Consider the following 40538-nt stretch of genomic DNA (forward strand, 5'->3'; position numbering starts at 1 on the left):
GCCGCCATCTGGCACAACCGAGCTACCGGCCAACCCGTCACCCGATCTTTGACCGCCTACGACCACTGATCAGGATTAGGACTTACTCGTCTAGGTGTCCTGCGGACGCGGTTCGGTGGTGGCGCGGTGGTAGCGGCCGGCGAGCGTACGCACGAGTTCGACGAGTTCCGCGGGTTCCGTCACGGTGAAGTCGACGCCGAGCAGGCCGAGGTGGACGGCGAGCGCCTCGATGCTGTCCGCGCCGGTGTCCAGCAGACAGTGGGTGTCGTCGACCGGGGTGATGGTGCCGATGGCGGCGTTGATTTGCTCGATGAGCTGTTCGGCCGGTGCGTGTACGACGACCTGGGCCCGGTACCGCCATGCGGCCGACGACACGCCCCGGCGTACCTGGTCGACGGCTTCCTCGGGGAGATCGCGGGGGATGAATCGGGGGCCCGTCGGGGTACGTGGGTGGAGCCGGTCCACCCGGAACGTTCGCCAGTCGGCCCGCTCGACGTCGAACCCGACGAGATACCACCGTCGTCCCCAGTTGACCAGCCGGTACGGTTCCACCTCGCGCCGGCTCTCGGAGCCGTCGTGGCTTCGGTAGTCGAATCGCAGGCGCTCGTGGTCCCGGCAGGCTGCGGCGAGGACACTCAGCCTGTCCGCGTCCACCCGCGGGCCCAGGTCGTCCCGCGGCACCACGACGGCGTACCGCTTGAGGGCGTCAACGCGACGCTGGAGTCGCGCCGGTAGCACCTGCTCCAGCTTGGCCAGCGCGCGCAACGAGGTCTCCTCGACCCCGGTGATCGTGCCTCCGGCGGCAGTGCGCAGCCCGATCGCCACCGCGACCGCTTCCTCGTCGTCGAGCAGCAGCGGCGGCAGCGTGGCCCCGGCGCCGAGTCGGTAGCCGCCCACCGCGCCCCGGCTGCCGTGCACCGGATAGCCGAGGTTCCGCAGGCGGTCCACGTCGTTGCGAACGGTCCGGGTGCTGACCGACAGCCGTTCGGCCAGTTCGGCGCCGGTCCACTCGCGGGGTGTCTGGAGTAGCGAGAGCAGGCGCAGCAGCCGCGCCGCGGTTTCTAACATTCTTCGCAGTATGCCAGTTTATTAGGAACGGGCCTTGCCTAATTTCCTCCTACGCTGATGACCATGACGAACGACAGCACGATCGCACCGTTCCGGATCGACATCCCCCAGGCCGAGCTCGACGATCTCCAGCAGCGGCTGGCCCGCACTCGGTGGGCGGAGGAACTGCCCGCAGACGAGTCGGCGCCGGCTGGTCCGGTGCCGCCCGGTTGGGAGTACGGCGTCCCGGTGGGCTACGTGAGGCAGCTGGTCGAGCGGTGGCGCACCGGGTACGACTGGCGGGCCTGGGAGGCGAGGCTGAACGCGTACCCGCAGTTCACCACCGAGATCGACGGCCAGAACATCCACTTCCTGCACGTGCGGTCGCCGGAGCCGGACGCGACGCCGCTGATACTGACCCACGGTTGGCCGACCTCGGTGGTCGAGTGGCTGGATGTGATCGGCCCGCTCACCGAGCCACGAACGCACGGCGGCGACCCGGCGGACGCGTTCCACCTGGTCATTCCGTCGGTGCCGGGTTTCGGCTTCTCCGGGTCGACCCGGGAGCGCGGCTGGGACCGGTACCGGGTGGCCCGGGCCTGGGCCGAGCTGATGCAGCGGCTCGGCTACGACGGGTACGGTGCGGCCGGCAACGACGGCGGATCGCTGATCTCGCCCGAGGTGGGCCGGGTCGATCCTGAGCACGTCTGCGGCGTGCACGTGACACAGGTCTTCTCGTTCCCGTCGGGCGACCCCGCCGAACTGGCCGGCCTCTCCGAGGAGGAGCGCGGCAAGCTCGCGTTCGCCGAGTGGTTCACCCAGAACCGGGGCGCGTACGACAAGCTCCAGTCCACCGAGCCGCAGAATCTGGCGCACGCTCTAGCCGACTCCCCGGCCGGCCTGCTGGGCTGGAACGCGCAGCTGCTCGGCGCTTCGCTCGACCCGGATTACGTGCTCACGAACGTGATGATCTACTGGCTGACCAACACAGCCGCCTCAGCCGCCCGGTTCTACTACGAGGACGCGGCGGCGGCCCCCGTACAGCAGAAGTCGAACGGCCGGGGCACCACCGTGCCGAAACCGACCACCGTGCCCCTCGGCCTGGCCAACTTCGCCTGGGACTACCAGTCGATCCGGACGTTCGCCGACCGCGACCACGAAAACATCGTCTCCTGGAACGTCTACGACCGGGGCAGCCACTTCGCCGCCCACGACGCGCCCGATCTGCTCGTCCACGACATCCAGCAGTTCTTCCGCAAGGTTCGCTGATCCGCCGCCGGTTGTAGGCGGACCCCATCAGACCCCCCAGTCTTCACACGAAGGGAAACCCTCATGTATCTCGTCATTGGTGCCACGGCTCAGTTCGGACGTCAGGCAGTAGAAGAGCTGGTCGCCGCGGGTGCGCCGGTACGCGCGCTGACCCGTACCCCGGAACAGGCCGGGCTCCCGGCGGAAGTCGACGTCGTCCAGGGCGATCTGACCAAGCCCGAGACGCTGCCAGCGGCGCTGGCCGGCGTCGAAGCCGCCTTCCTGGTTCTGCAGTACGGGATGGATGTCGCTCCGCTACTGGCGGCCGCGGGGCGGGCCGGGGTGCGGCGGCTGGTGTTCCTGTCCTCGGGGGCGATCGTCCCGGGCGCCGAGCGGCAGCCCGACGTAATCGCCCAGTACCACCGCGACGTCGAGCAGGCCATCGAGGCATCTGGGATCGAGTGGACGTTCCTGCGGCTACTCTTCCCCGCCATCAACTCGTTGACGTTCGCGATGCAGCTCCAGGGCGGTGACGTCATTCGCGCGCCGTACGCCGAAGCCGCGTTCAGCGCCGCGCACGAGAGGGACGTCGCCGAGGTGGCCGCGCGGATCCTGACCGGCGGCGGGCAAGCGGGGCGGGCCTACGACCTGACCGGCCCCGAGTCGCTGACCCAGGCGCAGCAGGTCCGCATCCTCGGCGAGACGTTGGGGCGCCCGCTCACCGTCGAGGACCTCGACCCGGAGCCCGTGCTGGAGCAGATGAGCCAGTTCATGGACCCCGAGTTCCTGGCGGCGCTGTTCGGTCTCATGGCGCAGGCGGTCGGCAGGCCCGCGCCGGTCAACGACGTCATCGAGCAGATCACCGGGCACCCCGCGCGTACCTACGCTCGGTGGGCCGCGGATCACCGGGCCGACTTCGGCGGCTGATCGACGAGGCAGGGGCGGCATCCGCCGCCCCTGCCATACGATGGAAAGGACGGCACGGTGGCACAGGTGCTGCGGCGACGGGAGCTGGGGCGAGCCCTGCTGGCCCGTCAGATGCTGCTGGAACGGGCCGACGCGACCGCCGAAGAGGCGGTCACCCGGCTGGTCGGCATGCAGGCGCAGGCGCCCTACGCGCCCTACTTCGGGCTCTGGAGCAGATTGCGGAAGTTCGGCACTGCCGACCTGACGGACGCGCTGACCAAGCGCCGCCTGGTGCGGGTCGCGCTGATGCGCAGCACCGTCCACCTGGTCACCACGGCGGACTACCGCTCGTTGCGGCCATGGGCGCAGCCCGCGCTCGACCGTGAGCTGGACACCGCGTTCAAGACGATCCTGACCGGTCTGGACCGTGCGGCCGTGGCGGAGTCGGGCCGGGCACTGCTCGGTGCACGACACCTCACCCCCAAGGAACTCGGCGCGGCGCTGCACGAGCGGTGGCCCGATCGCGAGCCCCGCGCACTCGCTACCGTGGTGCGGAACCTGGTACCGCTGGTGCAGGTGCCGCCACGCGCCGTCTGGGGCGTCGGCGGCACCACCCGGTACGCGACGGCGGCCTGCTGGACCGGAGCCGAGCCCGCCTCCGCCGCCGACTCCGAACACATCGTGCTGCGCTACCTCGCCGCGTTCGGCCCGGCGTCGGTCGCCGACGTGCAGACGTGGGCCGGCCGAACCCGGCTGCGGCCCGTCCTGGAGAGGCTGCGGCCACGGCTGGCGGTCTTCCGCGACGAGCACGGGGTGGAGCTGTTCGACCTCCCGGATGCGCCACGCCCCGACGCCGACGCCCGCGCGCCGGTTCGCTTCCTGCCCGAATACGACAACCTCCTGGCCTCCCATACCGACCGCACCCGCGTGATCTCAGAGGAGGCCCGCAAACGGGTCATGACGCGCAACGGGATGCGCGCCACCTTCCTCGTGGACGGGCAGGTGACGGGCGCCTGGAAGCTCCATCCAGGCAAGGCGTCAGCGACTCTGGAGATCGACCCGTTCCGGCCGCTGACCGCCATCGAGCGCGCCGAGATCGAGGCCGAAGGCGCCCGGCTGCTGGAGTTCGCCGTGCCCGGCGCCGCCCACGACCTCCGCGACGGCACGGCCCCCGTCCGTCGGCTCCGAGGACAAGGTGACCGGCGAGGAAACCGGTCAGCAGTGATCGAACCGTGCTCATGCGCGCCTTCCACCGACGCCCGCTCATAGCCGAGCGGGCTGCGCCGCTGGCACCTTCCTCACCGTCCGTACGTCCGTCGGAGTCTCCCGCTGGTGCGTATGGACACACGCCCTGCCGACGCGGCGATGCCTCGGGTCGCCAAAGGTCACTGCTCCCGCGCAAGTCGAAGCGGACCGCACCGCTCCAGCCCCTGAACGCGCCGGTCAGCCAAGATCACGTGCGCACATCTGCCGCTGGTCGCGCGTTGTCGGCATCCGGTCGTGCCGATGAGAGCGCGTGGCATGACTGGCTGGCTCTTTACCTCATCCGTGGGTCGGGGGCGCGGCGGCCAGGCGGCATCCACATCGAAGGCGGCCGGAGCGGCGAGGTCGTCGAGGTCGGTGTCCCGTTGTGCGGCCCTCGCCACGGCGGCGAGGTAGCCGAGCAGCGTCGGCGCCGGACAGCCGGGGATCACAGATGAACACGGCGACCGCGCGGGCGGGCGGGGGCGTTGCGGCCGACGGCCTTTCCCGGGGGCAAAGCGTTGACGACAAATTGATCAGCAATATATGTTGCCCCGGTGACTGAGATGCGCGAGGCCACCTTTCTGATCCTGACTGCGCTAGCCGACGAGCCGCGCCATGGTTACGGGATCATCCAGGATGTCGCCGTCTTGTCCGGCGGCCGCGTCACCCTGCTGCCGGGAACCCTCTACGCCGCCCTGGACCGGCTGGTCGCGCAGGGCTTGGTCGAGCTCAGCCACGAGCAGGTCGTTGACGGCCGGCTGCGCCGCTACTACCGGCTGCGCGCCGACGGCCGCGCCGAGCTCGCGCGCCAGACGGAGCGGCTGCGCCAGCTGGCGTCCGCCGCCGAATCCCGGCTGCGCGCCCTACGGCCTAACTTTGCCTGACCCCGACTGTCGCAGCGTCCTGGGAGAATCGATGCACCGCTGGCTGCTGCTGTCCTACCCGCCCGACTACCGCCACAAGCGCGGGGCTGAAATCCTCGAGACGGTGCACGACATCGCGCCGACCAGCCGGGGTCCGCGTGTGGCGGCGAATCTCGTACGCCACGGTCTGCGCGCCCGCCTTGGGCGGCCAGCGAGCCGCACCGTGGTCGTCTGGGCATCGATCTTCACGGTGGCCTGCGGTCTGTTCGCCGCATCCTTCGGCACCTGGCTGACCTGGCTCGGCTCCCGCCCGCTCGACCACAACGAGCTTGCCGCAGCGGTCAGCCAGCTCTATCCGGACAAGCAGGTGAGCCACATCGACAAGGACGACCCGCCCTCCGTGTTCATCATCTATGGCAGCCCGCTGAGCTGGAGCTCCGTTTCCGATCTGCTGTTGGGTGACGGCGGCGAATACTCGCTCGCCGGGCTTGGCGCGTCCTTCGAACAACTGCCGGCCGACAGCCGTCCGCTCGTCCTCGCCGAACTCCGGCAGCGGCTCCAAGCCGCCGGATGGGACTACACCGAACCGACCTACTCCAACGCATACGACTGCATTCCCGACGACCCGCGATGCGACCCTGCCTCAATACCCTCCAACATCACCCTGTCTGCGCAACGTGGCGACAACATCCTTGAAGTACACATCAACGACGACAACACGACCCCGAAGATGGACTTCGCCATGACCCGGTCGACACCCTGGAGCGCGTATCCCGCCGGCGTTGTCGCCTTCGTGTTGGGCACGCTGAGCGGCTGGTGCCTATTTGGCTGGACCAGCCGACGCACGGAAGGGGACCATCCGCTGGCCCAAGGACTGGCGAAGTTCCTGTACGGCTTCGCGATGTTCCTGTGGTGGGCACCGATCCTGCTGAGCGCGCCGCAGATGCTTTCGCACCATCTGAGCGAGCCGCATCTCCGCTGGCATCCACTGTGGGAATGGCTCGGCCAGCCCGCCATGTCGCTGCCGTTCCTGCTCGGCTGCCTCATGCTGACCCTCGCGCTGGGCCTGGCCCCGCTGCCCTACCGGCAGCCAGCCGACCAAACGCTCGCGCCCGGCTGACGCACGTCAGCCAAGGTCAAGTGCACGGATCTGCCGCTGGTCGCGCGTTGTCGGCATCCGGTCGTGCCGAGAAGAGGACGTTGCCGCGGAGGACGGCATGCGGTAGCTCAAGGTGCCGAGTCATTCATGCTGACCACCATGAACAACCGGTCTGCAGCCAGGGGCCGCGGATTCGATGGACGATGTGGCTTTCCGGCTATTTCGCCGGGGACTTGGGCAGATCCCACAGTTCGGAGATGTAGTCCTGAAGCTGGCCGGCCAGGAAGTTCATGCAGGGCGCGTTCCCCAACCAGTCACCCTCGGTCAGCATCCGGAGCATCCTTTCGAGGGTGACGGTGTGCCAGCCGAGACCGGGCACCTCGCTGAACTTGTATTCCCGCTCCTCGCTGAGGAGCACGGTGCACGTCGGGTCCGTCAACGCCAGTTCTTGCAATTGCTCAAATATCCGCCACGCCGCCTGGTACCGAAGGGTGAGCCTCAGTTCGGTGTCCTTCTGCGCTTCGAGGGCGATCGATCGCCGACCCTTCACGACGATCGTTTCGACGTTCCGAGGGACCTGAACGTTCTTAATCCCCGGGTTCAGGAAACTGTCCGAATCGTTCTCTCCGAGATCGCGAAGATATCCGGAGATCATTAGCAACAGGTTGAGGGCGGCGACGGATGGGCGGTATCGTACCGGCTGCATGTGCATCTCCCAACGAAGAAGGATCGAGACGGCCACCTGACATTTTCACAGAAGGTCCTTCACTGATCAGCAGTGGCGGATAACTGACAAGATTTGGCCAGGCGGGCAAGATTCATGAACAGGCGTCTCGGCAAGGTGATTACGGAACGAATCGCTGAGCGGGCTACACCGCTGGGACGGGCACGCTCAGTGCCTCGGGTCGCGGTCGGTCAGGCCAATCGGATCGGTGGTGTGATCCGGAGTCGACACCAGATCACTGCCGGCATGGATCAACGATTTGCAGCCGCGGTGTAGTGCTGCGGTGGCCTTGTCGTTGCGCGCGAGGGCGGCGGTGAGCGCGTCCGCGACGCGGTCGAGCTGTTCCCGCAGCGGTAGGTCGGGGCGGCCCGTGGTGTGGGCGCCGGCGAGCGCGTCAGCGGCGCCGGTCAGGATGGTGATCTGCGCGCAGGTGGCGGCGACGGTTCCGGCCGCGGCGAGCAGCGCGCACACCTCGTCGGGGCGGCGGGCGCAGGCGTCGGCAATGCCTTTCGGGTTGAGGGTGTAGCCGTGGTCGTGAAGCAGCCGGGACACGGCGTCGAGGAATGGCAGCATCCGAGTCTCCTAACAGTGGGTCAGAGCGAGGGCTGGCCGATGCGGGGCCAGCCGTCCAGCAGGGACGGGGGAAGCCCGGCGCGCAGCGCCTGGTTGATCACGTGCGCGAGGCTGTAGTCGGGGTCGGCGGCCAGGGCACGGTCGAGGGCGACCGACGCGAGGGCTCCGTCGCCGCATCGCCAGGCGGCGAAGGCGAGCAGGCTGGCCGGCGCCGCGGCCAGGGGTGGGTGGGCACGGCGGGTGATGTCGGTCCACATGGGTAGCTGCCAGTCGTCGCTGGCCCGCCAGGCGTGGTCGCGGATCAGCGGGTCGGAGAGCAGGATGGTCAGCCAGGCCAGCTCGTCATCGTGGAGGGCCTGCTCGTCGCGGTAGCGGGCCAGCGCGGCGGTCACCGCCTCGACGCCGGCGCGGGTCAGGCCGTCGTGTCCGGCCGTGGCGAGCAGTCTGCGGTGGCGGGCCCGGGCCCGGGCGGTGGCGCGGGTGACGGCGACGCGGGCGGCCCTGCTGGTGGGGGCGACGCTGGCGACGAGCGCCGCCCGGTCGGGCAGGGCTCGGCAGCCGGCGACGATGGCGTGCATCGTGACGTCGCTGCGGTGGGGGTCGACGGGCGTCCCGTCGGTGGGGCAGCAGGCGGGGTTGTGGCAGAGGTAGGAGAAGTAGCGGCCGTCGGTGACGCGCAGGGCCTCGAGGACGTCCAGGCCGGCGGCGGCGAGGCGTGCGGTGATGGCGTCGATGGCCGGGGTGACGGTGGTCGCGGGCCCGTAGCCGATGGCGATGGCGCGGGTGGCGGCGGCGTGGCGTAGCATGCGGATCTTCGCGTCCGCTATGCCGTCGATCCAGGTTGCGATGCCGCTGGGTTCGGGGAGGTCGGCGCGGCCGGCGACAACGACCCGGGCGCCGGCGACGCCGACGGTGACGAGGCTGTCGGCGGGATGGAATCCCAGCAGGTAGGGCACGGCGGTGAGCAGGTCGGCGGGTGAGCCGATCGGCAGGCGATTGGTGTCGGTCATGGTGTCTCCAGTCGTTGCTGAGGTGAAGTCGGGCAGGGTCGATCGGCCGTACCAGGAGCGCGAATGTCGCGCCGGCCCGGGACCGGCGGTGGAGGGCGCGGGGCTGGGAGCTCTGTCCGTCAGCAGGTGCGGTGTGGCGCCGAAGCCGCCTGGGCGGCGCGGTTCGGCCGAACCCATGCCAGGGCTACGCCGAAATGTCAGGCGTGCTCGAGGGCGGCGACCGCGGCGTCGGAGATATGTCCTATGGCCTGCACGGGGTCGGCCACGGTGAGCGTGGTGGTGTGGGTGAAGGTGTGCCCGGGCAGGTCGGCGGGGCGCAGCCACAGCACCGCGCAGCCGGTGCGGTGCAGAGTGGTGATGAGCCGCTGGGCGGGTTCGATGTCGGGCAGATCACCGTCGGAGACGATGGTGATCATCCGCAGGCGGCCGGGTTGGCGCAGGTGCAGCAGATCGTCGGCGAGTTTCACCGCGTCGGTGAACGCGCTGCTGCCGCCGTCGGCGCGCAGCTCGAGGACCTGCCGGGGGTGGTGGCGGGGCGGGACGAGCAGGGTGACGTCGCTGCCGAAGGCGATGGTGGCGGTGACCGCCTGGTTGGCGCGGGCGGCGTGAGCGAGGATCCACCCGGCCGACGACATCGGCGCCGCCCAGGGGTGCATGGAGAACGACGCGTCGACGATGACCCCGAGATGCAGGGTCGGTTTCGGCGCCGGCAGCTGGGTACGGCGCTGCCACGGGGTGGCGGTCGGCATGGCGCCGGCGGCGATCTGCGCGCGGGCGGTGATGGCGTGGCGGGTGCGCAGCCGTCCGGGCGGGGTGAGGCTGGGACGGGTGTCGGGCTCGGGCTGGTGGGTGCGGGCGCGTCGGAGCCGGGCGGCGAGGGTGCGGGCGGCGGCGCGTTCGGCGTCGGTGGGATCGCGCTGCGACCAGCTGGTGGGTGCGGAGAACCGGGCGGTGATCCGCTCGGCCCGGTACTGGGCGCCGGTGAGTCCCGCGCTGTGGGCGAGGTAGTCCGCCAAGGCCCGGGCGAGCACGCCGGCGAACACGCCGACATCGGTGGTGGGGGTGTCGGGTTGGCGGCGGGGGTCGATGCCGAGGATCCGGCACCACCGCCACGCCAGCTCGATCATCGCCTCGGCGTCGGTGTCACCGGTGGTGTGGGCTTCGCGCCACACATCGCGGAGTTGCCGCAGCCGTCTGCGTCCGAGGATGGTGGTGACGGCGGCGCGGACACCTTTGATGTCTTTGGCGGTGATGATGCGGGCGTCGACCCTAGCCAGCAGCAGGCCGGCGAGCTGGCCCGCGTGCCACGGGTCGTCGACGGGCGCGTCGGCGAGGCTGATGAGGGTGGTCACGGTGTGGCGCAGCCACCGCCGGTCCGTGCGGCGGCGGGCGCGGTGTCGGTTCTCGATGCGGGACTCCTCGAGCAGCTCGGCAACGGCGGCGACGACGGGTGGGGTGCCGGGCGGGGTGCTCCACTGGCTGTGCACCGCGTGGGCGGCTTCGTGGACCAGCAGCCCGTAGGCGGTCGGGACGAGGCGCTTGTGGCCGGCGCGGCGGGGGTCGGCGACGTCGGGGGCGCCGATGTGGGTGGCGTCGACTTCGATGCGGCCCGCGGCGGGGTAGAAGCAGGCGGGCGCGCCGCCGCCGGCGCCGGGGGCGACGGTGACGGTCAGGTCGGTGCGGCCGGTCAGGACCGGCAGGTGTCGGGTCCAGGCGTCGTTCCACTCCTGCCAGGCGGGGTTGGTGCCGCTGGTCGGGGTCGGGTCGGGCCGCAGGTGCTGTAGTTGAGGCATCGGTACTCCGTGGGGTTAGCGCTGCTTGCCGAGGGTCAGCGGGGTGATGTCGGTGCCGAAGTGCTGTCGCAGAGCGGCGAGAACCTGTTCCCGGTCCTCCTGCGGTGCGCGGCCGGCCAGGTTGGCGACCGCGGCGGGCAGGCCGAGGGTTTTGCGGACGCGGGCGAAGCCGAGCAGCTCGCGCAGTTGCGGCGCCCAGCCGATCCGCTCGGCGGCCAGATCCGCGTTGAGCGCGACCGCCGCGGCCACGGCGGGGGTGGGAACACCGAGGTGGCGGGCGAGGTCCCAGTCCGTGGTGACCTCGATGTGCACGTCGAAGCGGGAGGCGAGAGCTTCGGTGAGGACCGCGCCGTGCACGCCCGGGTTGTGGCCGGCGATGACGTAGAAGCCGTCGACGGCGTCGACGCGTTCGTTGCGGTAGCCGGGGATGGTGATGACGCGCCGGCCGTCCATGGCGGGGTAGAGCACGGCGAGGACCTTCGGTGGGATGAGGGTGGCGTCGTCGACCAGCAACGCCCGCCCTTCCCGCATGGCGGTGACGAGGGGCCCGTAGACGAACTCGAAGCCGCCGTCGGGCAGCGGGATGAAGCTGCCGAGGAAGTCCTCCACGACGGTGTCGCCGGTGCCGGCGACGGTGAGCAGGTCAGGGAAGGCGGCCTCGACGAGGGCGGTCTTGCCGGTGCCGGGCGGGCCGTAGAGCAGCACCGGTACACGCTTGTCGCGGAGCCGGCGCAGCACATCCACATCGGTTGCCCCCGCGAGCTTGCGCGGGAAGTACAGGTCCCCGTTGGGGCGGGGGACCGGCTGGCGCCGACCGGCCCCACGACGTGCCTGGCGGGGTGTACCCGGGGTAGGCGGTGGCGCAGCCCCGGCGGCGTCGATGCCGGCCTGGGTGATCTGGAACCGGTGTGGGCCGCTGGTGTGGGTGGCGTAGCCGGCCGCGGCCATCTTCTTCAGGGCTTCGAACACCGCGCCGGTGGACGGGGCGCCGATCGCCGCGGTGAGTTCCCCGACCTTGAACACCTGGTTGGGGTGCGCGGCGAGGTGAGCGGCGACCTGCCGGTAGAGGTAGCCGGGCCGGCGCCCGTCCGGCCGCGGAGCGGGATCGTTCGGGTCGGGTGTGGTTACAGGGTCCATGCGGGTCCTCCTGTCATAGGGCCCGCGCACCCGTCTGCCGGGTGCGCGGGCGGTGGTGTGGTGTCCGCGCGGCGGAGACGGGCAGGGACCGACCAGCCCTCACCGGGCTGGTCGTCACCTGTGTGAGGTGCGGGAGGGGCGACCATGTAGGGCTGCCCGGAGGTGGAGGTGTCGCCGCCACCGGTGGTGGGCGACGACAAGGAACGCACCCGGGTCCCGGTCGATCAAGTCATTCCGGTGGCGGGGCGGTTGTTATCGTTCGGTGTGGATGCCTCGGGGGTTGACCGGCTGACGGTGGACGGGCTGAACTCGATCGCGCATCTGCTGCCGAAGGCGGGCGGCCGGTGCGGGGTGTACGAGCTGACGTTCGCTGACGGCGAGCGATACGTGGGGCAGGCCGTCGATGTGGTGGCGAGGTTCGGCGCGCACCGAAAGACCTGGACCGACATCGTCGAGATCGCCTTTCGGCGTGTTCCGCGCGACCGACTCGATGAGGTGGAGCGGGATCAGATCCGCTGGCGTGAAGCGGCCGGGGCGCGACTGCGCAACGTGGTGTACACCACCGGGCGCCTGGGAGCCAGCGACCTGGATCTCCTCGTGCCGCCGTCGGAGCAGCGACGCTGGCTGGCTGACCACCAGCCACGCGAGATCCGCCTCGCTGACCGGCCGGACGATCCCGTTGTGCGCCGCCGCACCCGCCACCGCTTCGACCGGCTGCGAACCGATTCCCGGTTCAGCGGCGAGCTGGCCGACCTGATCGGCGCCTACCTGCGCGCCACGATGCCCGCACTGGAGCGGACGGAGCTGAGCTACTGGACTCTGAGCGCGCTGCCGGGAACCAACGCCGGTACCTACCCGCGTCTGTTCACCATCTCGGTGCACGCGCTGGAGACGCTGTATGTCTGCCACGACAGGCGTACCCCGCGGGACCTGCAGATCCGCCTGAACGTCGATGAGGCCGTCGCGCGGTCACAGCTGCGCACCCGTCTGTGGCTGTCGTCGATCCGCGCGGTGCGGGCGAACTACCGTATCCGTCCCGGTGTGCTCGGGTTGCGGTTCGCGTCCGCACGGGCTGCCCGCGACGCGCTCACTCGAGCGCCGGTCATCAAGGCGGCCCGCAAGCTCAACCTGGACCTCATGCGGAAGGGACCGGCTCTGAACTGGAAGACCCACTGCCCGGATCTCGTCGAGCACGTTCTGTCCGGCTGAGCGCCCGGTCGGGATCCCGCCACGCGAGGATCCTTAAGCCGGCTCAAGCCCTGGAGCGGGCCCTACCCGCGCCGGAGGGTGACCTCGTGGTGGGGACGGCGGGCGATGGTCACGGTCAGCGCGAGGACGCTGCCGTCGGACAGCTCCAGCCACACGCCACGGTCGAGGGTCAGGACACCGGCATCGCGGTAGAAGCGGGCGCAGGTGACGGTCACCGGGGTGCCGTCGTCGTGGGTGAGCTGGGGCAGGTCGGCGTCGTCGCACAGCTGATCCAGGTCGTTGCCGGCGAGCAGGCGCAGCAGGAGCGCCTGAAGGATCTCCTCGCGGGCGTAGTCGTCGAACTCGTGCTCGCTGTTGTCGAGCATGACGTGCTCCTTTCGATCGGTGGGTGGGGGTCGGCCCGGGTCAGGACTCGGGTGCGGGCGGGTGGGGGATGTGGCCGGCGATGCGGTCGCAGTCGTAGGGGTGCACCGGCATCCAGGTCCAGGCGCGGCCCATGACGATGTACCGGCCGTCCGCGTCGGGCGCGATGCGGACGACGGCGCCCGGGTCGTCGTGTACCCGGGTCTGGTCGGCGACGATGACGTCACCGTCGAACCACAGCCGGGCCAGGGACTCGTCGACCATCCGCTCCTGCCGCTCGCCGGTGGCGCCGGCAGCGCCGAGATGCCGCCGGGCGTCCTGCTGGTCGGCGACGATCGCCTCGGCCACGTCCCGGGTGCAGGTGAACACCGCCCACCCGTTCCACCGGTCGACCAGGACGCCGACGAACCCGACCGGGACACGCAGCTGCCCCTGCTGATCGGGTGTCCACGCCCAGTCGCCGGCGAACAACCCCGGCCCGCCCACGCGCACCCGGTCGGGGTACACGTGGCGCAGGTCCCGGTCGTCGCCGCCGGGGTGCAGCACGACGCGGCACTGCCGGGCCGCCTCGGCCTCCACGGCGGTGTCGTAGCCGTCGCACCACGCCCACCGCGCCTGGTCACGCTGCTGCGCGGTGAGCCGCTGCCATGCCACGGCGCCGGGCGGCGCGTGCTCGGTGTACCGGCCCGGGTCGTCGGCCAGGTGGTGCCGGTCGGCGGCCGGCAGCACGTCGATGTCCCGTCCGGCCTCGATGGCGGTGAGGACCTCCCGCGCGGTCGCCGTCGCGTCGCCGCTGGCCCGCCCGCCGATAGTGTCCTGCGCCCACCACGCCGCGGTGTCGCGCCCGGCAGCCTGTCCGCCGGTGCGCAGCGCTGTCAGGACCTGCTCCCAGTCGGCGTCGGGGAGGCGGCGTACGCGGTCGCCCGCGTCGAGCAGCATCGCCAACCGGGAGCCGCTGTCCCACTGCACGTCCAGCACCTGCTGGCGTGGGTCGTAGCGGCGCACCGTGCCCGTGTCACCCGGCCGCAGGCGGGTGTGCGGATCGTTGGTGTGCTCGAGCGCGACGCGCTCGCCGCGCTGATAGCTCACCGGCGAGCCGTCGTTGTCGTCGGCGCTGGTGTTGGTGTCGGTCACGCTGATGTCCTTTCCGGGTGGTGCGACCACAAGTGGTGCGCGGATCGGCCGGGCTGCGCCCCCGCGGGCCCCGACCGGGTTGTGGTCAGGTCGCGACGCGGCGCACGGCGGCGAGCTGCGAGGACCACGCGGACAGGTGGGTGATCTTGACGACGTCGCCGCTGTGCGGGGCCTGCACGATCAGCCCCTGACCGAGATACATGCCGACGTGGCCCGGCCGGGCCACGCTGCCCCGGCTACCAGGGATGAACAGCAGGTCCCCGGCGCGTAGATCCCGCCAGTCGGTGACCGGCACGCCGGCGTCCACCTGCTTGCGCGTGGTCCGTGGCAGCCCGATACCGGCCGCCGCATACGCCTGCTGAACCAGCGAGGAGCAGTCGCACTGGCGGGCGGGGACGCCGGAGTGGGGAGCGGTGCAGTCCCCGCCGAAGGTGTACGGGGTGCCCAGCTGGGCCAGGGCCCACCCGACCGCCGCCCCGACCCGCGGCGGCGTGCCCGCCGGCGGAGCAAACCCGGCTGGTAGCGGCACCCGCTCGCTGCCGGGGTGGCCGTCGCCGCCGTCGAAAAGGCACATCGGGTTGCTCATGGCCTGCTCCAGGTCGGTGGCGACGGGCCCGGCGGGGGCGCCGCCGGTCAGGACACGGACCAGAGCGATCGCGTCGTCCTCCCAACGGGCGTAGGCGCCGGGGTGGGCGGAGCGCTGCACCGCCTGGGCGGCGTCGGTCAGCGCCATGGCCTGCCAGCCGTCGACGGCCAGCAGCGCCTGGTAGAACGCCGCGGCCGCGTAGTGCGGGTCACGTAGTCGGGCAGGGGCGCCCCAGCCCTGCGACGGGCGCTGCTGGAACAGCCCGACGGAGTCACGGTCTCCGCCGGGCAGGTTGCGCAGGGTGGACTCCTGCATGGCGGTGGCCAGCGCGATGACCCAGCCGCGCGGCGGAACGGCGCGCTGCGCGCCGACGTCGACGACGACGGCGGCGTTGGCCACCTGGTCGCTGGTCCACCCGGCGACGCCGCCGAGCGGCGGCGGGGACACGGCGATGACGGACGCCAGGGGATGCCCGTCGGGGCCGACGGTGGTGGAGCAGGCCGCCGAGGCGGTGCCGCCGCCGGTGAACAACGCGCCGATCCCGCCCGCGCACAGCACCACCACCGCGATCACCGCAGCGGCGAGCGCGGCGAGGGCGCGAGGGCTCACCGCGTCGCTCCTGCCGCCGCACTGGCGGGTTCCGCACGGCGGGGCACGGCGGGGTGCGGCAGGAAACCTGACAGGGCGTAGCGGGCGACCGGGCTGCCGTCGTCGGTGTGCACGGCGACCGTGGCGGTGTCCGCGTCGATAAGGTAGATCCACTCGACATCGAGGTGCCGGGCGTGGCTCAACGGGAACACGGTGAGCGGCTCCGGCGCGGCCGGCATCCCGCCGGTGGGGGCCAGGGACATGCCGACGCCCGGCACCGGGTGCTGGCCGGGGAGCGCGCGGCGGCTGTCGGCGGTGATGCGCGGATCGAGGTACTCCCAGTCGCAGGCGAGGACCGCGGCGGCCAACGCGCGCGTGTCGTAGTGGGTGTGGCCGGCCCAGATCGCGGCCAGGGCGGGCAGGACGACGCTCGGGTGGCCGTCGATGAGCACGGCGCGGGCGTGCGCGAGGTGCGGCTGGTCGGGTTCGATGACGCCGACGTAGCAGTGGCTGCTCACAGGACAGGGCTCCTTACGGGAGAGGTGAATGGGTCGTGCCCGACCGCCCACATCGGCGGCCGGGCGTGTATGGGCGGCGGGGGAGGCCCGCGCAGTCCCGCCGTGGCCGGCAGCGGGCGTCGCGTCGTGGCGACGCCCGCGTGCGGGCCAGGGTTGGAATAGGGCCGTCGGTCCGGTCAGGGCTGGTCTCGGTCGGTGCGCGGCCAGGTCGCGGGCCGGGGACGCCAGCCGAAGATCGGATCGGTGGTCTCGACGGATCCGCAGCGGATGCACCGGGTGTAGGTGTCCTCGCCGTAGCCGGCCATGGACGGCACCTCGTCGCAGCTGATCTCGTCGACCGCGCCGCAGACCCGGCAACGGATGGACCCCCCGTCGGGTCCGCACTGGCTGAAGATCGGCTCGTCGGGATTGGTGTCCGGCGGAGGGTGCCCGCTCATGCGGTGCCTCCCGACGTGTTCCAGGGCCGGTGGCGGGCGGTGGCGGCCAGCAGTGCGGCCAGGCCGGGCTGGGTGGCCGGGGTGTCGTCCGGGTCGGGGGAGTCGTCGACGAGCAGCCACGGATGCTCCTCACCGATCGGGCGGGTGAGCTGGTAGACGCGGCCGTCGGCGTCGACGGCGTCGATGCGGCGGGCCTGCCGCGGCTGGCCGTCGACGGTGATGATGTCGTCGTAGCAGGCGGCCCAGGCCAGCAGCCGCGCGTCCGGCTCGGTGGCGCGGATCAGCCGCAGGATGGTGTCGAGGGTGGCCCGGTAGGGCGTCGGCGCGTCCGGTGTGGTGAGGCTGACGGCGAGGCGGTGCAGCAGCATGGGCAGCCCGGCCGGATCAGTGAGCAGGTCGTCTCGGTGCAGCGGGAACTCCACGCTACGCATCGCGCGTACCGGCGCCGGCCCGGCGGCGCTCACCGCCCGGTCGTGGATGAGCAGCAGCGTCGCGGGCCGGCCCCAGCCGACCGTGTCGGCGTCGGAGTCGACGGCCAGCAGGCAGCCGGCGAGGGTGTGGACAGCGGCGGAGGACAACACATCGGTCTCCTTGTCATCGAGGAAGGCGAAGGACCCCGCAGCCGGTGGCTGCGGGGTCCTTCGGGCATCAGGAACGGGCGCCTCGGTGGCCGGCAGGCTGCGTGCCGGGACGTGGCCGCGGCCGCTGGCGCCTGGCATCTGCGGGCGGGCCGGTGTGGAACCGGCTGGGGGATCGGGGGCGGTCAGCGGTAGTGGCGGTCGCGGCCGCGCCGGGCAGGTAACGCGGCGCGAGGGTCGTGCTCGCGCACGCCGCTGCCGCAGCGTTTGGCCGCATACATGGCGGCGTCCGCCTCGGCGAGCAGCTGCCGGGGACCGGTGTGCCGGTTGTGGCTGTGGGTGTGCCCCACCGACGCGGTCATCCGCAGCTCGCCGTTGACCACGCGGATCGGCGCGGCGGCGATGACCTGCCAGGCGGCGTGGGCCGCGGTGGCGGTGTCGTCCCGGCCGCCGGACACGAGCAGGGCGAACTCGTCGCCGGACAGCCGTGCCGCGGTGTGCACGGGTGCGGGCAGGCTGGCCAGCCGCCGCGCGACCCGCTCCAGCAGGTCGTTGCCGGCGTCGTGGCCCAGGGTGTCGTTGACGGCCTTGAACCGGTCCAGGTCGAGCAGCACCACCCCGACGGGAGTGCCGTCGGCGAGCGCGGCGCGCAGGCGGGTGAGGAACAGCCGCCGGTTGGGCAGGTCGGTGACCTCGTCGTGGGTGGCTTGATAGCGGGCCGCCTGCAGGGCCTGCTGCTGGCGCCAGAGCAGCGCTCCGGCGAGGGCGAGACCGGCGAGGATCCCGCCGGTCACGGTAGCGATCGTGGTCAGGGTGGGAGACACTCGGGGACGCTCCTTGTGTGTGAAGGAGCACCGGGGGCGGGCGTGAGTCGCCAAACTGTGACGCCCGCCCTCGGGCTGCCGGGGAGGTGAATTACCGGACGGTGGCGGGGGCCAGCTGGTAGGTGGCGGGACGCTCGACCGTCTGCACCGCCGCGCCGGAGGCGACGAGCTTGATGGCGGCGTTGGCCACCGCGCCGGCACTGGCCTTGGCCGCGCCACTGCCCGCGTTCGCGGCGTCGATGAGCTTGCACAGCTCGCCGGTCCTGTAGGCCCGGTCGGGGTGCGCCTCGAGGATGCCCAGGACCGCCCCGCGCAGCGAGCCGCCCGTACGGCGCGCCGGCGAACGGTCCCCGCCGCGAGGCCGGTCACCGGCGTCGCCGCCAGTAGGCTGGCCGGACTCCGGCGCGTCCGGCTCGGGTTCCCTCGGCGCGGTGCCGCTGTCGACTGGTGTACCGCTGCCGGCTGGTGTGCCGGTGTCGTCCGTGGGGGCGGACCCTGCGGCGCCACGCCGCGCCTCGACGGCCTCGAGGTGCGAGGACTCGGCGGCGGGTGCGAGCGCGTCGGCCCCGGCGGGGTGCGGGTCACCGGCGGTGGCAGTGGCGGCGTGGCCGGCGTCAGTGAGGCGCCAGAGGGTGCGGCCGTCACCGGCGGGAAACCGCTCGGCCTGCCCGGTGCCCTCCCAGGCGCGCAGCTTGGGGGTGGTGGTGGAGTAGCCCAGCCCGGCCCGTTCGGCGACCTCGGCGGCGGTGGCCTCGCCGAGCTCGGCCAGCGCCGCGAGGACCTTGATCGCGCTGTGCGCGGGCGGGCTGTGCATGTGCGTGTCGGTCATCCTGTTGTCCTTTCCTCCTGAGGGCTGGTGCGATCGAGGTCCGCGCACTGATCCACGCTTCGATGGCGGCGCTGATCAAGTGCACGGACCGCATCTCGGGACGGGCGCGGGCGTGTGCCGATGAAGCCGGCATCCGGTGCGCTGGGTCTGGTCCGGAACTCCGGGCAGTCCGCGCCGTCCGGTGGAAGCCGCCGAATGGGCACCACGGCGGCGGGTGGGGCAGGGCGAGAGGCGCCGGCAGCGGCTGCATGCCGTCGACGCGGAATCACGCCGGTGTGGGTGATGCGGTGGCGCACGACCGGAGCGGGAAGAGGGAAAAGCGGCCTGTCGGCGGCCCACCTGATCTGGGCCGCCCCATGCCCCGGGGCGCCCGGCGACGCGTGCGGCGGCCGCGCCGAGGGCGGCCCGCGTGAAGGCGGGTGCGGCCCGGCCGGGTGATGCGGGCTCGTCGGTTCGCGGGCGCGGGCTGTTAGCGGCTGACAGTCGAGCCGTGTGATTCAGGCTGTGCGGCGGCATTGCCGACGACCGGCGCCTGGGCGCCCATGCCGATGCAGGACCGCCCGGCGGTTAGAGGGCGACGGCGAGCAGCCGCTGGTCGGGGGCGAGGGTGTCAAGGTGGGCCAGGGCCTGCTCGAGGTAGGTGATGCGGTGGGCGAGGGCGTCGCTCGCCGGGGCGAGGGTGCGGCCGTCGACGGTGAGCATCGCGTCGCCGGCGACGGCGCGGGCGGCACTGTAGTGCTGGTAGGCGGCCTGGCCCGCCTGGTACATCTCCAGCTCGCCGACGGCCGGTTGCCCGGGGCCGGGCGCGGCGGCGGCGTGCAGCCGCACGGCGTGCACGCGGGGCTGGGCATGGAAGTCGGTGACCGCGGCGGTGAGCGGATAGCGGTCGGGATCGGTGAGGTGGCGGGTTTCGTAGACCGGCCACGGGGTGGCGGCTCTGGTGCCGTGCACGAGCTGCTGCCAGATCTGGTGGCGGATGCCGGCGCCGACGGCGGCGGCGTGGCGCATGCCGGCCAGGTCCAGTAGTCGCACCGGTCCGCCCGCGCACGGCGCGGGCCGGCCCGGCCGCAGGCCGACCATGAGGCGTCGGTGCCACGGCCGTAGCCGCGGTGCCGCCCAGAACAGGGGTGTGAGGCTGCCGGCGACACCGAAGTGTGCCTCGAGGTGGTGACGGGTGAGTGCGGCCGCCGGTAACTCGTCGGGAAGGCAGATGATCATCGTGGCGATGGTCGGGGCCGTTACCGGGGACGGCCGCGTGGCGGCGATCGCCCGACGGAGGGCCGCCGGGGTCGCGGACGCTGCGGTGCCCGTCGTCGCGGCAGGTGGTGTCGGAATCGTGGCCACGCGGCTGCCGTGGCGGGTGAGCGGGGTGCCGTTGTGTGAGGACATCGGTCTCCTTTCGTCAGGCGCGCGAGAGCGCAGCAATAGCCGGCCCAGCGGTCGCATGGGCCGGTGCACGGCGATCAGGGGAGAGGGCGGTGCGGTGTGACCTCAGGTCGCTGCGCGAGGCGCGTGCCGACCGGCCGTGGCGGGTGGGCATCGCGTTCCGCTGGAGTGCGGCGGTGGTCCTGAGGTGGGACCGGACCGGGTGATGCAATCGGGGTGTGGTGTTGCCGGAACAGTAGCGGCAGCATCTGGCAGCGCCCGTTGTCGGTGCCGCGCCGGGAAAGCGCCGTCAACCTGCACTGTCAGACCCATCTGGCGGCCGGAGGCGCCCTGTCGGTCGGAGCTGTCAGATTCGCTGGACCTGACAGCCGTCCAGCGGGTGTGGCAGGGCGAGCACGGCCCCGAGCGTCGCGGTGTGGCCGTCCGACGTGGGGCGCCCAGATCAGCAGCCGCAGCGGGAACGTATGACGCAGATCGTGGTACACCCAGCACCGGCGCGGCAGCTCCGGCCCCACCCCACCGGTCACCGCGGCCTTCATCCGCTCCCACGCCGCCCACCGAACCCGGTCCCATCCCGGGGCCGTGACCATCCGCCCACCGGCGCCGATGAACATCGCCAGCGGATCGATACCGTCCCGGTCTCCCATACCGCGATCCGCCGCAGCCGAGAATCCATACCCCGGATCGACATGGTGACCGTATCGCCCTCGAGCTGATCCCCGGCGGGGCGAAGAAGAGCCTGTCCGCCGCCCGGGCCAAGGCACTGCTGGCCACAGTCAGACCCCGGGACGCGGTCGGCAAGGCTCGACGCCGGGTCGCCGCGGAGCTGATCAGCGACCTCGAACGGATCTATCGACGCACCAGGGAAGCCGACAAGGAACTGAAAGAACTGGTCGCCTCCACCGGCACCACATTGATGGACCTGCACGGCATCGGGCCCTCCGGCGCCGCCCGGCTGCTGGTCGACGTCGGTGACATCACCCGGTTCCCCAACCGAGCCCACTTCGCCTCCTGGAACGGCACCGCCCCCATCGACGCATCCTCCGGCGATCAGGTACGCCACCGACTCTCCCGCGCAGGGAACAGACAGATCAACCGCGTGCTGCACATCATGGCCACCGTCCAGCTACGCAACCCCAGCGAAGGACGCGCCTACTTCGACCGGAAAAAGGCCTCCGGCAAGACATCAATGGAAGCGATGCGCGCCCTGAAACGACGCCTGTCCGACATCGTCTACCCGACACATGATCAACGACGCGGTGGCCACGGCGGCGGGCCCGGGAGGACAACGGGGAACGGCAACTGGCTCCAGCGTGACCGGCTCTCATCCCCAAGCCGGCTCTTCGGAGAAGTCACTTCCCGGACCCGCCGAGACCCAGGATAAAGCTCTCCTCCCGGCGGTGTCTTGACACAGAGGGGAGCCTACTCATCCCTGCGTAATCTTCGGTGGTTCCGCTCGGTTCGCCGGGAGCGGCTGCGTGGCGTTGGCGGCCGTCAGGTCGGTGCGGACTGGAGGGTGTCCGCGACCGGGTGGCGTGCGGCGGTCAGCGCGGGGAGGGCGGTGAGCGCGGCGACGGCGAGCAGGACTCCGAGTGCGGTGGCGAGCAGCCAGGAACCGGGTGGGTACTGGACCTCGTCGGTGCTGAGGGACGCAACAAGCCCGATGCCGGTCGGGATCCCCATGGCGACGCCGGGTATGGCGGGAAGCAGCTGCGCTGCCGCCAGGCCCACGCCGGCCTGCGCGGGTGTGGCACCGAGCGTCCGCGCGACGGCCAGCGGCTGCCGGGCGTCGAGTACCGCGGTCCAGGTGCTCACGACGGCGTTGATGAGCGCAAGGATGCACAGCACGACGGTGAGCAGGAGCATGGCCTGCTCGCCCCGTTCCCACCGGGGATTGGCGAGCTGCGTGTAGCCGAGGTCGAAGCGCACTACACGGGTGTTTTCCATGAGTATGGCGACGAGCGTGGTCGTGGTGATCAGGGTGTTCACCATGACGAGTCGGGCGCGGCGTGGCCGGCGCGCGTTGATGCGCACTCCGATCAGCAGGGCGGTCGGCAGCCGGCGCGACAGCCAGATGCGCCACCGTCGGCGCCGAGGTGGCGTTGCGGCGTCGGCCAGTGCGTGAACGGTGCTGGTGGTGGCGGCGCGCACCACCGGTGTCAGAGTCGCCGCCACAGCGATCGTGAGGGCGAGGGCCGTGACGGCGATCACTATGCGCAGCGCGGGTGGCTGGGTGTTGACGGAGCCGATGAGTCCGGCGCTGGGGCGGATCAGCACGGGTGCGGCGAACCAGCCGGCGGCCAGGCCCGTGGCGGCGGCGGCGAGCCCGATGACGAGGTATTCGGCGAGGTGGACGGCGGCGATCATGGCTGGTCCGGCCCCGACGGCCTTGAGCAGCCCCACCCGGCGGCGCTGGCCGATGATCCGGCCCGCGACGATGCCGGCAACGCCGGCCAGCGCAAGGCCGGTGAGCAGCCAGCTGCCGACGAGCAGCACTGTTCGAGCGTCGCTGTACAGCCGACCGTTGAGGTCGCTGATCCTCTGCCAGGTGGTGAGTTGTTCGCTGACGGTGTACCTGGTGCTAGCCGCCGGGTCGGCGAGTTTGAGGTTCAGGGTGTAGGACAGCGGCTGGCTGCCCGCGAGCATGGCGATGTCGCTGTGGTCGACCCAGACCAGGCCGCCGCGCTCGACCAAGATGCTGCCGGAGTAGTGCCACCCGGCGTACGGATATGTCGCTCTCGCGGCGGTGACCGCGGTCCCGGTCACGCGCAGCGGGTGGCCGTCGATGTTGACCGTGTCGCCGGTGCGGATGCCGAGGGCGTCGGCGAAGAAGCGCTCGACGACCACGCCGCCGGGGCGTACCCAGGTGCCGTCGGTCACGGCGGGCCGGTCGGTCGATACGGGTGTCGTGTCCCGGCCCTCGACGACGGTGTGCGCGGACTTGCCGCGGGCCGTCATCGTCAGGTATGCGATCGGGAAGGGGCCGCTGTGATCGGTGACGCCGGCCGCGGTGGTCAGCGATGCGAGCTCGTCCAACGCGGCCTGGCCGGTGGCCCGGGGTGTCACGATCACGTCCGGGCCGGCGGTGGCGGTCCGGGTCTGCTGGTACGGCCGGTCGGCGAGTTCGTTGAGGGTGAGGCCGAGGGTCAGCGTCGCGCTGGCGGCGGCGATGGCGACCAGCAGCAGCACCGTCTCCGTTCGACGCCGGCGCAGGTCCCGCACCAGCAGCCGGCACACGAGCAGCAGGCGGCCGGCCATGTCAGCGCCACCCGCCGTGGACGGTGCCGGTGGCGGGGCTGGCGAGCTGGGTGTCGTCGGCGAACGCCCCGTCACGCATGTCGATCACCCGGTCGGCGACCGCTGCGATACGGGCGTCGTGGGTGACCACCACCAGGGTCTGCCCGGCCGTACGCAACTCCTCAAACAACCGCAGCACCTCCAGGGTGGCGGCGCTGTCCAGGTTCCCGGTGGGTTCGTCGGCCAGCACCACCAGCGGCTCGTTGCTCAGCGCGCGGGCGATGGCGACCCGCTGGCGCTGGCCGCCGGACAGCGCCGACGGCAGGTGCTTGGCGCGGTCGGCGAGTCCGACCTGGTCCAGTAGGTGCATGGCGCGTTGTCGGGCCTTGCGGGGTGACTGTCCGGCCATCAGCGCGGCCAGTTCGACGTTCTCCACGGCGGTGAGTTCCTCCATGAGGTGGAAGGACTGGAAGACGAACCCGACGTTGTCGCGTCGCAGCCGGGCCAGGGCCCGTTCGCTCATCGTGTCGATCCGGCGGTCGGCCAGCCACACCTGCCCGTCGGTCGGGCGTTGCAGCCCGCCGAGCAGGTGCAGCAAGGTGGACTTGCCGCAGCCGCTGGGCCCCATCACCGCCAGTACCTGCCCGGCGGGCACGTCCAGGTCAACCTCGTCGACCGCGCGCACCAACGAGTTGCTCCAGCCGTACTGTTTGGTCAGCCCGCGCGCCTGCAGCACCGTCGATCCGGTCACGCCTCCGCCTTCCGCCCGGTCCGATCACGCTCGGTCCACATGCGCTCGCACGCCTCCAACCAGTCCAGGTCGGCCCGCAGCCGCAGCACGACCCCTTCCAACAACAACCCGACGACCGGATCCACCGACCGCTCCAACGCAGCCCGCTGGGCATCCCGCAACCGGCGCAGCAGCTCGCGCCGCTGCGCATCGACCAAGGCCACCGGATCGGCCAGCCGGGCAGCAGCAGCGGCCACCAGCTTGAGATGAAACTCGCTGAGGTCCGGCTTCGGCCAATTCACCTCCGTTAGCCACGCGGCGACCCGCTGCTGCCCCGCCGGGGTCAGCGAATAGACCCGGCGGTCGGGCCGGTCCGGCAGACCCTCGGCCCGCTCCGACGTCACCAGCCCTGCCTTCGCCAGCCGGGCCAGCGTCACGTAGATCTGCCCGGCGTTCATCGCCTCGCCGAGCGGGCCGAGCGCGCCACGCAACCGGCTCCGCAGCTCGTAGCCGTACGCCGGCTCCTTCGCCAGCATGGCCAGCACCACATCCTGCACCCGGCACACCCTCCGTAGATCGACTATAGATAACCGCTATCCATGACGCTGTCAAATCGGAAGGGGCGGCGCGTGGCAGACAGAGCCGGCCGCCTACCACAATGGAGGTTCTGCGCGGATGGGTTAGAGGCGGCGAGGATCACAGCCCTCGCTGATAAACGACGCCCGTGCACGCACATCGGAAGCGGACACCGCACCGGTGTCGCAGAGCGGTCGGTAGCAACTCACCGTGGTCTCGATCAAGGCACGTGGTCGGCAAGGTCGGGTCGACTGCGCGCGACGACGCCTCGCCCTGAGACATCTCGGAATCTCTGGAGAACCGTCCCACTTGGGCTCGTAGCCGAGCGCGGCACCGCGGCGCCGGCCGTCGGCAGGTCGGCGACCGTGACCGCGCGCATCGGCTCGACCGGTAGCCGTAGCCGTAAACGGGCCCACTCCCGGCCGTCCGGCGACCGCCGGGCTGACGCGCCTGGTCATCCCAACCCGACGGCTGGCGGCGGCCTCACGGCCGGTGGCGGCCCTACGCCGGTGGCGGCCCTACGCCGGTGGCGGCCCTACGCCGGTGGCGGCAGGGAGCGGGCCGGTGTCCCGTCGTCGGACAGACCGTAGCGGTGGATGAGCCGGGCCGCTGCGCTGTCGCCGGCGTCCGAGCGCAGTCGCGCCAGGCCGGTGAAGGCGCTGTAGGCGGCACCCCGGTTGACGGCTTCGATGAGGATCTTCTCTGCGGCGAGCGGGTCGCCTGCCGTCCGGAGTTCGTCGGCCAGGGCGAGCATCGCGCTGGTGTCCCCGTGCCCGGCGGCCTGCCGGCGGAGGCGTCGCGCCCCGTCCTGGTCACCGGCGTGGGCCCGGCGCCAGGCCAGGTTTCGCAGCGCCGACGGTTCGCCGTGGGCGGCGGCGGCGCGTGCGGCGAGCACCTCGGCACCGGCGTGATCACCGGCCTTGTCCCGCGACTCGGCGAGGTCGGCCAGTGGTTTGACCCAGCCCATCATCGCGGCCCGGACCGCGATCGCCGTAGCGCCGTCGTGGTCGCCGGCACCCTCCCGAAGACTGGTCAGGCGAGACGCGGCACGTCGGTCGCCCCGGTCCAGGACCTGCCGGTAGAGCGCCTCGGCCCCAGCGGTGTCGCCGGAGTGCTCGCGGTGCAGGGCGAGCGCGATCAGCGGCATGGTGTCGCCCCGGTCGGCGGAGCCGGTCGCGAGAACCAGCGCACGTTCCGGGTCCCGCGTCACGCGGAGTCTCGTCAGCCGCGCTAGTGCGAACGGCACCTCGTGGACGTAGGCCTTCTCAGGAGAAGCCCTCCGACCGTCCAATCCTGTGGACGGCGGCTGTCCTCGGCTTGGTCCACCGTCACCTCGCACGTCAACCACTGGGCAGGGCGACAGAGTACTTGTCAGCCGGGTGGAGGTCTCGGGTCATTCGTTGCGGCCACGACGTGGAGTGCGGCCCGGTGCAGACCCTTCACCATCGCCCGAGGAAGAAGGGCTAATCGTGGTCGATCTGGGTAAAGCGGTGCGGGTTGGTGGCGGGGTTGTCGGGGCCGTGGTCGGAGGGAAGCTCGTGCAGCCAGCGGCGCGTCCCGGGATCGGCGGCCAACGTCCACGCCGGCCCGGCCGGGTGCTCGTCCTGGACACCGGTGGCGACGGGCATGGCGGTGGGAACACCGGCGAGGGCGCGCAGGAGGTTGGCTTCGCGGCGTCGGCTGCGCACACGCAGCAGCACCGGGTAGCGGGGCCCGAACTGCGCGAGACGCTCGTAGCCGCGCAGCTTCCGCAGGACGATGGTGAGCGGTTCGGTGCCGTTGTCGTGTTCCAGAAAGAACCCCACCTGCTGGTTGTCGGCGCACCACACTCCGTGGGCGTCGGGTCGGATGCCGGCGATGGCGTAGGCGGCGGTGGCGTGCTGTTCGGACCACCACCTCGCCAGCCGCGCGCCTGGGTGATGGCGTGCGTGAGCGAGGAGGTCGACGAACAGCTGGTTGGTGCCGAGTAGGTGGGCGAGTCGGCGGCTGCCGACGATGCGTTCGGTGCGTTCGAGGCTGCTGCGTGGTGGTCGGGCGTCGGGCCGGTCGGGGTCGTTGTAGGCGGTGGGGTGCACGAGCATGCCGAGGGGACCCAGGGCGTAGAGGTACTGCCCGTCGCCGGTGGTGATGTCGACGAAGCGGCTGACGGCCTCGATGCTGTGCAGGGTGGCCAGGCGCAGCCGGGCGGACCGGCGGGAGGGGAACAACGCCTCGGTGATCTGGTCGGCCGAGAGCACATAGTGCTCGGCGAGCCAGGCGAGGAGCTGACGGTCGCGCAGGGTGAGCCGACGCAGGTGCTCCAGACGCGAGCGGCGGCTGGCGGTGCTGCGCGAGGCGACGAGGCGCGGGTGGGATGACGGCGGGTGGAAGACAGGACGGTCGGTAGACACGTGCGGACGTCCCTTCAGGGAGGAGATGGATCCCCTCCGGTGGAGGGGTGTCTGAAATCAGGGCTGGTCGTGACCGTGCCCGCGGGACGCCGTGTGCTGCGCTGACAGCCCGCCCGGGCCTGCTGGTGAGCGGCGGTCGGCGTCATGCGGGTGAAGGGCGGGGGGAAGCGTCTGCGGAAGGGGTGACGGAAGCCCCACCGGGGCCGCTGACAGACGCCGGTGCGGTCGCCGGCACGCGCGTGCCGGTAGCGCGTCGTCGACCGGCGTCAGGGCTTGGCCTGGTCTCTGCGGGACGCGCGGGGGTGGGTGGGCGGCGTCGAGTAGCGGGCAACCAGAGCGTCGATGGCGCCGACGTCCTGCACCGGAACGGCCGCCGCCGCGGCCTGCCGGATCGCGGCCGCCTCGCCGATCAGCGGCTTGGGTGGGCGGGTCTTGAGGGTGAACGCGGACGTCTGCCGGCCGTCGACGACCAGGCGGGTCGCGGCGGTGTAGGCGTCGAGGTGGGTCAAATCGTGTTCATCGAGCTCGGGCAGCGTGTGACGGGCCAGGACACGGGCGTCCTCCGGCGCGCACGAGAAATAAATCTTGTTGCGGGCGTTCGCCGACACCGCGGCGAGCAGATCCTTCGGGAACTGCGCCAGGTCCTGATGCGACAGCACCAGCGACAGCCGGTACTTGCGGGCCTCGGCGAGCATCGTGTCCAGCGACGTGGCGAGGGTGAGGAAGTTCTGCGCCTCGTCGATGATCAGCGTGGCGTCACGGCGCCGCTCGGGGGCAACCCTCGCGCGGGCGGTCGCGGCCTGCCACACCTGCGCCAGCATGAGAGAGCCCAGCAGCTTGCTGGTGTCCTCGCCGAGCTGGCCCTTGGGGATCCGCACGAGCAGCGCCCCGCCGTCAAGGACGGCGCCCATGTCGAAGCTGGAGCGCGGGTAGCGCATGGTGCGCTTGACGAAGTCACGCAGCAGAAACGCGCGCAGCCGGGCGAGGACGGGTCCGATGACCTGAGAGCGCAGGGCCGGGTTGAGGTCGTCGTACCACTGCCAGAAGCCGGACAGGCCGGCCGGATCGTCGAGGTCGACGGTCATCGCTGAGCGGAACTGGGCGCTGTTGAGCAGGGGCGGGATGTGCTGCAGGGTGACGTTGGCGTGGCGCAGCAGGGTCAGGCAGGCCACCCGCATGACGTCGTCCATCCGCGGCCCCCACGCCTTGGCGAAGATCGTCCCGAAGATCGACACCAGGTTGTCCACCACCAGGTCCGGGTCGTCCCCGCACAGCGGGTTGAGCGTCGGCGGGTTCGGCTGGTCGGGGTCGAACAGCACCACCCGGTCCGCCACCGCGGCGGGCAGCCGGTCGAGGATGTCCAGGACCAGGTCGCCGTGGGGGTCGATCACGACGGTGCCGCGGCCGGCGGTGATGTCGTCCACGGCCATGTTGACCAGCAGCGTCGTCTTCCCCGAGCCGGTGGACCCGACCACGTGCAGGTGATAGCGGGCGTCGGGGACGGACACGGCCACGCCGTGGCCGCCGACCTGCGCGTCGCCGATCATCTTCGTGCCGCGCCCGCCGGTGGGCACGGCGACCGGGGCGGGCATGGACTTCGCCCGCGCCCGGTCCAGGCCGGGGACGGCCAGGTCCTGGGGCAGCGCGGCGAGCGCGGCCAGCTCAGGGCCGCAGGTGAGGAACCCGGCGCTGAGGCGCCGGGCCGCCAGCACCGCGCCCGGAGCCGACATGGGGATACGGCGGGTGAGGCGGTTACGGCCGGAGTACACGGCGAACGAGGAGGCGATGGTTTCGGCGATCCCCCGCAGCCGTGGGCGCGGGTCGGTGCCGGCCCGCCGGCTGTCCTTGGCGACGGCGTAGCGCACGGCGGTCTCCCACAGCTGATAAGAGCTCTTGTCGAGGATCGCCCGCACGTCGCGCTCCACGCCTGGGTCCCGACGGGCGCCCGGACCGGATCGGGCGGGGCTCGCGGTGCGGACGGGCAGGACCATCTCGAGCAGCCACAGCAACGGCGCGGCCGGGTTGATCGCCGGTAGGGCGGCCCTGCCGTCGCGCAGCCGCGCGGCGGCCCGCCGGGCGCGCCCGGCGCGCCGCGCTGTCGCGGGTCGGGCGAGGACCTGCACACAGGCGCGCTCGTCGGCGCGCAGCTGGGCGGCGGCGGACATCAGCGCGCGCAGCGGATCGTTGTGGTGGTCGGTGGCCAGGGGCAGCCACTCGGCGGCCACGGGCAGCAGGTGCCCGCCCACCGCCGCCGGCGCCGTCGCGGGGGCGGGCGCGCTGGCCTCGCCGGTGGTGCAGGCCGCGCCCGGCCACGCCGCGCGCACGGCGGCCTCGACCGCGCCGGGCGCGACGGTGCCGGGCACCCACACGCTGATGAGCAGCCGCCGCCCCGCCCACGTGTACTCCCAGGCGACGTGCGGGATGCCGTAGAGCAGCCGGTGTCGGCGCGACGGGGTGAGGGTGCCGGCGAGGTTGGCCCACAGCGCTTCCGCGCTGTGCGGGTCGACCTGCGGCGGCGCGGCGATCGTGACCAGACGGGCGCCTTCGGCGTGCCGGCGGTGCCGCCAGAGCCGCAGCAGGTTGCGTGAGGCGATGGAGGCGACCAGGACGGTCGCGGCGGCGGCGAGCAGCCAGGGCCGCCGTGCCGCCCAGTCGGCGGCGTCGAGCAGCCAATGCGCGAGGCCCGCCGGCGGGGCGACGACGTCGGCGCCCGGCCCCCAGGGGTGGGGTTCGGTCGCCGGTAGGCACTGGTGAGTGGTGGACGGCCAGGTCACAGCTCGTCTCCTTCGTCCTCGAGGTCGGCCAGCTCACTGGGGCGGGTGGTGCACAGCAGATGCTCGGCGGGGGAGGCGATGGCGTCGAAGCTGCTCCGGTTGGTGCCGCAGATCAGCAGTCCCGTGCCTACCCGGGCCGCGAGCAGCAGCCGCCGCTCACCGGCGGTCAGGCCGAACGCGTCGCCGATCGCGTCGATCGCCTGCGGCGCCTGCTTGAGCAGCACCTGGGTGGCGGCGTTGGCGACGACGGCCCGCCCGAGGTCGCTGCCCAGCACGTCGGCGACGTCCTGGGTGATGACGGTCAGGCCGGCGTGGCGTTTGCGGGCGGCCTTGGCCATGCGGAACAGGAACCGGGCGCCCTCGCCGTCGCGCATGAGCAGCCACGCCTCGTCCACGACCACCAGCCGCCGCGCGGCCGGACGGTCGGGGGCGTCGACCTGCCGCCAGATCGCGTCCAACGCCAGCAGGGTGCCGACGGTGCGCAGCTCGTCAGGTAGGTGCCGCAGCGACCACACGACCAGATGCCCGTCGGGACGGGTGGTGGTCGGTCCGTCGAACAGGTCCGAGAACGACCCCTGCACCCACGGCGCGAGGCGGGCGGCGAGCCGCCCGGCGGCGGGGTCGTGGTCGCTGTGCAGGCAGCCGGCGAGGTCGCGCAGCAGCGGGGCGGGCCGGTGGTGGGTGGCCGGGTCCGCGGTGATGCCCGCACTCCGGTAGACAGCCAGGATCGCCCGGTCCAGGGCGGCCCGCTCGGCGGGCGGCGGCTGCCCTCCGAGCAGCACGCCGACGAGGGTGTGCAGGAACAGCCCGCGCCGGGTCAGCACGTCCGGGCGCCGGTCGCCGGCCGGCACGTCGAGGGGGTTGACCTTCACCCCGGCCACGCCGAGGCGGACCACGGTGCCGCCGACCGCGTCGGCCAGGCGCGGGTACTCGTCTTCGGGATCGATCACGGCGACCTGCACGCGCTGGTAAAGGTTGCGCAGGATCTCCAGCTTCACGAAGTACGACTTGCCGGCGCCGGATCGGGCGAGAACGACGCTGTTGTGGTTCTCCTGCGCCCACCGGTCCCACCACACGATGCCCTGCGAGTCCGGGTTCACCCCGTAGAGCACCCCGCCTTCTGCGGGCGGGTCGCCGGGCAACGGCGCCGGCAGATCCGCCGACGCGAGGGGGAACGCCGCGGCCAGGGCGGCCGTGTCCATGGTGCGGCGCACCTGCAGCGAGTCCGTGGCAAGCGGCAGCGTGGTGCTCCACCCGGCCAGATGCCGCCAGGTGGCCGGTTGCACCTCGATGAGCGTGGACGCGGCGGCCGCCTTCACCTGCGCGCACGCCTCCCGCAGTTCCTCTTCGGTGCGGGCGTGCACGGTCAGGTACAGGCCGACGCGGAACAGCTTGGCCGCGCCGCGGGCGAGCCGCTGCGCCAGCTCCGCGGCGTCGTCGGCGGCGGCGTCGACGCTCGGGTCGGGCAGCTTGCCCCGCCCGGCGTCGGCCCGCCGGCTCGACTCGAAACGGGCCCGCTGGGTGCGCAGCCGGGCCGCGGCGACCGGGGCGGGCAACGGATCGATGTGCAACGCCAGGTCCAGCCGGCCCGGCCACGACAGCAGGGGTTCCAGCCAGGCCGGGCCGACCTCGGCCGGGTAGCCGGTGACGACGAGGGTGGCGGCGTAGCCGTCGCCGACGCGCAGCCCCCGCGGGGTCACCTCCACCGAGGCGGGCGCGACAGCGGCCGCCACCTCCCGCGCCCGCCGGCCCTGCTGGGATCGGTTGCGTCTGCTCATGCCTGTCAGCTCCCTTCGGATCGTTGGCGTGCTGTGGATGCGGTGATGACGGCGTCGGGGGCCGCGAGGCCACCCGGGCGGGGCGGCCGGTAGGGGTCCGCCGCGGCGGCGAGCGCGGCCGTGACGGCCGCGCCGTCGAGGGCGCGGGCGGTGACGCCGAGGCCGGACAGCGCTCGCGCGATGTCGTCGGCGCGCCGCCGGGCGGCCCGCTCGGCGCCGTTGACGCGGGTGACGATGAGAACCTGCCGGCGCAGCGGATCACGCCGGGTGGCGAGGTCGTCGAGGAAGCGGGCATGGTCGCCCGCCGCGTCGCCGAGCGCAGCGTGCGGCAGAGCCCCGGCGGCCTCGGCGAGGGCACGGGCGGCGCAACGCAGGTCCACCGGCTGGGCGGACACGACGATCTGCGTCGGCGTGGACAGCGAATTCAGCCACCGGCCGAACGTGTCCACCAGCGCCACCTGCTCGTCAGGGGTGCGCAGGGCGAGGTTGACGCTGGTGGCGGCGACCAGCGCCGCCCGCGCCCCTCCGAGGCGGACCTCCCCGCCGTCGTCGATCGCGTCCGCGGGCAGCGTCAACGGCCCCGGCAGCGGCACCGTCGGCGGGGCCTGCACCCAGTCGGGCAGCGCGGTGCTCGTGTCGGTCGTCGACAACGCCCGCGGCGCCCGCGCATGCCGCACGGCGGCGAGCAGCCACACGTCCAGCGCCAGCCCGTCCCGGCGGCCGACGGCCACACCGAACACGAGGCCGCTGAGCACGACGGCGGCACCGACCAGCACCGGCACAGCGACGACCTGGTGCAGGGCTCGCCACGCCGCGTAGAGAACGAGCGCGGCGACCGCGAGGATCGCCAGCTGCCGGAACGTCAACCCGTACAGCACCTTGTCCGGGGCGTCGACGTCCGCGGGCATCCGCACCCGCGACGAATCCGGGCGCTCGTCGTCGCGGCTCATCGACCTACCGCCTTCAGCCCGCGGCCCAAGCCGGGAACCGTACGGGTGGCCTGCTGCACGACGATGACCCGCACGGCCGCGCCGAGCATGTTCACCCCGCGGCCGCTGGCGCCCGTGCTCACGAAGCGGCGCATCAGGGACGGCACCCGCAGCGTCGTCCACAGCATGACCATGACCACGAACAGGTTGATCGCCCCGCCCGGCTCCGCCGGCAACCCGAGCACCGGCAGCAGATGCTGCGGGTCGGTGAGCATCCACTGCCCGGCGTAGAGGGTGAAGCCCTGCACCACCGGCACGGCCAGGACCCCGCTGTACGAGCGCCACCACAGCTGCGCCACCGGATCCGTCTGCGGCAGCGCGTGACACGCCAACGCCAGCGGCGCGACCGCGGTCAGGACGATCACGACGGCGAAGCGCACGATCACGCTGAACGCGGTGCCCGCGAGCAGGACGGCGATGATCCCGACGCAGACCACGAACAGCAGCACGGCCGACTTGTCCTGCCCGGCGCCGATGTGGGCCCTGATGGCCCGCAGCGCGCCGTCACTGTCACCGTCGGGGGTGCTCAGCGCGCCGGTCAGCGCGTTGGCCAGGTCCACGAGCATCCCGCACCACAGCTGCGAGAAATGCGCGGCCACGAACCCGACGATCAGCCTCGGCACGAGGTCCTTGATCGTGTAGCGGCTCGTCTCACTACCACCGGCGGTCATGGTGAGCACCCCGGCGGCCACAAACGCGAGAACGAAAACGGCGTCGACGACGAGCACCGAGCGGCCCGTCAGCGCCTGCACCTGCGGCAAACCGGTGACATCCGGGGTGATCAGCAACGCGCTGCTGATCACCGCGAACAGTGCGTCCAGGGTCGCCAGGATCGTCGCCGACAGCCAGTCCAGAATCTGGTCGAACAACCAACCCATGATCAACCCCCGACGATCCCTCGGACGATCTGCAGCAGCACCGGGGCCAGAACAGCCAGGCCGTAGCCGATCAAGGCGTTGCGCAGCGCGCCCTTGGCCTTGTCGACCTGGGCCGGGTCGCCGCCGGCGGTGGACCAGTAGACGCCGGCCAGAACCAGGAACAGCGTCGCCAGCGCGGTGAGGATGCCCATCAGCCAGGCCTGCAGGTTGGCGATCACGACCGGCAGCGGATACGGGCCGCCGTCCTGCGGGTCGGCAGGGGCGGCGAGGGCAGCGGCGGGCACGGCCAGCACCAGGGCGGTGACAACAACGACCGTGGCGGCGCGGCGGACGGTGCGCCAGCGGGTGAGGGCACGAGAGCGTGCCGGGACGCGGAACATGGACGATGTCACCTCCGGCCCGCCCAGCGGAGCGGGCGGACAATCGCGAACGGTTAGAAGGGCGGGCCGCCGCCGGGCCGCACGAGGGCAGGGGCGTGACGCCGCGGCGGTCCTCGGGAGGAGCTCGTCCTCCCATTCGGGTCGGCGGTATCGATGAGGTGTCAGCGCATCAACGTGGCGCGGCACCCGAGGCCCACAGCGTGTGCCGGCCATGCCTTGCCGGCCCGGCGGCGGGCGGAGGTCGCGCCGTGCGAGTCCAGGCTTTCTGGCCGCCGGTTGGAAACCTCCGCACCCTCAAACCGGTCCCTGTCAGCCTGGGCGAACGCCCTCAGGCTCTGGCAGGAGCTGGCACGGCTCGTTCACGGGCACTCGCCGGATCTGACAGGGCCGCAAGCGCGCGGTGAGCCGCGGAGCTTCCGCTCGCCCGAAAAGGCGCAACGCGGGACGTCTCACAGGCTGCCCGTCTCACCCCTTGTCGGACCGGTGTCAGGGGAAACGGCCGCACGGTGCCCGGCCCGGAGCCGCGGGACAACCGGCGACCCGCTTGCGCCCAATCCGTCGGCCCGCCAGACGGACAGCAGGAGCGTCTCGCCCCCTGACGAGGTGGCGGCGGGAACCCGACACGGCTGCGGGCCCGACCGTTGACGGTCGGGCCCGCAGCGTCTGGTTCGGATCAGGCAGCCACACCGACCGGCGCCCCGCCGCCGGGGCAGGCCCCGGCGGCGCGCCCGGCACGAGTCCTGCCCCGGTGCGTGGCGCTCGCCGCGAGGTCCGCGGCGGCCTGGGGGGACGCGACGCCGGTAAGCAGCCCGCCCGCCAACGCGCGGGCGATGCGCTCGTCGATGCGCCGCGCCCTCATCCTGAGGGCGTCGACGGTGATGCCCATCGCCGCGGCGATCGGCTCGATCGCCCGCCGCCCCAGCCGCAAGTCGATGTAAGGCTGCTCGTCATCGGCATCCAGCAGACCGAGCTGGACCGCCCGCTTCACAAGCAGGTCCGGGTGCCCGTAGGGCACCGTGGGAGTGCGCGGCCCGACAACATGCTCGATATCCTCGACCGGCACACTGCGACCGGCGGTGCGGCGCAGCTCGTACCCGGCCCGCCACGCGGCCATGCACAGCGACGCGTAGGGCGCCGGCTGTGACAGGTCCACCCGGTCTCGCAGCGCCGTCAGGAACCCGGTGAGGATCTCCGCGTCGATGTCGTGGGCGTCACCGGACCACCCGCGTCGCAGCCGGCCGGCATAGCGGCGCAACGCCGGCAACGCCATGCCGGCCGCGGCGACCACCCACGCCGGGCCGTCCAGCCGCGCCCGCAGGATCACCTCCCGCCATACCGCGTCCCGCGCCGGGTAGGCACGCGGATGCGTCAGCAGCCAGGCGCGCACCGCCGGCAGTGCCATGACACCGCCCGGCAGGCCGCCGGCGTCGCCCAGCCTGGCCATGTCGAGTGTCATCGGGTCGGGATCGCCGGTCAGCGCCGCGAAGGCGGCGTCGACGGCGTCCAGCGGCGAGTCGGGCCAGTCCGCATGAGGTGCAGCCATGTCAACAACTCCAGGTCAGAATGGCGTCCGTGACGCGTCGGTGCATGACAGCCGGGCTAAGGCGGCGCCACCGATTGCGCCACGACGACCTCACCGATCTCTGACAACGAAAGCCACAGGATGCGCACGGGTGGCGGGAACAGCCGAGATCGGTGGCGCCCTGTCAGAGATGCTGTGCCGTTCGTGGTGGGCCGTGACCGATGCGCGCTGACAGATCCCTGTGACCCGGACCTTGACGACCTTCACCTGCGCCGACCTTGGCGCCTGCGCGGTCGGGCACCTCGGCTACGACGCCGGACGCGGCCGCAGCCAGACTCTGACAGCGGTCCTGTCAGAACCCCAGGTCTGACAGCCTCTGCTGCCAGACCTGGGCAGTTCTGAGGACGCCTTCTGTCAGCCCGGTCGGGACCGGACATCGACATCGATGCCAGGCCGGCCTCACCGGCTACGGCGTGACGTGACATGACCGACGGACGCATGACAATGGTCCGCTTCGATGACAGTGACAGCCACGGGCCCGACCGCGACATCACCGCCGCTGTCAGAACATGTCAGCGTCCGACAGAGCCGCCGACCACCCGCTGTCACCCCAGCGACCCGTCGCCAACGCCATGCGCGCGGTGGTTCGCGGTGGGTCTGTCAGAGGGCTGTCAGACCCGAGGGCGTTCGCCCAAGCTGACACAGGTCGGTTTGAGGATGTCAGCGCACCACGGCGCGGCGCGGAGCCGACACCACATGAGCGAGCACACGCCGCAGCACCCCGACCCTGCCCGCCCCCACGACCCGGCACCTGCCAGGACCGACCCGACCCAGACCGACCTCATCGCCGGTGACCCTCCGGTGCCGATCACGGTCTGGCGCACCGCCCGCACCGACGCCGACACCGGCCGCGCCATCGGCACCCGCCTGGCCTACCGCCTCGTCGCCGCATACAGCCGCCCCGGCGACACCGTCATCGACTGCACCGACGGGCACCTCCTCGCCGGCGCGTGCGCCGCCGGACGCCGGCAGCACCACCCCGGCTGGTTCACCGAGGCACCCCACCTGCTCATCGGCCCCGCCACCCGCCCGGCCCCCGACCCGTCCGCCGCCAACGACGGCGACCTACCGGACATGACCGCCTGGTTCGGTGACGACCTCACCGACCTGCCGGACACCGACGACCACCACACGCCGCCCACGACCGGACTCGTCGTCGCCTCCTGGCCCCTCGACGAGCAGGAGCCCGCCAACCGCGTGCGACTGGCCGTCCTGCTGGCCACCTGCGCCCGGCTGCTACGTCCCGGCGGCTGCCTCGTCCTCGTCGTGACCGTCCCCGCCGGCACCGTCACCACGCCGCCGGACCTCAGCCCGCTGGCCGCCGCGGCGGGCAAGGCCGGGCTGGGCTACCTGCAACACATCGTCGCGGTCACCGCGGACACCGGCGCCGACACCTTCGTCTACCACGCCACCGACGAGGAACTTCTCACCCTCACCGAGCAGCGCAGCGGCCAGCCATGGACGCACAGGCACCACCGCGTCCATGTAGACCTGCTCGTGTTCAGCCCGCCGACCGCAGCGCCGCAGCGCCACCGTGCGGACGGAGGCGACCGCCGTGGCTGACCACACGTCCTCGGCCGCCGACCCAAACCCACCAGACGCCACCGAGGCCGACCACGATCGGCGCGGCGCCTACGAGGGCCGCCACCGCGCCCCGCAGGGACCGGAGCACCTGTCGGTGTGGACGACCGCGCAGCAGACGGGGCCCGTGCAGCGTCGCGGCCGCTACGTCCCCGGCTCCGTCAAGCACCCTGCCCGGATGCTTCCGGCCATCGCCGCCCACGCCATCCACGCCTACACCCAGCCCGGCGACCTCGTCCTCGACCCCATGTGCGGCATCGGCACCACCCTCGTCGAGGCCATCCACGCCGGCCGCGACGCCCTCGGCGTCGAGTACGAACCCCGCTGGTCGAACATCGCCGACGCCAACATCACCCACGCCCACACCCAAGGCGCCACCGGCCGCGCGTCCGTGATCCGCGGCGACGCCACCCGCCTGAACTCGTTGCTGCCCGCCGCCCTCACCGGGCAGGTCACCCTCGTGGTCACCTCACCCCCGTACGGACCCACCGTCCACGGCCTCGTCCGGCCCGGCGAACACGGAGTGACCAAGTTCGACAACTTCTACAACGACGGCACCGACCGCGGCAACCTCGCCTACCGCGACCTCACCGGCCTCACCGACGGCTTCGAACAGATCCTCACCGGCTGCGCCACGCTGCTACGACCCGGCGGCACCGTGGTCGTCACCGCCCGACCCTGGCGCAAGAACGGACAGCTGGTCGACCTGCCGTCCGCGGTCATCGCCGCCGGCCTGCGCGCCGGCCTGCTCCCCACCGAGCGGTGCGTCGCCCTCCTCGCCGCGCTCCGCGACGGCCACCTCGTCGCCCGACCCTCGTTCTTCCAACTTCAGGCCGTGCGCAAGGCCCGCACCAGCGGCACCCCGCTGCACCTGATCACACACGAAGACGTGCTGATCTTCCGCCAACCAGCACAGCCACCCCACGCGACCTCAGCGTAGGCGGGCCGTCTCGATGACCACCGCCCGCCGCAGCCGGGCGCTACCCCTCGCCCATCGACCATTCCCCGGGCAACGCCCGGCGCACTGCGGCGAGCCCGTCCGCCGTCGCCGCACGCACCCACAACCACGTTCCGGCGTCCTCACGCAGGACCACCCCTGGCCCGTCGAACCACCGCATCGGCCCGCCGCCCGGCCCGGCCCAGAACGGGTAGTCCGGCATCGGCAGCCGACGAAACCGCGCCTGCAGCAACGCGACGGCCGCATCGTCCAAGTGACGGCTGTCGGCGAACATCGCATCCGAAAACATCCATTCCGACAGCACCATCTCCACGCACGCCAACGACACCCGATCGAGAAAGGGCTGCCACACGCGCTCGGCAGGCCGGACCGCGTCAACCCGGAACTGCACCGGCGGGTCAGGCTCGGTCACCGCCGACAACGGAACGCCCCACTGGGCAACGTTCTGGTTCTCCACCCGGAAGACCAGCACCTGACCCGTCTCGTCGACGCGAACCTGATGCGGAGCAAGCAGGCGATCCTGGCTCCGGGTCAGATCAAGACGCCGGCCGAACAGCGCGTATGCCCCCCACAGGGAAGCGGGCAGGGCGAAACCCAGCTGGGTCTCCGCGGCCCGCAACTCGCCGTCGTCGCGGCCGTCGCCGAGCCGGATCGGACTCGCATAGGCGGCGGCGAAGCGCCGGATGAATCGCCACGCGCCATCGGCGTCGCGAACGCCCCGGGCAAGGCCATCGTGAAGATCAAACCCGCCGTTCATGAGCGACACCGTAGCCGCCGCTGCACCGCGACCACCGGAGACCGTCGCCTTGTTCGGGCCCTGGATCGACTGTTCGCCATCACCTGCCCTGCCACGGCTGTGCACCCCGGCGATGCCCCGTCACGCGGCACCCCGGCAGCGACACCCGACCACTTGACGGGGGCGCCAGGGCGGGAGGTGCGTGATTGGCCACCGACCCGCACTACGCATCGGATCGTTGAGCACTGGCCTACGGCGGCCTCGACCTGGCCGTCGCGCTGGTGCTCGGCGGCCGCCTCACCTGGTACGCCGAAACCGACCCGACACGCTCGCACCGTCTGCGCCCATCACTGGCCGCACGTGCCCAGCCTCGGCGACATCCGCACCATCAACTGGACCCACGTCCCGCCGGTCGACATCCTCACCGCAGGCTTCCCCTGCCAGGACATCTCCAACGCCGGCAAAGGCGCTGACCGCCGCCGTTGCAAACACCGCTCAGCTGTGGCAGGACACCGAGCAAGCGCGGTACCGCCGCGCCTACCCGCGCCTGCTGGGAGACCCGCAGCCGCTGCCGCCGAGGTGGTTGGCGCGACTGCGCGAAGCCGTCGCCAGCAAGTCCTCAATCTCGGCGTAGGGGAGTCACGTGTACGCAGTCATCGACCTTGAGACGACGGGTCTTCGCACCAGCTGGGACGACCGAATTGTCGAGGTGACGGTTGTCCACGTCGACGAGCACGGCCGGGTTACGGACGAGTGGTGCAGTCTGGTCAACCCGGACCGCGACCTAGGGCCGCAGTTCATCCACGGCATCTCTGCGGCGGAGGCGCGGCGCGCACCCCGCTTCGAGCAGATTGCTGGCCACCTCGCCGCACCTTCCTGTACTGCGTCACGTGTCGCAGGCGATGCCGTCGCCGTCTCGGTCGAGCTTGTAGATGTCTGAGCCAACTACCCTGACCGGTCCGCGTACGTAGGCGGGGCCGTCGCCGCTGCCGCCGGCGCAGTCGACGTCGCTGGCGATGGGTACGCAGGCGCCGCTGTAGTTCGGGTCGCATTGCTGGGTGACCTTGGTGCCGACCCTGACGACCTGGGTGACGGGTGCCTTGGTGATTTGCGAGCGGACCAATTTCTTGGCTGTCTGGACGCCGTCGGTCAGGGTCACCTGGTAGGTGAGGGTCTTGACTCCCGCGACTCCGCGGGTGGTCACCTTTCTGGTGCCCTTGGGTAGCGAGGAGTCGTTGACGGTCCTGGTCTTGTACGTGATCTTCTGCGTCTCAGTGAGGGTACGGGTCTCGACCACTGGTGTGGCGGAGACCGTGGGAGCCACCGCAGTCGGCGATGTTGATGGCACGGCGGCGACGCCTGCCTCTGGGGGAGACAAGGGCGACGATGCCAGGTACCCCGCAGCACAGCACGACCAGCACCCCTGCGCTGATGAGCGCGATCTTGCCCTTGGACGCCTTCCGTCTCGCCGGCGCCTGGTTCCAGCTGGTAGCCGCTGGGAACTGCGCCGTCGGGTACGGCGGTACCTGGCTGCCGTAGCCGGCCTCCGGCTGGTAGGGCGGTGGTGGCGGTGGCGATGGAGGCGTTGGCTCCTGCCACGGGTCCTGCGGAGGCTGGTACGTCACCTGACCGAGTGTGCTGACCAGTATCAACGTTGGGCACCGGCCGGTCGGCCACGATGTGTGTCAGCATTTCGACCGACGGTTGCTCACGCGGGGCCAGAAGATCGCCGCAGGTGGCGGCGGAGGCGGTGGCTGCTAGACGAGTAGTTCCGAAGTCAGGGGTCGATGTCTGGGCATGAAGAGAGGGCATCCAAGATCATGTTGTGACGCAAGACCTGGATACCCTCTTG

39 protein-coding genes and 1 pseudogene are annotated in these 40538 nt (G+C 72.0%); 12 read left to right on the forward strand and 28 right to left on the reverse strand.

The genetic code is table 11. The features are described from left to right. Positions 1 to 90: 90 nt before the first annotated feature. On the reverse strand, positions 91 to 1068 hold the full coding sequence (locus tag AB0I11_RS29105; protein ID WP_120569877.1) for a YafY family protein: 978 nt from the start codon (positions 1066 to 1068) through the stop codon (positions 91 to 93). A gap of 63 nt (positions 1069 to 1131) precedes the next feature. Here AB0I11_RS29105 and AB0I11_RS29110 point away from each other — a divergent pair, with 63 nt between their 5' ends. The 5 genes from AB0I11_RS29110 to AB0I11_RS29130 all read left to right on the forward strand — a co-directional run bounded on the left by AB0I11_RS29110 (position 1132) and on the right by AB0I11_RS29130 (position 6429). Further along, the gene (locus AB0I11_RS29110) at positions 1132 to 2316 is read left to right on the forward strand and encodes an epoxide hydrolase family protein (RefSeq protein WP_357327645.1); all 1185 of its coding nucleotides are present in this window, start codon (positions 1132 to 1134) and stop codon (positions 2314 to 2316) included. 63 nt (positions 2317 to 2379) lie between these two features. After that, positions 2380 to 3222, forward strand: coding sequence for an NAD(P)H-binding protein (locus AB0I11_RS29115; RefSeq protein ID WP_210890729.1), 843 nt, complete (start codon positions 2380 to 2382; stop codon positions 3220 to 3222). Positions 3223 to 3279: 57 nt separating this feature from the next. Beyond that, positions 3280 to 4470: a winged helix DNA-binding domain-containing protein gene (locus AB0I11_RS29120; RefSeq protein ID WP_357327649.1), complete on the forward strand. Its 1191-nt coding sequence runs from the start codon at positions 3280 to 3282 to the stop codon at positions 4468 to 4470. A 539-nt stretch (positions 4471 to 5009) separates the two neighbouring features. Further along, positions 5010 to 5330, forward strand: a complete 321-nt coding sequence (locus AB0I11_RS29125) for a PadR family transcriptional regulator (protein WP_357327744.1) — start codon at positions 5010 to 5012, stop codon at positions 5328 to 5330. A gap of 31 nt (positions 5331 to 5361) precedes the next feature. Next, entirely contained in the window at positions 5362 to 6429 is a 1068-nt protein-coding gene (locus tag AB0I11_RS29130; RefSeq protein ID WP_357327652.1) for a hypothetical protein, read from the forward strand. Positions 6430 to 6625: 196 nt separating this feature from the next. Here AB0I11_RS29130 and AB0I11_RS29135 read toward each other — a convergent pair whose 3' ends face one another. The 5 genes from AB0I11_RS29135 to AB0I11_RS29155 form a co-directional block, all read right to left on the reverse strand. Further along, a complete protein-coding gene (locus AB0I11_RS29135; RefSeq protein ID WP_357327655.1) occupies positions 6626 to 7150 on the reverse strand; it encodes a hypothetical protein in 525 nt (174 codons plus the stop codon). Between the two features lie 150 nt (positions 7151 to 7300). After that, complete coding sequence (locus tag AB0I11_RS29140; RefSeq protein WP_357327657.1) at positions 7301 to 7705, reverse strand: hypothetical protein; 405 nt, start codon at positions 7703 to 7705, stop codon at positions 7301 to 7303. A 20-nt stretch (positions 7706 to 7725) separates the two neighbouring features. Further along, positions 7726 to 8715 (reverse strand): DUF4192 domain-containing protein, encoded by a 990-nt coding sequence (locus tag AB0I11_RS29145; RefSeq protein WP_357327660.1) that lies wholly within the window; start codon positions 8713 to 8715, stop codon positions 7726 to 7728. 197 nt (positions 8716 to 8912) lie between these two features. Further along, the gene (locus AB0I11_RS29150) at positions 8913 to 10508 is read right to left on the reverse strand and encodes a VWA domain-containing protein (protein WP_357327663.1); all 1596 of its coding nucleotides are present in this window, start codon (positions 10506 to 10508) and stop codon (positions 8913 to 8915) included. 15 nt (positions 10509 to 10523) lie between these two features. Next, the gene (locus AB0I11_RS29155) at positions 10524 to 11645 is read right to left on the reverse strand and encodes an AAA family ATPase (RefSeq protein WP_357327667.1); all 1122 of its coding nucleotides are present in this window, start codon (positions 11643 to 11645) and stop codon (positions 10524 to 10526) included. 183 nt (positions 11646 to 11828) lie between these two features. Here AB0I11_RS29155 and AB0I11_RS29160 point away from each other — a divergent pair, with 183 nt between their 5' ends. Next, positions 11829 to 12854: a GIY-YIG nuclease family protein gene (locus tag AB0I11_RS29160; protein ID WP_357327670.1), complete on the forward strand. Its 1026-nt coding sequence runs from the start codon at positions 11829 to 11831 to the stop codon at positions 12852 to 12854. A 62-nt stretch (positions 12855 to 12916) separates the two neighbouring features. Here AB0I11_RS29160 and AB0I11_RS29165 read toward each other — a convergent pair whose 3' ends face one another. From AB0I11_RS29165 to AB0I11_RS29205, 9 genes are all read right to left on the reverse strand, one after another. Then, positions 12917 to 13219, reverse strand: a complete 303-nt coding sequence (locus AB0I11_RS29165) for a hypothetical protein (protein ID WP_357327673.1) — start codon at positions 13217 to 13219, stop codon at positions 12917 to 12919. Between the two features lie 40 nt (positions 13220 to 13259). Beyond that, positions 13260 to 14351: a DUF4314 domain-containing protein gene (locus AB0I11_RS29170; RefSeq protein ID WP_357327676.1), complete on the reverse strand. Its 1092-nt coding sequence runs from the start codon at positions 14349 to 14351 to the stop codon at positions 13260 to 13262. A gap of 85 nt (positions 14352 to 14436) precedes the next feature. Continuing rightward, positions 14437 to 15546, reverse strand: coding sequence for a C40 family peptidase (locus AB0I11_RS29175; RefSeq protein WP_357327680.1), 1110 nt, complete (start codon positions 15544 to 15546; stop codon positions 14437 to 14439). Next, positions 15543 to 16043: a hypothetical protein gene (locus tag AB0I11_RS29180; RefSeq protein ID WP_357327682.1), complete on the reverse strand. Its 501-nt coding sequence runs from the start codon at positions 16041 to 16043 to the stop codon at positions 15543 to 15545. The genes AB0I11_RS29175 and AB0I11_RS29180 overlap by 4 nt, the downstream gene beginning before the upstream one ends. 176 nt (positions 16044 to 16219) lie before the next feature. Continuing rightward, entirely contained in the window at positions 16220 to 16480 is a 261-nt protein-coding gene (locus AB0I11_RS29185; protein WP_357327685.1) for a hypothetical protein, read from the reverse strand. After that, the gene (locus AB0I11_RS29190) at positions 16477 to 17061 is read right to left on the reverse strand and encodes a hypothetical protein (RefSeq protein ID WP_357327688.1); all 585 of its coding nucleotides are present in this window, start codon (positions 17059 to 17061) and stop codon (positions 16477 to 16479) included. Before AB0I11_RS29190 ends, AB0I11_RS29185 begins: the two co-directional genes overlap by 4 nt. A 182-nt stretch (positions 17062 to 17243) precedes the next feature. Further along, positions 17244 to 17882 carry a GGDEF domain-containing protein gene (locus AB0I11_RS29195; RefSeq protein ID WP_357327691.1) on the reverse strand — a complete coding sequence of 213 codons (639 nt, stop codon included), beginning with the start codon at positions 17880 to 17882 and terminating at the stop codon, positions 17244 to 17246. A gap of 91 nt (positions 17883 to 17973) precedes the next feature. After that, complete coding sequence (locus AB0I11_RS29200) at positions 17974 to 18711, reverse strand: MarR family transcriptional regulator (protein WP_357327694.1); 738 nt, start codon at positions 18709 to 18711, stop codon at positions 17974 to 17976. A gap of 567 nt (positions 18712 to 19278) precedes the next feature. After that, a complete protein-coding gene (locus tag AB0I11_RS29205; protein ID WP_357327697.1) occupies positions 19279 to 19743 on the reverse strand; it encodes a hypothetical protein in 465 nt (154 codons plus the stop codon). A gap of 1270 nt (positions 19744 to 21013) precedes the next feature. On the opposite strand from AB0I11_RS29205, the gene AB0I11_RS29210 reads away from it, so the two are divergent. Continuing rightward, complete coding sequence (locus tag AB0I11_RS29210) at positions 21014 to 21481, forward strand: transposase (RefSeq protein ID WP_357327700.1); 468 nt, start codon at positions 21014 to 21016, stop codon at positions 21479 to 21481. Between the two features lie 110 nt (positions 21482 to 21591). Here AB0I11_RS29210 and AB0I11_RS29215 read toward each other — a convergent pair whose 3' ends face one another. From AB0I11_RS29215 to AB0I11_RS29265, 11 genes are all read right to left on the reverse strand, one after another. Then, a complete protein-coding gene (locus AB0I11_RS29215; protein WP_357327702.1) occupies positions 21592 to 23355 on the reverse strand; it encodes an FtsX-like permease family protein in 1764 nt (587 codons plus the stop codon). Between the two features lies 1 nt (position 23356). Further along, a complete protein-coding gene (locus tag AB0I11_RS29220; RefSeq protein ID WP_357327705.1) occupies positions 23357 to 24085 on the reverse strand; it encodes an ABC transporter ATP-binding protein in 729 nt (242 codons plus the stop codon). Beyond that, a complete protein-coding gene (locus tag AB0I11_RS29225) occupies positions 24082 to 24621 on the reverse strand; it encodes a PadR family transcriptional regulator (RefSeq protein ID WP_357327708.1) in 540 nt (179 codons plus the stop codon). The genes AB0I11_RS29220 and AB0I11_RS29225 overlap by 4 nt, the downstream gene beginning before the upstream one ends. A gap of 554 nt (positions 24622 to 25175) precedes the next feature. Beyond that, the gene (locus AB0I11_RS29230) at positions 25176 to 25850 is read right to left on the reverse strand and encodes a hypothetical protein (RefSeq protein ID WP_357327711.1); all 675 of its coding nucleotides are present in this window, start codon (positions 25848 to 25850) and stop codon (positions 25176 to 25178) included. A gap of 253 nt (positions 25851 to 26103) precedes the next feature. After that, positions 26104 to 26943 carry a replication-relaxation family protein gene (locus tag AB0I11_RS29235; RefSeq protein WP_357327747.1) on the reverse strand — a complete coding sequence of 280 codons (840 nt, stop codon included), beginning with the start codon at positions 26941 to 26943 and terminating at the stop codon, positions 26104 to 26106. Positions 26944 to 27296: 353 nt separating this feature from the next. Beyond that, the gene (locus AB0I11_RS29240) at positions 27297 to 29699 is read right to left on the reverse strand and encodes a DUF87 domain-containing protein (RefSeq protein WP_357327750.1); all 2403 of its coding nucleotides are present in this window, start codon (positions 29697 to 29699) and stop codon (positions 27297 to 27299) included. Positions 29700 to 29800: 101 nt separating this feature from the next. Then, positions 29801 to 31582, reverse strand: coding sequence for a DUF87 domain-containing protein (locus AB0I11_RS29245; protein WP_357327714.1), 1782 nt, complete (start codon positions 31580 to 31582; stop codon positions 29801 to 29803). A gap of 5 nt (positions 31583 to 31587) precedes the next feature. Beyond that, entirely contained in the window at positions 31588 to 32532 is a 945-nt protein-coding gene (locus AB0I11_RS29250) for a PrgI family protein (protein ID WP_357327717.1), read from the reverse strand. After that, positions 32529 to 33449, reverse strand: coding sequence for a hypothetical protein (locus AB0I11_RS29255; protein WP_357327720.1), 921 nt, complete (start codon positions 33447 to 33449; stop codon positions 32529 to 32531). The genes AB0I11_RS29250 and AB0I11_RS29255 overlap by 4 nt, the downstream gene beginning before the upstream one ends. 2 nt (positions 33450 to 33451) lie before the next feature. Continuing rightward, positions 33452 to 33829, reverse strand: coding sequence for a pilin (locus AB0I11_RS29260; RefSeq protein ID WP_357327723.1), 378 nt, complete (start codon positions 33827 to 33829; stop codon positions 33452 to 33454). Between the two features lie 673 nt (positions 33830 to 34502). Then, on the reverse strand, positions 34503 to 35372 hold the full coding sequence (locus AB0I11_RS29265; RefSeq protein WP_357327726.1) for a hypothetical protein: 870 nt from the start codon (positions 35370 to 35372) through the stop codon (positions 34503 to 34505). Between the two features lie 735 nt (positions 35373 to 36107). Between AB0I11_RS29265 and AB0I11_RS29270 the strand changes: the two genes are divergently transcribed. Both AB0I11_RS29270 and AB0I11_RS29275 read left to right on the forward strand, forming a co-directional pair. After that, a complete protein-coding gene (locus tag AB0I11_RS29270) occupies positions 36108 to 36974 on the forward strand; it encodes a hypothetical protein (RefSeq protein WP_357327729.1) in 867 nt (288 codons plus the stop codon). Beyond that, complete coding sequence (locus AB0I11_RS29275) at positions 36967 to 37932, forward strand: DNA methyltransferase (RefSeq protein ID WP_357327732.1); 966 nt, start codon at positions 36967 to 36969, stop codon at positions 37930 to 37932. The genes AB0I11_RS29270 and AB0I11_RS29275 overlap by 8 nt, the downstream gene beginning before the upstream one ends. 40 nt (positions 37933 to 37972) lie before the next feature. On the opposite strand, the gene AB0I11_RS29280 is transcribed toward AB0I11_RS29275, so the two are convergent. Next, positions 37973 to 38707 carry a hypothetical protein gene (locus tag AB0I11_RS29280; protein WP_357327735.1) on the reverse strand — a complete coding sequence of 245 codons (735 nt, stop codon included), beginning with the start codon at positions 38705 to 38707 and terminating at the stop codon, positions 37973 to 37975. Positions 38708 to 39046: 339 nt separating this feature from the next. Here AB0I11_RS29280 and AB0I11_RS29285 point away from each other — a divergent pair. From AB0I11_RS29285 to AB0I11_RS29295, 3 genes and pseudogenes are all read left to right on the forward strand, one after another. Beyond that, a pseudogene (locus AB0I11_RS29285) lies at positions 39047 to 39106 on the forward strand (hypothetical protein); the annotation flags it as partial. Between the two features lie 49 nt (positions 39107 to 39155). Further along, complete coding sequence (locus AB0I11_RS29290; RefSeq protein WP_357327753.1) at positions 39156 to 39320, forward strand: DUF6218 family protein; 165 nt, start codon at positions 39156 to 39158, stop codon at positions 39318 to 39320. A gap of 9 nt (positions 39321 to 39329) precedes the next feature. After that, the gene (locus tag AB0I11_RS29295; RefSeq protein ID WP_357327738.1) at positions 39330 to 39626 is read left to right on the forward strand and encodes an exonuclease domain-containing protein; all 297 of its coding nucleotides are present in this window, start codon (positions 39330 to 39332) and stop codon (positions 39624 to 39626) included. Here the strand turns inward: AB0I11_RS29295 and AB0I11_RS29300 are convergent. Continuing rightward, positions 39573 to 39983 carry a G5 domain-containing protein gene (locus AB0I11_RS29300; protein ID WP_357327741.1) on the reverse strand — a complete coding sequence of 137 codons (411 nt, stop codon included), beginning with the start codon at positions 39981 to 39983 and terminating at the stop codon, positions 39573 to 39575. The genes AB0I11_RS29295 and AB0I11_RS29300 overlap by 54 nt on opposite strands. Positions 39984 to 40538 lie beyond the last annotated feature (555 nt).

Source organism: Micromonospora sp. NPDC050495, assembly GCF_040655175.1.
Classification (GTDB): Bacteria; Actinomycetota; Actinomycetes; order Mycobacteriales; family Micromonosporaceae; genus Micromonospora.

Excerpts from the sequence above, each read along its gene's own strand:
- AB0I11_RS29105 (WP_120569877.1), bottom strand. The coding sequence starts at position 1,068 with ATGTTAGAAACCGCGGCGCGGCTGCTGCGCCTGCTCTCGCTACTCCAG.
- AB0I11_RS29110 (WP_357327645.1), top strand. The coding sequence starts at position 1,132 with ATGACGAACGACAGCACGATCGCACCGTTCCGGATCGACATCCCCCAG.
- AB0I11_RS29115 (WP_210890729.1), top strand. The coding sequence starts at position 2,380 with ATGTATCTCGTCATTGGTGCCACGGCTCAGTTCGGACGTCAGGCAGTA.
- AB0I11_RS29125 (WP_357327744.1), top strand. The coding sequence starts at position 5,010 with ATGCGCGAGGCCACCTTTCTGATCCTGACTGCGCTAGCCGACGAGCCG.
- AB0I11_RS29130 (WP_357327652.1), top strand. The coding sequence starts at position 5,362 with ATGCACCGCTGGCTGCTGCTGTCCTACCCGCCCGACTACCGCCACAAG.
- AB0I11_RS29140 (WP_357327657.1), bottom strand. The coding sequence starts at position 7,705 with ATGCTGCCATTCCTCGACGCCGTGTCCCGGCTGCTTCACGACCACGGC.
- AB0I11_RS29145 (WP_357327660.1), bottom strand. The coding sequence starts at position 8,715 with ATGACCGACACCAATCGCCTGCCGATCGGCTCACCCGCCGACCTGCTC.
- AB0I11_RS29150 (WP_357327663.1), bottom strand. The coding sequence starts at position 10,508 with ATGCCTCAACTACAGCACCTGCGGCCCGACCCGACCCCGACCAGCGGC.
- AB0I11_RS29155 (WP_357327667.1), bottom strand. The coding sequence starts at position 11,645 with ATGGACCCTGTAACCACACCCGACCCGAACGATCCCGCTCCGCGGCCG.
- AB0I11_RS29165 (WP_357327673.1), bottom strand. The coding sequence starts at position 13,219 with ATGCTCGACAACAGCGAGCACGAGTTCGACGACTACGCCCGCGAGGAG.
- AB0I11_RS29185 (WP_357327685.1), bottom strand. The coding sequence starts at position 16,480 with ATGAGCGGGCACCCTCCGCCGGACACCAATCCCGACGAGCCGATCTTC.
- AB0I11_RS29200 (WP_357327694.1), bottom strand. The coding sequence starts at position 18,711 with ATGACCGACACGCACATGCACAGCCCGCCCGCGCACAGCGCGATCAAG.
- AB0I11_RS29210 (WP_357327700.1), top strand. The coding sequence starts at position 21,014 with ATGGACCTGCACGGCATCGGGCCCTCCGGCGCCGCCCGGCTGCTGGTC.
- AB0I11_RS29215 (WP_357327702.1), bottom strand. The coding sequence starts at position 23,355 with ATGGCCGGCCGCCTGCTGCTCGTGTGCCGGCTGCTGGTGCGGGACCTG.
- AB0I11_RS29245 (WP_357327714.1), bottom strand. The coding sequence starts at position 31,582 with ATGAGCAGACGCAACCGATCCCAGCAGGGCCGGCGGGCGCGGGAGGTG.
- AB0I11_RS29250 (WP_357327717.1), bottom strand. The coding sequence starts at position 32,532 with ATGAGCCGCGACGACGAGCGCCCGGATTCGTCGCGGGTGCGGATGCCC.
- AB0I11_RS29255 (WP_357327720.1), bottom strand. The coding sequence starts at position 33,449 with ATGGGTTGGTTGTTCGACCAGATTCTGGACTGGCTGTCGGCGACGATC.
- AB0I11_RS29260 (WP_357327723.1), bottom strand. The coding sequence starts at position 33,829 with ATGTTCCGCGTCCCGGCACGCTCTCGTGCCCTCACCCGCTGGCGCACC.
- AB0I11_RS29265 (WP_357327726.1), bottom strand. The coding sequence starts at position 35,372 with ATGGCTGCACCTCATGCGGACTGGCCCGACTCGCCGCTGGACGCCGTC.
- AB0I11_RS29270 (WP_357327729.1), top strand. The coding sequence starts at position 36,108 with ATGAGCGAGCACACGCCGCAGCACCCCGACCCTGCCCGCCCCCACGAC.
- AB0I11_RS29280 (WP_357327735.1), bottom strand. The coding sequence starts at position 38,707 with ATGAACGGCGGGTTTGATCTTCACGATGGCCTTGCCCGGGGCGTTCGC.